Annotated in this window: 52 protein-coding genes and 1 pseudogene (2 of these 53 running past the window's edge); 25 read left to right on the top strand and 28 right to left on the bottom strand. The window is 68.1% G+C overall.

Going from position 1 to position 57,671, the window contains the following annotated elements:
* The 6 genes from ACWFRF_RS10715 to ACWFRF_RS10690 all read right to left on the bottom strand — a co-directional run.
* A protein-coding gene (locus tag ACWFRF_RS10715; RefSeq protein ID WP_378989329.1) for an SRPBCC family protein crosses the window boundary here: on the bottom strand, positions 1-409 show its 5' portion. The gene continues 65 nt to the left of window position 1, outside the view; 409 of the gene's 474 nt are visible here — the first part of the coding sequence; its start codon is at positions 407-409; its stop codon lies off the left edge, out of view.
* Between the two features lie 71 nt (positions 410-480).
* Positions 481-1,698 (bottom strand): L-2-hydroxyglutarate oxidase, encoded by a 1,218-nt coding sequence (gene lhgO, locus ACWFRF_RS10710; protein ID WP_452449717.1) that lies wholly within the window; start codon positions 1,696-1,698, stop codon positions 481-483.
* Positions 1,695-2,396: a hypothetical protein gene (locus tag ACWFRF_RS10705; RefSeq protein WP_378989327.1), complete on the bottom strand. Its 702-nt coding sequence runs from the start codon at positions 2,394-2,396 to the stop codon at positions 1,695-1,697. Before ACWFRF_RS10705 ends, lhgO begins: the two co-directional genes overlap by 4 nt.
* A 335-nt stretch (positions 2,397-2,731) precedes the next feature.
* Positions 2,732-3,523 carry a TIGR03084 family metal-binding protein gene (locus tag ACWFRF_RS10700; protein WP_452449715.1) on the bottom strand — a complete coding sequence of 264 codons (792 nt, stop codon included), beginning with the start codon at positions 3,521-3,523 and terminating at the stop codon, positions 2,732-2,734.
* A 99-nt stretch (positions 3,524-3,622) separates the two neighbouring features.
* Positions 3,623-4,978: a hypothetical protein gene (locus tag ACWFRF_RS10695; RefSeq protein WP_378653593.1), complete on the bottom strand. Its 1,356-nt coding sequence runs from the start codon at positions 4,976-4,978 to the stop codon at positions 3,623-3,625.
* A 108-nt stretch (positions 4,979-5,086) separates the two neighbouring features.
* Positions 5,087-5,617, bottom strand: coding sequence for a zinc ribbon domain-containing protein (locus tag ACWFRF_RS10690; protein ID WP_452449713.1), 531 nt, complete (start codon positions 5,615-5,617; stop codon positions 5,087-5,089).
* Here ACWFRF_RS10690 and ACWFRF_RS10685 point away from each other — a divergent pair.
* Positions 5,610-6,485 (top strand): 3-hydroxyacyl-CoA dehydrogenase family protein, encoded by an 876-nt coding sequence (locus ACWFRF_RS10685; protein ID WP_378989322.1) that lies wholly within the window; start codon positions 5,610-5,612, stop codon positions 6,483-6,485. The genes ACWFRF_RS10690 and ACWFRF_RS10685 overlap by 8 nt on opposite strands.
* Positions 6,486-6,529: 44 nt before the next feature.
* Positions 6,530-7,387, top strand: coding sequence for a hypothetical protein (locus tag ACWFRF_RS10680; protein WP_378989321.1), 858 nt, complete (start codon positions 6,530-6,532; stop codon positions 7,385-7,387).
* Positions 7,388-7,493: 106 nt separating this feature from the next.
* On the opposite strand, the gene ACWFRF_RS10675 is transcribed toward ACWFRF_RS10680, so the two are convergent.
* Entirely contained in the window at positions 7,494-7,829 is a 336-nt protein-coding gene (locus ACWFRF_RS10675; protein WP_378989320.1) for a hypothetical protein, read from the bottom strand.
* A gap of 122 nt (positions 7,830-7,951) precedes the next feature.
* Between ACWFRF_RS10675 and ACWFRF_RS10670 the strand changes: the two genes are divergently transcribed.
* From ACWFRF_RS10670 to ACWFRF_RS10655, 4 genes are all read left to right on the top strand, one after another.
* Positions 7,952-10,747: an AAA family ATPase gene (locus ACWFRF_RS10670; protein ID WP_452449710.1), complete on the top strand. Its 2,796-nt coding sequence runs from the start codon at positions 7,952-7,954 to the stop codon at positions 10,745-10,747.
* A 117-nt stretch (positions 10,748-10,864) separates the two neighbouring features.
* The gene (locus ACWFRF_RS10665; RefSeq protein ID WP_452449709.1) at positions 10,865-12,661 is read left to right on the top strand and encodes an HSP90 family protein; all 1,797 of its coding nucleotides are present in this window, start codon (positions 10,865-10,867) and stop codon (positions 12,659-12,661) included.
* Positions 12,661-15,492, top strand: coding sequence for a hypothetical protein (locus tag ACWFRF_RS10660; RefSeq protein ID WP_452449707.1), 2,832 nt, complete (start codon positions 12,661-12,663; stop codon positions 15,490-15,492). The genes ACWFRF_RS10665 and ACWFRF_RS10660 overlap by 1 nt, the downstream gene beginning before the upstream one ends.
* Positions 15,493-15,522: 30 nt before the next feature.
* Entirely contained in the window at positions 15,523-17,244 is a 1,722-nt protein-coding gene (locus tag ACWFRF_RS10655) for a protein kinase domain-containing protein (protein ID WP_452449705.1), read from the top strand.
* A 317-nt stretch (positions 17,245-17,561) separates the two neighbouring features.
* Here the strand turns inward: ACWFRF_RS10655 and ACWFRF_RS10650 are convergent, their stop codons facing one another.
* Positions 17,562-18,179 (bottom strand): TetR/AcrR family transcriptional regulator, encoded by a 618-nt coding sequence (locus ACWFRF_RS10650; protein ID WP_379313236.1) that lies wholly within the window; start codon positions 18,177-18,179, stop codon positions 17,562-17,564.
* An 83-nt stretch (positions 18,180-18,262) separates the two neighbouring features.
* Here ACWFRF_RS10650 and ACWFRF_RS10645 point away from each other — a divergent pair, with 83 nt between their 5' ends.
* The 3 genes from ACWFRF_RS10645 to ACWFRF_RS10635 are packed head-to-tail and all read left to right on the top strand — an operon-like array spanning position 18,263 to position 20,313.
* Entirely contained in the window at positions 18,263-19,042 is a 780-nt protein-coding gene (locus tag ACWFRF_RS10645) for an Rv1157c family protein (RefSeq protein ID WP_378989314.1), read from the top strand.
* Positions 19,043-19,072: 30 nt separating this feature from the next.
* A complete protein-coding gene (locus tag ACWFRF_RS10640) occupies positions 19,073-19,243 on the top strand; it encodes a DUF2613 domain-containing protein (RefSeq protein WP_082844323.1) in 171 nt (56 codons plus the stop codon).
* On the top strand, positions 19,240-20,313 hold the full coding sequence (locus ACWFRF_RS10635) for a DUF3068 domain-containing protein (RefSeq protein ID WP_378989313.1): 1,074 nt from the start codon (positions 19,240-19,242) through the stop codon (positions 20,311-20,313). The genes ACWFRF_RS10640 and ACWFRF_RS10635 overlap by 4 nt, the downstream gene beginning before the upstream one ends.
* A gap of 100 nt (positions 20,314-20,413) precedes the next feature.
* On the opposite strand, the gene ACWFRF_RS10630 is transcribed toward ACWFRF_RS10635, so the two are convergent.
* Complete coding sequence (locus ACWFRF_RS10630) at positions 20,414-21,556, bottom strand: RNA polymerase sigma factor (protein ID WP_452449701.1); 1,143 nt, start codon at positions 21,554-21,556, stop codon at positions 20,414-20,416.
* A complete protein-coding gene (locus ACWFRF_RS10625) occupies positions 21,553-21,960 on the bottom strand; it encodes a YciI family protein (RefSeq protein ID WP_378989311.1) in 408 nt (135 codons plus the stop codon). Before ACWFRF_RS10625 ends, ACWFRF_RS10630 begins: the two co-directional genes overlap by 4 nt.
* A 188-nt stretch (positions 21,961-22,148) precedes the next feature.
* On the opposite strand from ACWFRF_RS10625, the gene lon reads away from it, so the two are divergent.
* On the top strand, positions 22,149-24,635 hold the full coding sequence (gene lon, locus ACWFRF_RS10620; protein WP_378989310.1) for an endopeptidase La: 2,487 nt from the start codon (positions 22,149-22,151) through the stop codon (positions 24,633-24,635).
* Between the two features lie 219 nt (positions 24,636-24,854).
* On the opposite strand, the pseudogene ACWFRF_RS10615 reads toward lon, so the two are convergent.
* Both ACWFRF_RS10615 and ACWFRF_RS10610 read right to left on the bottom strand, forming a co-directional pair.
* Positions 24,855-25,262, bottom strand: a pseudogene (locus tag ACWFRF_RS10615) (PaaI family thioesterase); the annotation flags it as partial.
* 41 nt (positions 25,263-25,303) lie between these two features.
* On the bottom strand, positions 25,304-25,867 hold the full coding sequence (locus tag ACWFRF_RS10610; protein WP_452449700.1) for a TetR/AcrR family transcriptional regulator: 564 nt from the start codon (positions 25,865-25,867) through the stop codon (positions 25,304-25,306).
* Positions 25,868-25,939: 72 nt separating this feature from the next.
* On the opposite strand from ACWFRF_RS10610, the gene ACWFRF_RS10605 reads away from it, so the two are divergent.
* Genes ACWFRF_RS10605 through ACWFRF_RS10595 form a run of 3 tightly spaced genes read left to right on the top strand, consistent with a single transcriptional unit; the run spans position 25,940 to position 29,547 of the window.
* The gene (locus tag ACWFRF_RS10605) at positions 25,940-27,007 is read left to right on the top strand and encodes a DNA polymerase IV (RefSeq protein ID WP_452449699.1); all 1,068 of its coding nucleotides are present in this window, start codon (positions 25,940-25,942) and stop codon (positions 27,005-27,007) included.
* Between the two features lie 44 nt (positions 27,008-27,051).
* Entirely contained in the window at positions 27,052-28,047 is a 996-nt protein-coding gene (locus ACWFRF_RS10600; protein WP_452449697.1) for an acrylyl-CoA reductase family protein, read from the top strand.
* 57 nt (positions 28,048-28,104) lie between these two features.
* Entirely contained in the window at positions 28,105-29,547 is a 1,443-nt protein-coding gene (locus tag ACWFRF_RS10595; RefSeq protein WP_452449695.1) for an amidase, read from the top strand.
* On the opposite strand, the gene ACWFRF_RS10590 is transcribed toward ACWFRF_RS10595, so the two are convergent.
* Genes ACWFRF_RS10590 through ACWFRF_RS10560 form a run of 7 tightly spaced genes read right to left on the bottom strand, consistent with a single transcriptional unit; the run spans position 29,501 to position 37,642 of the window.
* Complete coding sequence (locus ACWFRF_RS10590; protein WP_452449693.1) at positions 29,501-31,072, bottom strand: chlorohydrolase family protein; 1,572 nt, start codon at positions 31,070-31,072, stop codon at positions 29,501-29,503. The genes ACWFRF_RS10595 and ACWFRF_RS10590 overlap by 47 nt on opposite strands.
* A 1-nt stretch (position 31,073) precedes the next feature.
* A complete protein-coding gene (locus ACWFRF_RS10585) occupies positions 31,074-32,327 on the bottom strand; it encodes an amidohydrolase family protein (protein WP_449966641.1) in 1,254 nt (417 codons plus the stop codon).
* 4 nt (positions 32,328-32,331) lie between these two features.
* Positions 32,332-33,861, bottom strand: a complete 1,530-nt coding sequence (locus ACWFRF_RS10580) for an ABC transporter substrate-binding protein (protein ID WP_452449690.1) — start codon at positions 33,859-33,861, stop codon at positions 32,332-32,334.
* Positions 33,862-33,868: 7 nt separating this feature from the next.
* On the bottom strand, positions 33,869-34,861 hold the full coding sequence (locus ACWFRF_RS10575; RefSeq protein WP_452449688.1) for an ABC transporter ATP-binding protein: 993 nt from the start codon (positions 34,859-34,861) through the stop codon (positions 33,869-33,871).
* Positions 34,858-35,856, bottom strand: a complete 999-nt coding sequence (locus tag ACWFRF_RS10570) for an ABC transporter ATP-binding protein (protein WP_452449687.1) — start codon at positions 35,854-35,856, stop codon at positions 34,858-34,860. Before ACWFRF_RS10570 ends, ACWFRF_RS10575 begins: the two co-directional genes overlap by 4 nt.
* Positions 35,853-36,725: an ABC transporter permease gene (locus ACWFRF_RS10565; RefSeq protein ID WP_452449685.1), complete on the bottom strand. Its 873-nt coding sequence runs from the start codon at positions 36,723-36,725 to the stop codon at positions 35,853-35,855. The genes ACWFRF_RS10570 and ACWFRF_RS10565 overlap by 4 nt, the downstream gene beginning before the upstream one ends.
* The gene (locus tag ACWFRF_RS10560; RefSeq protein WP_378989299.1) at positions 36,722-37,642 is read right to left on the bottom strand and encodes an ABC transporter permease; all 921 of its coding nucleotides are present in this window, start codon (positions 37,640-37,642) and stop codon (positions 36,722-36,724) included. The genes ACWFRF_RS10565 and ACWFRF_RS10560 overlap by 4 nt, the downstream gene beginning before the upstream one ends.
* A gap of 287 nt (positions 37,643-37,929) precedes the next feature.
* On the opposite strand from ACWFRF_RS10560, the gene ACWFRF_RS10555 reads away from it, so the two are divergent.
* On the top strand, positions 37,930-38,643 hold the full coding sequence (locus tag ACWFRF_RS10555) for a GntR family transcriptional regulator (RefSeq protein WP_452449683.1): 714 nt from the start codon (positions 37,930-37,932) through the stop codon (positions 38,641-38,643).
* Between the two features lie 44 nt (positions 38,644-38,687).
* On the opposite strand, the gene ACWFRF_RS10550 is transcribed toward ACWFRF_RS10555, so the two are convergent.
* A complete protein-coding gene (locus tag ACWFRF_RS10550) occupies positions 38,688-40,571 on the bottom strand; it encodes an ABC transporter ATP-binding protein (protein WP_452449681.1) in 1,884 nt (627 codons plus the stop codon).
* A gap of 159 nt (positions 40,572-40,730) precedes the next feature.
* On the opposite strand from ACWFRF_RS10550, the gene ACWFRF_RS10545 reads away from it, so the two are divergent.
* Both ACWFRF_RS10545 and ACWFRF_RS10540 read left to right on the top strand, forming a co-directional pair.
* Complete coding sequence (locus ACWFRF_RS10545) at positions 40,731-43,544, top strand: FAD-binding and (Fe-S)-binding domain-containing protein (RefSeq protein ID WP_452449680.1); 2,814 nt, start codon at positions 40,731-40,733, stop codon at positions 43,542-43,544.
* Positions 43,545-43,571: 27 nt separating this feature from the next.
* A complete protein-coding gene (locus ACWFRF_RS10540) occupies positions 43,572-44,519 on the top strand; it encodes a DNA-3-methyladenine glycosylase family protein (RefSeq protein WP_378989295.1) in 948 nt (315 codons plus the stop codon).
* On the opposite strand, the gene ACWFRF_RS10535 is transcribed toward ACWFRF_RS10540, so the two are convergent.
* Entirely contained in the window at positions 44,516-44,722 is a 207-nt protein-coding gene (locus ACWFRF_RS10535) for a hypothetical protein (protein WP_101465132.1), read from the bottom strand. The two genes, ACWFRF_RS10540 and ACWFRF_RS10535, sit on opposite strands and share 4 nt — an antisense overlap.
* Positions 44,723-44,904: 182 nt before the next feature.
* Between ACWFRF_RS10535 and ACWFRF_RS10530 the strand changes: the two genes are divergently transcribed.
* From ACWFRF_RS10530 to ACWFRF_RS10515, 4 genes are all read left to right on the top strand, one after another.
* Entirely contained in the window at positions 44,905-45,819 is a 915-nt protein-coding gene (locus ACWFRF_RS10530) for a helix-turn-helix domain-containing protein (protein WP_378989294.1), read from the top strand.
* Positions 45,816-46,016 carry a DUF397 domain-containing protein gene (locus tag ACWFRF_RS10525; protein WP_378634799.1) on the top strand — a complete coding sequence of 67 codons (201 nt, stop codon included), beginning with the start codon at positions 45,816-45,818 and terminating at the stop codon, positions 46,014-46,016. The genes ACWFRF_RS10530 and ACWFRF_RS10525 overlap by 4 nt, the downstream gene beginning before the upstream one ends.
* Positions 46,013-46,222, top strand: a complete 210-nt coding sequence (locus tag ACWFRF_RS10520; protein WP_378634801.1) for a DUF397 domain-containing protein — start codon at positions 46,013-46,015, stop codon at positions 46,220-46,222. The genes ACWFRF_RS10525 and ACWFRF_RS10520 overlap by 4 nt, the downstream gene beginning before the upstream one ends.
* Before the next feature lie 138 nt (positions 46,223-46,360).
* Positions 46,361-46,498, top strand: coding sequence for a hypothetical protein (locus ACWFRF_RS10515; RefSeq protein ID WP_379296349.1), 138 nt, complete (start codon positions 46,361-46,363; stop codon positions 46,496-46,498).
* A gap of 46 nt (positions 46,499-46,544) precedes the next feature.
* Here the strand turns inward: ACWFRF_RS10515 and ACWFRF_RS10510 are convergent, their stop codons facing one another.
* From ACWFRF_RS10510 to ACWFRF_RS10500, 3 genes are read right to left on the bottom strand one after another with little or no spacing between them, the layout of a single operon-like run.
* The gene (locus ACWFRF_RS10510; protein WP_378989293.1) at positions 46,545-47,291 is read right to left on the bottom strand and encodes a succinate dehydrogenase/fumarate reductase iron-sulfur subunit; all 747 of its coding nucleotides are present in this window, start codon (positions 47,289-47,291) and stop codon (positions 46,545-46,547) included.
* A 2-nt stretch (positions 47,292-47,293) separates the two neighbouring features.
* Positions 47,294-49,216: a fumarate reductase/succinate dehydrogenase flavoprotein subunit gene (locus ACWFRF_RS10505; protein WP_378989292.1), complete on the bottom strand. Its 1,923-nt coding sequence runs from the start codon at positions 49,214-49,216 to the stop codon at positions 47,294-47,296.
* A gap of 30 nt (positions 49,217-49,246) precedes the next feature.
* Entirely contained in the window at positions 49,247-50,086 is an 840-nt protein-coding gene (locus ACWFRF_RS10500; RefSeq protein WP_378634809.1) for a hypothetical protein, read from the bottom strand.
* Between the two features lie 247 nt (positions 50,087-50,333).
* On the opposite strand from ACWFRF_RS10500, the gene ACWFRF_RS10495 reads away from it, so the two are divergent.
* A complete protein-coding gene (locus ACWFRF_RS10495) occupies positions 50,334-51,512 on the top strand; it encodes a thiolase family protein (RefSeq protein ID WP_378989291.1) in 1,179 nt (392 codons plus the stop codon).
* Between the two features lie 84 nt (positions 51,513-51,596).
* Here the strand turns inward: ACWFRF_RS10495 and ACWFRF_RS10490 are convergent, their stop codons facing one another.
* From ACWFRF_RS10490 to ACWFRF_RS10480, 3 genes are all read right to left on the bottom strand, one after another.
* Positions 51,597-51,887 carry a hypothetical protein gene (locus ACWFRF_RS10490; protein ID WP_056824003.1) on the bottom strand — a complete coding sequence of 97 codons (291 nt, stop codon included), beginning with the start codon at positions 51,885-51,887 and terminating at the stop codon, positions 51,597-51,599.
* Between the two features lie 191 nt (positions 51,888-52,078).
* A complete protein-coding gene (locus tag ACWFRF_RS10485) occupies positions 52,079-53,029 on the bottom strand; it encodes an alpha/beta fold hydrolase (protein ID WP_452449675.1) in 951 nt (316 codons plus the stop codon).
* A gap of 263 nt (positions 53,030-53,292) precedes the next feature.
* A complete protein-coding gene (locus ACWFRF_RS10480) occupies positions 53,293-54,474 on the bottom strand; it encodes an AAA family ATPase (RefSeq protein ID WP_378989289.1) in 1,182 nt (393 codons plus the stop codon).
* Positions 54,475-54,582: 108 nt separating this feature from the next.
* On the opposite strand from ACWFRF_RS10480, the gene ACWFRF_RS10475 reads away from it, so the two are divergent.
* The 4 genes from ACWFRF_RS10475 (at position 54,583) to ACWFRF_RS10460 (ending at position 57,169) form a co-directional block, all read left to right on the top strand.
* Complete coding sequence (locus tag ACWFRF_RS10475; RefSeq protein WP_378989288.1) at positions 54,583-54,855, top strand: hypothetical protein; 273 nt, start codon at positions 54,583-54,585, stop codon at positions 54,853-54,855.
* Positions 54,856-55,185: 330 nt separating this feature from the next.
* Positions 55,186-55,746 (top strand): C40 family peptidase, encoded by a 561-nt coding sequence (locus tag ACWFRF_RS10470; protein ID WP_378989543.1) that lies wholly within the window; start codon positions 55,186-55,188, stop codon positions 55,744-55,746.
* 3 nt (positions 55,747-55,749) lie between these two features.
* Positions 55,750-56,136, top strand: a complete 387-nt coding sequence (locus ACWFRF_RS10465) for an RNA-binding S4 domain-containing protein (RefSeq protein WP_378989287.1) — start codon at positions 55,750-55,752, stop codon at positions 56,134-56,136.
* Positions 56,137-56,227: 91 nt separating this feature from the next.
* Positions 56,228-57,169, top strand: coding sequence for an MBL fold metallo-hydrolase (locus ACWFRF_RS10460; RefSeq protein ID WP_378989286.1), 942 nt, complete (start codon positions 56,228-56,230; stop codon positions 57,167-57,169).
* Between the two features lie 34 nt (positions 57,170-57,203).
* Here ACWFRF_RS10460 and ACWFRF_RS10455 read toward each other — a convergent pair whose 3' ends face one another.
* Positions 57,204-57,671, bottom strand: the 3' portion of a protein-coding gene (locus ACWFRF_RS10455) for an NAD-dependent epimerase/dehydratase family protein (protein ID WP_452449672.1). It continues 459 nt past the right edge of the window; the window shows 468 of its 927 coding nt (coding positions 460-927); the start codon falls outside the window, past its right edge; the stop codon is at positions 57,204-57,206.

Here is a 57,671-nt window from a genome sequence, read left to right as displayed (position 1 = left end):
CCGTTCGGCGCAGTGCCGATTTCGCGGCCGCGTCGACGAGGCCGTGGCACAGGCGGCCGAACATGCCGCGTGGTGGTGGATAGTCGGCTTCGGAGGTCAGCACCGACCGTTCGTAGCCGAGTGGATCGAATCGCAGGGTAACGGTTCCGTATACCCGCCCACGCAGGGTATACCCGATAACGGCATTGCGCCGATATTCGGTGATCTCCACCGATGAACGCAGCGGGATCACTCCGAACAACCGGACTTTCACCGCGAACGCGGCGCCCAAGCCCTGATCCGGTTCGCCCAGCGGCGCGACGTCGGTGACGCCGACCAGCCACTGCGGCGCGTGGCGGAAATCCTCGGTGTAGGCGAAGGCGGCATCAACCGGTGCGCCGACGTCACTCGCAAACCTGATGTGGCCCATCGGCCCTCCCTGCTCCGGATGGGTTTCCTCGCCCACGCGTACAGGAGCCAAAAGTACTACAAATATCCTCTTTATTTAGCGGAATGGAGTTGTTCGACCAGGTATTCCGCAATCGGCATCGCCGACGTGGCGGCCGGGGACGGTGCGTTGAGCACGTGGATGGAGCGCGGCGTGCGTTCGATGAGGAAGTCGTGCACCAGCGTGCCGTCACGCAGCACCGCCTGGGCCCGGATGCCCGCACGGTGCGGGAGCAGGTCGTTGGTGCTGAGTTCGGGGCAATATTTGCGGCATTCGGCGAGGTAGCCGCGCTTGAACACCGAATTGCGGAGCTCGCGGATCCCGGTGGCGAGATGGTCGCGGGCCACCCGGCGCACGCCGGTGAAACTCAGCACGTCGATGGCGTCACGTCGGTTCACGCTGCCCTTGCGATACCCCTCCCGCGACAGCCCGAGCACCGCGTTGGGGCCGACGGTGAGTTCGCCGTCGATGGTGGGACTCAGGTGCACGCCGAGGAACGGCAGCGCGGGGTCGGGCACCGGATAGATCAGCGTGCGTACCAGATCCGATCGCTCGGCGGGGAGCCGGTAGTACTCGCCACGGAACGGAACGATCCGAAAGTCCGTTTCTATCCCGGCCTTTCGTGCCATCCGGTCGGCCTGCAGGCCCGCGCACACGATCAGTGTGCCCGCGGTGACCGAACCACCCGGACCCGAAACCGTGACGGCGGAGACACTCTCGGTGATCGCCTCGACTGCGGTGCCGAGCAGAATCCTGCCGCCCATCGACTCGACCTCGGCGGCGAGCGCGGCGGTGACCAACGTGTAGTCGATGATGCCGGTGGCGGGCACGAACAGCGCGCCGACCCCAGCGATCCGTGGTTCGCGCCGCCGCAGTTCGGCCGCGTCGATCGCCTCGACCTCCACGCCGTTGGCGATCGAACGCTCGTACAGCGCCAGCATCCGCGCGTGTTCGGCGGAATCGGTGGCTACCAGCAACTTTCCGCATTCACGGAACGGAATGTCGTGGGCCGCGGCGAATTCCTTCGTCCATCGCGCGCCGGCCCGGCACAGCCGTGCCTTCAAACTGTCCGGGGGGTAATAGATCCCGGAGTGGATGACGCCGCTGTTGTGCCCGGTCTGATGCGCGCCGAGCGTGTCTTCCTTCTCGATGAGCACCAGGCTCGCCTCGGGATGCTGGGTCAGCAACCGATGCGCGGTGGCCACGCCGACGATGCCGCCGCCGACCACACAGAAGTCGTACGCACCGTTCGAGGTGCCGCGAGGAGTCACACGCCGACGGTAGTCGGCAGTTCCCCGGTCGCGGATCGCGGTGCCTCGGCGTCGCCCTCGTCTTCGGACGATTCCGCGGTGGTGCCGGGGGTCTCGGCCGGTTCGGTGCCTGCACCCTCGACCCGCAACGTGTGGCTGCCGAGGCCGGGATCCGACAGCACGAAAACCAACTCGCCACGGCGCGCGTCGAATTCGGTGTGCAGCGCGGTGACCGCGGCCGGATCCACCGCCAGGCCGAGGTATTTCGCCGCCACCGTGACGAGGTTGGTGTCGACGGTGAACGCCACGGTATCGCTGCGCGGCGGCGTCACCTGCGCGCCGACATAGGTGCCGCCGATCCCGACCCGCCCGGTCAGCGGTGAATTACCTGGTCGCGCACCGACTCCGGACTGCTGCGCGGTGATCGGCGTGCGCGTGGCGGCGGGGTCGGAGCGCTCGGTGGACAGCGTCGGCGCGCCGAAGGACATGGCCAGCTCCACACCGCCGACGCGGGGTGCGGAGTCCTCGATCGAGAAGGGGCGGTGGTGGCCGGGATTCGGCGTCGCGGCCGGTCCCGCGAATTCGGTGGGCGGCGGTGCCAGTTCCGGCATGTGATTGACGATGTAGGCGCCCGCGGCCACGGTGAGGCAGAGGCTGGCGGCGCCGGAGAAGATGATCGCGGACAGGCGCACGATCTGAGCAGGCCGATGTGCGGTCACGATGCGGTTCCCTCCTGTGGCTGTGGGTATACCCGAGTAGAGCGGGCCCGCATCGTTGAAAGCCACGTGCTGATACCTACGGTACCGAGTACCGCGCGCGGTGAGCGCCTCCCACGGCTGAGATCAGAGCCACATCCGAAACGGCGCCGTATCAGTCCTAGTCGGGGCGGGTTTTCGGCTGGGCAAGTGTTTCTCACACCCGGTATCGGGTATCTGAAGGGAGCAGGCGAGCGTCATTCACGACTGCCACGGTGGTCACCCCCGGCCAACGAAGTCCGGGGCAGTCGGCACGAATGGCGCTCTGGGAAGGCGCTCGCCTGTTCTCATGCTGACTTTCAGGCGAACTGGCCTGCGTGGCGGCCTGGTCCGGGCGGGCCGGCGAAGGCCTGGGCGATGCCGAGCCAGTGGTCGGCGTCCGGGCCCTCGGTGGTCAGGGCGGTGTCTTCGCGGTGGCGGCGCTGGGTCGCCACGAGGCAGAAGTCGATGGCGGGGCCGGTGACGCGCTGGGGTGCGTCTTCGGGGCCCCAGGTCCACAGAGTGCCGTCGGGGGCGGTCAGTTCCACGCGGAATTCATCGGTGGGGCCGGATTCGCCGTTGACCAGGTAGGCGTAGTTCCTGGCGCGGACGCTGATGTGGGCCACTGTGCGCAGGCGGGCGGTGGGGACGCGGGTGACGTCGAGCGCGTCGGCGACGTCCTGCCCGTGGGCCCAGGTTTCCATGATGCGGGCCGAGATCATCGACGCGGCGCTCATCGGCGGGCCGAACCACGGCAGCTTGGTGCCCGCGGGGACGGCGGCCAGCGCGGCGATCAACTGCTCGCGTCCGGTCTGCCAGCGAACCAGCAGGTCGGCGGGTGGGGTCTGGGCGATTTCCTCGGCGCCGTCGTCGACGATGGTCAGGCCGCGCGGGGCCGCTTCGGCGAGGAAGGCCGCGAAGCCCTCGGCGTCGGTGGCGGCGATCAGCGATACCTCGTCGGTCCAGGTCAGGTGGGCGATCTGGGTGGCGATGTCCCAGCGTGGCGCGGGTGTCGGCGTCTGCCACTGCTCGGGGGTCAGCGGTGCGACCAGGTTTTCCAGATCCGCGCATTCGGCGGCGTAATCGTCGAGCAGCGCTGCGAGGTCAGCCATGGAGTTCCCTTGCCGATCATGGCGCGACCCGGTGCCGGTGCGCCGTCGTCACCAAGAGTCGCAGCGACCGTCAAAAAATGCAAGCACGCGTGCTTGTTATTACCAGCCGAAGGTCAGCAGGTGGAGCGCGCCGACACCGATGCCCAGCGCCCCACCGTGCAGATACAGCAACCACGCGTCCTGTTCGACCGACGCGTAGAACATCTCCATGAACTCGCCGGGCGTCAATGTCCGCAGCTTGCGCGCCGCGAAGTCATCGATCTTCTTCGCCTGTTCCAGCACGAACTGCTCGTCCTCGATCATCGTGCGCGCCGAAACCAGCCCGGCGCCCGCGCCCGAGACCGCCAGATTCTCGAACTGTTTCTTGCCGAGTGCGGCTCGCACCATGAACGCGGTCGCGCCGAGCTGCTTGTGGATCTCCTCCGACACCACCCGCTCGATGAGCTGACGCGTCTTGTCCCCGTTCGGCCCTTCCAAGAGCTCGACGGAGAGGTTCTCCACGGTCAGCACCTGGTACGCCAGGATGTGGGCGAGGTCGGTGGCGGCCTGGGGCTGACGCTTGGCCAGCAGCGCCTGACGCCACAGATACTTGTAGCGCGGCTGCGGATCGCCGGGTTCGAACACCATCTTGATCGCGATCACGTTCACCGTCACGCCGATCATGGCCGACGCGAACAGCACGATCACCCAGGCCGGGATCGCGCCGAAGTACGGGATCTTCGAGTGCACGTGCAGGTAGAGCGCCAGAATCAAGCCGAAGGGCGCGCCGAGCAGACCGATCCGCGCCATGAACTTGAGTTCGGGCGCGGCGATGGTGGTGGTCAGGTCCTTCAGGATGGCCGGGTTCTTCTCCAGGTACCGGATCACGAAGTTCTTCACGTCGAGCAGCTGGTCGATATTGTCGCCGAGGCTCTCGAACGCCCGCCGGCACAGCGCGGGCAGCTGCCGGTCGACCCGCTGGTAGATGGCCTGTTTCACGGGTCTGGGCAGCGAGCGCCACAGATCGGGGTTCTCCCGGTACATGATCTCGTCGACGATCGGCTGCACCTGATCGCGCGCCCGTTCGGCGAGATAGTCGCCGATCCCGTCGAGATCGAGTTCATGGATGAAGTCGCGTGGGCTGCCGATCCGCAACAGCGCCGAATCGACGCAGATGCTCGCCATCTTCTCCGCGCGTGCCGGGATGAAGCCCTGGAAACCGAGCATGCGCCCGTCACCGGAGAACGTGGGCAGCACCTGCACGCGCCGGGGTAGGTACGGGTACAGCACGTGCAGCATCGGCACCCGGAAGCCCTTGAAGTACAGCGGCCAGAACAGCATCAGCACGCCGGTCCAGTTGGTGAGCCAACCGGCCAGCGCGCTGAAGATCGGGAAACTGATCAGCTCGACGACGAACTTCGACTGCCCCGTCAGCTCTTCCCAATCGATGAAGAGTCCGGAGGCCAGTGTGGTCATCGAGGAGCCCCCTAGTGCTGACGCGCGAAATACGTGAAGAACGTGAGGATAACAGCATGTCTGGGCACCCGATGGGGCCAGACACCGCCCTTCTCGGGCGTCCTCGGTTCAGGCCACGAATGCGGCGTGAACGTCGGTTTCCGCTTCTCCCGGGTCGGTTACACCGACACCCGAAGGGTATCGGTCAGCGCCTTCCCGTCGGCGGACTTCGGTAACCCGGCCTCTTGCTCGGGGGTCCGGGGATCGTGGAGCGTCTTGGTGAATCGTGGGCCAGCAAGCAAGGTTGATCGCCGCGTTGTGGTCACGGTCGGCACGAAACCCACACCCGCAGATAAACACTCGATCGGCCAACTTCAGGGCGGGATTGATTGTCGCGCAGGCCGAGCACCGCTTACTCGACGGGTACCAACGATCCGCGGTGGCGACCGTGCCGCTACGCCATGCCTGTTTGTAGGTCAAAAGTCGGGCGAAGTCGGCCCACCCGACATCGCTGATGCGGCCCGGGTCGCGAGGGGAGTCAACGCGAGGCGTGCGTGGGACAACCGCGCTGTCGCACGTCGGAGCTAGGCTGGCATGGCTGTTGTCTGCGTCACTGAGTTCTTCCCCCGTCGCCTGTGCAGAGGGAGTCGCTGTGAGCAATGTTCCGAAGAATCATTTCGAGCGTCCGGTCGCGGTGATCGGTGGTGGCACCTTGGGTAGAAGGATCGCCCTGATGTTCGCCACCAGGGGCGGTGAGGTCCGCATCATCGATCCCGATGGCGAGGTCGGCAACGCGGCCGTGGCCTTCGTGGAGAAACAGCTGCCCGAGGTGGCCGATACGGTGCCCGACGGCAAGCCGGGCACCGCGGAGTATGTGCCCGATCAGGCGATCGGTGTGAAGGGCGCGTGGCTGGTGGTCGAGGCGGTGCCGGAGATCCTCGACCTGAAGAAGAAGGTCTTCGCCCAGCTCGATGCCGATGCCGATGCCGACGCGATCGTCGCCTCGAACTCGTCGTCGTACGCGAGCCGGTTGTTCACCGAGGGTTTGACGACCAACGACCGGATGCTCAACACCCACTTCTATATGCCGCCGCAGTCGACGGTGCTCGACGTGATGTCGGACGGTCAGACCTCGCAGGACGTCCTCGACTTCGTCCTGAAGACCTTCCCGGAGTACGGCCTGCACCCGTACCTGGTGCGCAAGGAGTCGACCGGCTTCATCTTCAACCGCATCTGGGCCGCCATCAAGCGCGAGTCGCTCGAGGTGGTTCACGAGGGTGTGTCGATTCCCCATGATGTCGACGAGATGTTCATGCGGAATTTCGGTACCAAGGCGGGTCCGTTCCGGATGATGGACCAGGTGGGTCTGGATGTGGTGCTCGATATCGAGGAGCACTACGAGCAGGAGAACCCGAACCTGCCGAAGGGCCCGGTCGAGCTGCTCAAGAAATATGTCGACGCGGGCAAACTCGGGGTGAAGACGGGTGCGGGTTTCTACGACGACTACCCGAAGCCGAAGCAGGGCTGAGCCCCATGACCGAGATAGTCGCCCTAGATCTCGAAGCAGCTGCGATGCATGCTATTTCGCTCGACGGCAAACACGTGCGCACCGTGGTCGACGGCCTCGATCGTTTTCCCGACGGTGTCGTCGTCGACAAATTGCGTGGCCATATCTATTGGACCAACATGGGCACCCCCGACGCGCGTCCGGAGCCGGGCGTCGAACCGGAGTTCTTCTCCCGCAACGGTTCCATCGAACGGGTCGACCTCGACGGCGGCAACCGCACCACGATCGTCCCGATCGGCGCCTTCACCACCGGCAAACAGCTCGCCGCCGATGTCGAAGGGGGCAGGCTGTATTGGTGTGATCGCGAGGGCATGCAGGTTCTCACCTGTGATCTGAACGGTGACGACCTGCACGCCCTCGTGGTGACCGGCGAGGGCGATGCCGACGCCTCCCTCCCGCGCAACTGGTGCGTCGGCATCTGCCTCGACCTCGACCGCCGCCTGCTCTACTGGACGCAGAAGGGCGCGGCCAAGGGCGGCGAGGGCCGGATCTTCCGCACTCGGATGGATCTGCCCCCCGGCGCGGATCCTGCCGCCCGCACCGATATCGAGCTGCTCTGGGAGAACCTGCCCGAGCCGATCGATGTCGAACTCCACGGTCTCGGCGATCTCGTCTGGACCGACCGCGGTGCCGCCCCCCGCGGCAACGCGCTGTACGAGGCCAAGGTCCAGCCGGAGGTCGGAACCCCGGCGATCATCTCCACCGGCTACCGCGAGGCGATCGGCGTCACCGGTTTCGATTCCCGCTTCTATGTGAGCGATCTCGGCGGCACGATCCGCCTGGTCGACATCGGCACCGGTACCGATACCGACCTGGTCCGTATCGGCAGCCCGCTCACGGGTATCGCCCTGGCCGACCTGTAGCGCCGCGGTTCCCGCTCGCGGGCGGGAACCGCCGACCGCAGCACGGCTTGCACGGCGAGGCCGACACACCGGCCCACCGGCATCCGGCTGCCCAGCATGATCAGGTTCATGACTCGTCCGCCCTGGCGTAGATGGCAGCTCGGTCGCGGTGGGTGAGCACCGGGCAGATCTCCACCCGGTCGGGGCCGGGCAGCAGGGCGGGGTCCTCCCCCGGCAGCAGTTCGGTGGCCAGGATCGCCTCGCGCACCGCGTGCAGGGCGTCCTCGGTCTCCGCGATGCCGATCACCATGCCGGAGCCGTCGGCGCGCCGCAGTTCGTAGAAGTCGAGCAGCCCAGGCACTCCCGCGACGGCGGGCTCGATGCGGTTGGCGTTGGCGAAGTCGACGGCGGCGAGTTCGGTCGCCGTGCGTGGCTGGTCGAACCAGATGACGTGTGCGTACATGATTTCTTCTCCTGAACTGGGGGAATCGGATAGCTCAAGCGTCGCGCCGAACGGCATCGCGCGGATCAGTGCCGGTACGTATTCGCAGTACTGAACTCGCGCCCGCGCGAGATACTGGGGCGGTGCAGACTCCGGCCGTCGGACGGCATGAGGAGATCGCCCGCCTGCGCGCCGCGGTGGTGGCCGCGGCCTCGGGTGCGGGCCGATTCGTGCTGGTCAGCGGCACAGCGGGGATCGGCAAATCGTGGTTGGCCGAGCAGGTCGGCTCGCTGGCCGCCGAGGCGGGATTGCGGGTTGCCCGTGGCAGCGCCCTCGACGACGCGGGGATGCCGCCGCTGTGGCCGTGGCGCCGGGCCGCGCGCGAGCTCCCCGAACTGGCCGCCGCCCTCGACACCGTCACCGAACCCGGTGGCGGGCCCGCCGCCCAGCGCTTCCGGATGTTCACCGAGGTCGCCGATGTCCTCGTCGCGGCCGCCGCGCCGTCGGGTTTGCTGCTGGTGCTCGAGGATCTGCACTGGTCCGATCCCACGTCGCTGGCGCTGCTCACCCACGTGGCGACCGAAACGCCGCGCACCAAGGTGCTCATCGTCGGCACCGCTCGCGAACCGATGGGCGAAACCCTGCTCGCCGACCAGCCCGCCTGGCTGCGCCTACCCCACTTCCAATCCCTGTCCGTACCAGGTCTTTCCGAACACGAGGTCCGCTACTGGCTCGAACAGCGCGGCCTCACTTCGGATCTCGCGCACCGCGTGCACGAACGCACCGGCGGCACTCCCCTGCTGGTCCGCCTGGTCATCGATGCCGACATGGGCGCCGGCGACGACCCGCTCCTGTCGGTCCCCGGAATCCGCCGCCTGATCCTCGCCCAGCTCGACCGTATCGACCCCACCCATATCGAGGTTCTCGGTGCCGCGAGCGTGCTCGGTGAACGCATCGATACCGAATTGCTGGCGCAGGTCTACGGATCGGTGCTGCCGTCGGAGCCCGTTCCGGTCTCCGATCCGGTGGCGAAGGCGCTCGATGCGGCAACCGCGGCCGGTATCGTCCGTCGTTTCGCCGACGACACTACGGGTTTCACGCACGCTGTGGTGCGCGATGCCGTGTACGCCGACCTCGCCCCTTCGCGGCGAGCGGCCTGTCACCGCGCGGCCGCCGAGGTGCTGAGTGGGCGAGGTGGTCCGGATTCGGCGGTGGCAGGGGCGATCGCGACCCACTGGCGGCAGGCGAGCGGCTGTGCGGACTCCCCGTCCGGTCGCCATTGGTCCCGTCGGGCCGCGCGATCGGCCCGCGCGAGTGCCGCCTACGCCGAGGCGATCCGATTCGGGCAGTGGGCCATCGATGCCGCGGGCGGCACCGCCTCCGATGCCGAGCGCGCCGAGCTGCTGATCGAGCTGGCGCGCGACGAGTTCGCCGCCGGTTGGGTGGCCACCAGCCTCGACCACTGTGTCGAGGCGGGCGCGTCGGCCGAACGAGCAGACCGCCCCGACCTGCTCGCGGAAGCAGGCTTGGTGGTGCAGGGCGTCACCACCCCGACCGTGATGACGCAACTGGATGCCCTCTGCGGCAAGGCATTACGCCTGCTCGAAACCGACAAGCATCCCGACCTCGTCGCCCGCATCCTCGCCCAGCGTGCCCTGTCGGCCGCCGACCGCGGCGCGGGCGCGCGGGCCAGGGAACTCTCCGACCGGGCCATGCGCGCCGCCGAACGGTCCACCGATCCCGACGTCGTCCTCGACGCGATCCACGCCCGCCATCTCTCGCTTGCGGCCGTGGACTTCCTGGCGGAGCGAACGGTGCTCGCGGCGAGGGCAATCGAGATCGCGGCCGACGCCGAGCAGCCGCTGGCACAACTCTGGGGATACGTGTGGACAGCTGACGCATCCCTGCAACGCGGCGACCTGCCTGCCTTCGACAACGCCCTCGACCACATCGAACTCCTCGCCGACCGCCGCCGCCTCCCGCTCGCCCGCTGGCACCTGTTGCGCCTGCGGGCCACCCGCGCGGCCCTGGTCGGCGACTTCCCCGCCGCCCTGGCATCCGACACCGCCGCCCACGAACTGGCGGTCGGCATCGGCGACTACTCCCTCGCCGGCCTGCACCATGCCTTCCGTGGCATGTATGCCGTGATCGTCGGTCACATCGACCGCGACGAGCTCACCGCGGCGCTGGCTTCGCTGGCCTTCGCCCCGAAGATCACGATCGCCCAGCTGTTCGCCCCGATGCTGCACGCGATGGCAGGCGATCTCGAGGAGGCGAAAGCCCTGTTCGCGCCGTTCCGCCTGCTGCCCGACACCCTCGAGATCGGCCCGCGCTGGTCCGGCACGGTGTATTCGGTGGGCATCGTGGCCGAATTCCTGGACGACGCCGAGACGGCCGACCGTGTCTTTCGGGCCTTGCAGGGCCGCGAACACCACTACGCCGCAGACGGCACGGGCGCGCTCATCTGTGTGGGTTCGATCGCCCGCATCCGCGCCGACAACGCCCGCCTCGCAGGCCATCTCGACGCCGCCGTCGGCCTCTACCAGCAGGGCCTGACGATGGACGCCGCGATCGGGGCGCGCCCCTTCGTCGCCCTCGGCCACCTCGGCCTGGCCCGCACCCTCTTCGCCCGCGGCGACCTCCCCGCCGCCCGCGAAGCCGCCGACCGGGCCGCCGCCGCCTTCCGCCGCCTCGACATGCCACACCGTCTGCGCGCGGCCGACACCCTGCTCGCCGACATCACCACGGCCACCCGCACCGCCGACCCACTGACCCGCCGCGAACGCGAAGTGCACGGCCTCGTCGCCACCGGCCTCACCAATCGGGAAATCGCGACCCACCTGGTCCTTTCCGAGCGCACGGTGGAAACCCACGTCCGCAACATCCTCGCCAAACTCGCCGTCACCAACCGCACCGAGCTCACCCGCGGTCCCCACTGACCGAACCCCGGCCGCTGCGTTCTCGGCGGAGTCGAGCGCGAAGAACTGCGCCGCCAGCCAACGGAGATCCAGTTACAGTGACCCAGCGGATGGTCAGCGTTTTGGGAGGGAACCCCGGTGGAGCAGGTATTCCAGGTCGACTTGCGGGGCATCGTCGACCTGCTCAGCCATCACCTGTACGGCAGCCCACGGGTCTACGTCCGCGAGTTGCTGCAGAACGCGGTCGACGCCATCACCGCCCGCCACGCCCTCGACCCACAGGCTCGCGCGCAGGTCAGGATCGAGACGCCCGCCTGCACCGGGGACGGCACCATCCGTGTCCATGACAGCGGTGTCGGCCTGACCGAGGCCGAGGTGCACACCTTCCTCGCCACGATCGGCCGCAGCGGCAAGCGCGACGACCTCGGCTTCGCCCGGCACGAGTTCCTCGGCCAGTTCGGTATCGGCCTGCTGTCGTGCTTCCTGGTCGCGGACGAGGCCGAGGTTCTCACCCGGTCCGCGCGCGGCGGCCCGACCGTGCGCTGGACCGGTTTCGCCGACGGCCGCTACCGCGTCGAGCCCGCCGCGCGGGAACGCGACGAACCCGGCACCACCGTGATCCTCGCGCCGCGCCGCGGCGCCGAGCAGTGGCTCACTCCGACGACCGTCGTCGAGCTGGCGCGGCTGTTCGGTAGCCTGCTGCCGTTCGAGGTCACCGTCGACGGTGAGCCGATCACCGAGCCCGAAGTTCCTTGGCGCGCAACCCACCCCACTCCTTCGGATCGCACGAACGCGCTCGCCGCGTACGCCGAGGACACCTTCGGCTTCACCCCGTTCGCCACCTTCGATCTCGCGTGCGCCGAATCCGGCGTCAGCGGTGTGGCTTTCGTGCTCCCGCAGCCGGTCAACCCGGCGGCGAAGGCCGGACACCGCGTGTATCTGAAGCGAATGCTGTTGGCGGAGAGCGTCACCGGCCTGCTGCCCGACTGGGCCTTCTTCGTCCGCTGCGTGGTCGACACCACCGAGCTGCGCCCCACCGCGAGCCGCGAAGCCCTCTACGAGGACGACCTGCTGGAGAGCACGAGGGAAGCGCTCGGCGGCCGGATCAGGGACTGGCTGGTGGAACTGTCCACCTCCGATCCGTCCGCGCTGCACCGCTTCCTGCGTATTCACGATCTCGGTGTGAAGGCCCTCGCCCTGCACGACGACGACATGTTGCGCCTGGTCGACCGCTGGTTGCCGGTGGAGACCAACGCGGGCCAGATCCCGCTCGCCGAATTCCGCCGCCGCTTCGGCGAGGTCCGCTACACCCCGTCGGTGGAGGAGTTCCGGCAGCTGGCCGCGGTGGCGAGTGCCGCGGGCATCGGCTTGGTGAACGGCGGCTACTCCTATATCACCGACATTCTCGAGCGCTTGCCCGCGATCGATCCCGAGATCCGGGTGCGCCGTTTGGATCCCGCCGAACTGGCCACCCATTTCGACCTCGTCGATCCGGCGACGGAGCTGGCGCTTCGGCCCTTCCTGACCACCGCCCAGCGGGTGCTCGATCGCCTCGAATGCGAAGTGGTATTGCGCACTTTCGATCCGCCGTCGCTGGCGGCGCTGTATCTGCTCGACCGCGATGCCCAGCATCGCGCCGAACTGCGCGCCACCCGCGAGGTCGCCGACGAACTGTGGGCCGATGTTCTGGGTGCTTTCGATACCGACCAGGCGGGCGACCGTCCGCAGCTCGTGCTCAACTACCGGAATCCGCTGGTACGCCGCATCACCGGGCTCGCCGATGCCCGTTTGGTCACCACGGCGGTCGAGGCGCTCTACAGTCAGGCGCTGCTGCTGGGCCAGCATCCGATGCGGCCGGTCGACACCGCGCTGCTGAACAAATCATTCGTCGGGTTGCTCGACTGGGCGGTTCACGATCCCCGGGGAGAGCTCTGATGTCCGACGCCAACACCCCCGACGACCTGCAACGGCTGCTGTTCCAGGCCTACGACATGCCCTACGGTGACGCCAAAGACGCACTGCTGGAACAGGTGCTGCGGCACGCGGAGGCGGGCGCGCACACCGAGCTCGCGTTCCACGTTCGCATGGCGATGGTCGACGCGTACGGCCACGGGATGAGCCCGGCCAAACTGTTCGTCCCGTTCGCCCGCTGCCTGGCCGAATACGATCGCGACCCCGGCGCCCACGAGTCGTGGGTGGCGCCGTCGCTGCGGTGGAAGTTCAAGACCGCGGTGGGCGCGATGACGAAATTCCCCGAGGTACCGATGGATCGGGCGCTGGCCGCCCTCGATCAGATGGAACGCCGCTATCGGGTCGAGGGTCAGAGCCTGAACGCGGTGTACGGCCGCAGGCATCGGGTGGCGGTCCACATCGGCGACCTCGACGCGGCCGCCGAGTGGTACGAAAGGTGGTGCACCACACCGCGTGACGAGAACTCCGATTGTGAAGGCTGTGACCCCACCAACCGGGTCGCCTGGCTGGCGAGCCAGGGCCGCGACATCGAAGCCGTCGAGCTGGCCGCTCCGGTCCTCGCCGGCGAACTCGGCTGTTCGGAGCAACCGCAGCTCATTCTGACCGAACTGCTGCTGCCCTACCTGCGCACCGGCCAGCTCGACGAGGCGCGCAGCGCGCACCGCCGCTCCTACCGCCTGCTGCGCACCAAGCCGCAGGACCTCGCCGCGATCGGCGACCACCTCGAGTTCTGCGCGCTGTCGGGCAATCAGGTGCGCGGCTTGGAACTGCTCGACCGCCATTTCTCCTGGCTCGATCGCGCGCCGAGCCCGAAGGACGCGCTGGCCTTCCTGACCTGCGCGGCGCTGCTCCTGCGCACCCTCGTCGATGCGGGCAACGGTGATACGTTGCTCTGCCGCCCGGCCGCCGCCGATCGTCCCGCCGCCGAATCCACCGTGCGCGCAATGCACGTGGAGCTCACCGACGAGGCACTGGCCATCGCCGCTCGCTTCGATCACCGCAACGGGACCGATCACCAGACGGCATCGGTCCACCAGAAGCTGGCGAGCCGCCCGATCGTCGACTACCTGCCGCTGTCCGCGGCCGCCGCGCACCGGGTGCCGGTCGAGCGGGTTCCGGCGGCTGCGGCGGTCGAGATCCCCGAGCTCACCACCCTCGAACTGATCGAACGCGCGGAACAGGCGACCACGCAGCACGCCCCCGCCGAAATACGGGCCCTGGCGCAGCGGTTGGCGGCCGAGCCGGAGCCGGGCGATCCGAGTCTGGCCGGGCGACGCGCCTCCGTGCTGGCCGGCGCAGCCTTGCAGACGACCGATCACGATCACGCCGAATCACTGTTACGCCGGGCGGCAGCGTATTTCGCCGCGACCGGCGAGCAAGATCGCCGTCAATCCGACCTGGGTCGGCTCGGCCTGCTCCTCAGTAGGCACGGCGACGTGGCGGAAGCTGTCGGGCTGCTGCGGAATTCCCTGTCGCACCTGGCGAGTTCGCCGGAACCGCAGACGAGAGCGGCTGCGACGCTGAGGCTTTCCGGCGGCATGTTCGCACTGTTCGATCGCGGCGAGCTGTCCGAGGAGGACGCCGCCGAGCTACCCGCGTTGCTCGACCGGGCCGCGGCCGATGCCGCCGAGGCCGGCGAGGACATCCTGCTCGGTAATGTCGCCCGGCACCGAATGTATCTGCACCAGAACAACACTGAACTCGCCGACGCGGTAGTGGCTGGACAGGAAGCCGTCGCGGCGTATCGCCGGGCCGGTCAGGCGTGGCGGGTCGCCGATGTGGCCCAGTACCTTTCCGGAATCCACCTCGACGCGGGCGATTCGGTCGCGGCGCTGGAAATGATCGATGAGGCGGTTCGGCTGGTCGACGCCGACCTCCCCGACAGCGTGCGCCTCATCGTGCACGCCCGGCGCGGTGCCCTGCTCATCCACCTGAACAGGCACGAGGAGGCAGTCAGCGAGCTGTTGACCGCCATCGCGATCGGTATCGCGGCGGGTAGTCCGCAGGTGCCGTACGCGCAATGGGATCTGGCTGTCGCCTACCGCGCCGTCGGCCAGTTGCTCGACGCCGCCGACCAGGCCGAAGAGGCGATCGCCGGGCTGGAGCGCGCCGGGGCCCTCGAGCAGGCCAGGACCTGCCGCTTCCTGCTGGTCGATCTGCATCGCCGGCTGGACGAGGACGAACCGGCACTCACCGTCCTCGACGAGATCATCGAATTCGACCGCGCCACCGGCAATCTCGGCGGCGAATCCCATGCCCTCGTCGAGACCGCCGATCTGCTCGACGTGCTCGATCGCGATGCCGAGGCCGCCGAGCGCTACGTACTGGCCGCCGAGGTCGCCGAGAGATTCGGTGATCCGGTGCGCGTCGCCTACTGCCGCTACAGCGCCGCGCTGTCGCTGCACTGGACCGGCGACTACGCCGCCGCGATCACGGCCATCGCGGCCTCCGACGAAGCGATCGCGAAGCTCGCCACCGCCCACCCGGACACCGAACTGCTCACCTGGCACACGGCCCGGCACAACCACAACGCCGCCCGGATCCTGCGTCGCGCGCAACGCCCCGACGACGCCCTCCCGCGCGCAGACGCCGCCGCCGCGGGTTTCCGCGCCATCGACGCAGGCGACCAGGCCACCCGTTCCGACTACGAGCGCGCCGTACTCCTGATCGAGCTGAACCGCCCCACCGAAGCCGAGAAGATCCTCACCGAGGCCGTCGCGGAATTGGCCGACGACCACGCGGCCAAGCCGATGCTGTCGGAACTGCTGGCCGACACCCGAGCCCAGCTCGCCTGACGCGCACCTGATGCGAAGGAACCACCCGCGATGCAACCGCTCGACCCGAACGATCCTCGGCGGATCGGCGACTACCGACTGCTGGGCGTGCTGGGTGCCGGGGGCATGGGCAAGGTGTATCTGGGCCGGAACCCGGGCGGGCGCACGGTCGCCGTGAAGGTGATCCGCCCGGATCTGATCGATGCGGAGTTCCGTGCGAGGTTCCGTCGTGAGGTCGCGGCGGCTCAGCGCGTCGGCGGGGCCTACACCGCGCCGGTGCTCGACGCCGATGTCGATGCGCGGGCGCCGTGGCTGGCCACCGGCTATGTCGCCGGGATCTCGTTGACCGACGCGGTCAACCGGTTCGGGCCGTTCGCCGAGCCCGCGCTGCCGGCGTTGGCACACGGGCTCGCCGAAGCGCTCGTGGCGGTGCACGCGGCAGGCATCGTGCACCGCGACCTGAAGCCGTCGAACGTGATGCTCGCGATCGACGGCCCCAAGGTGATCGATTTCGGCATTGCCAGGGTGATCGCGGATTCCGCCCTCACTACCACCGGAAAGTTTCTCGGCTCACCGGGTTTCATGTGTCCCGAGCAGGTGAGCGGCGAAACCCTCAGTCCCGCCTGCGATGTCTTCGCCCTCGGCGGCGTCCTCACCTTCGCCGCCGCGGGTCACGGCCCCTTCGGTACGGCCGAGGTGATGCAGATGCTCTGGCGCATCGTGTACGAGGAACCCCGTCTCGAGGCTCTTCCTTCCGCCCTGCGACCGCTCGTCTCGTCCTGCTTGGCCAAAGACCCCGCTGCCAGACCGACCCCGGAACAAGTCCTTTCGGAACTGGCCCACCTCGGCACTGCCGAACGAACCGATTGGCTGCCGCCACAAGTAGTCGCGCACATCAGTACCAGCGCCGTCCGGCTACTCGACCTGGATTTCGATCCTGCCGACCCATCCGGCGCATCGCCGCTCGATGCCGCCGCGACTTCCGCACCAGGCTGGTCGACCGGCACTTCGGTACCGAACCTGTCGGCCGCGAACCCCGCGCAGGTGTCTCCGACCGGCTCCTCGAGACCGCACGGACCGACCGTCACCAGCGGATCGCCGCCGACTCCCTATGGAGAGCCCGGCGAATTCACCCCGCCGCCCTTTGTGGTCGCGCACAATTCCGTCGACACGTTCACCGGTCGCCCGCCGCCCGCGCCGGCACGTGCCACCGCGTCGCGACGAACCCGGACTCTGTTGATCGCCGCGTCCGCGACGGTGGCGGTGGCGGTCGCGGGTGGCGCCTATCTGATCGGGACCCAACTGAATGCCGGGTCCACCGGCGGCACCGGATCGAGCACCTCCGCCGCCTCGACCTCCGTCGCCTCGACCTCCGTCGCTTCGAGCTCGACCGAGACCGCACCCAGCTCGACCGCCACCGGATCGGGCACGGACTCCGTCCCGGCCGAGTTCGTCGGCACCTGGAAGGGCCGTGCCGCCGACGGCCCGGTTCAGTTCGACATCGAACTCACCATCGCCGCCGGTGCGGTCGGTCAGGAACTCGCGACCTCGGCCAACACCGGCGCCCTCTCCCGCGACCGCTGCGGCCGTGCGGAAACCCTCACCGAGGCCACCGCGCAGCGCCTCACCTTCCGGGCCAGGCTCACCGCCGGTAGCGGATGCTTCGACGAGGGCGCTACCTCGACGGTCACTCTGCAACCCGACGGCTCGCTGGCCTATCGAACCCCTGGTGTCCTCGGCGGCACCATCGCCGGCACCCTGCGGAAGGGCTGACAATGCGCTCCGACCGAACTGGAACAGGTTGCTACCGGATAGCCCGCGATGCCCTCGGCGCAGGTGCACCCGGTCGTTCGTCCAGTAGCAAACCTCTACGTGAAACGCGGTGTCGCGCCGCTGACGGGCAGCGCCGTCAATCCATACCCGCAGGTAGCGTCGGTCTCGCAAACTCTGCCGTTGCGATCTGGGTCACTAATATGTCAAACTCTCGCCCACACTGTGAAGCCAGTCGGTCTCACAATGTCTGGAAAGGGAGTCGATTGAGCGGGCGGCAGGTGAGCAAGGTTGCCACCGTCCCGAAGGCTGCCTTGATGTCAGTCGAACGTGACCAGTGCCAGAGCGGCGCCGGTGAGCAGATCGACCAGCTCGTCGACGGGCGGACGCGACTCGCGCAGCAACCATTCGTGCGCCACGCCGGTGACCGCGCCGGTGATCAGCGCGGTGGTCAGCTCGGCGTCACCGCGCAGGCGCACCCCCACCCGCTCCAGTGCGCCCGCGATCAGTGCCGACCAGGCGTGCCTGCGGGTCCGGCGATGGGTCTCCATCCGATCGCTCACCCCGACCACCTCGATCACCGCCACCTGCGCGCGATACGGGTCGGAGCCGAGCGACTCCAGGTACGCGCCGAAACCGGCCCGCAACGCGAGCTTCGGATCGGTGGAACCGAGCGCGACCAGCGCGGCGCCCACCGCGGCCGCCGCGTCGTCCTGGATCCGGTCGTAGGCCGCTACCAGCACGTCTTCGCGGGTCTCGAACTCTTCGTAGAACTGCCGCTTGGACAGCCCGGCCGCCGCGCACACCTCGGCGAGCGAGCACGTGGCGTACCCGCGTTCCGCGAAAATTCGCGTCGCTGCTTCCAGGAATCGCAGTCGTCGTTCGGCTTTTCGCGCGACGACCGTACGACCCCCATACCGCCTGTCCGCTGTAGTCACCTCTCCAAAGTATCTGAAACCCGGGATAACACTGACCTTTCCGGGTCGCTTCATCTATCCACCGAACAAAGGACGGCCGACCAGTGCTGAGCACCCGAGCATCGCGGACCGCATTGTCCGCCCTCGTACTAGCGGCGGGTGCGGCACTCGTGGCACCCACGCCCACGATGGCTGCCCCGCAGTCCGCCGCGACGCAGCCGAGCGTCCCCGCCATCGCCGAGAACGTCCCCTCCGGGACACTCGCGGCGCTGGCTCCGACGATCGTAGGCGCGATTTCGGCCCCCGGCCCCATCGCCGACGGCGGACAGGCCGCGATCCTGGCCCAGGCTCGCGTGCTGCTGGCCACGCCCGGCATCCCGGCGCAGGTCAAGGCCACCCTCGAAAAGGTCATCACCTTCCTCGACGGCAGTGGCGGCGGCGGTCCCGAATTGCCGCCTTCGGACGGTCCGCGCATCGCGCAGTTCCTCTACCCGACCATCGGCAAGGGCTGCATCGGCCCGACGTCGGATTCCGTCGGCACCGCGCTGGCGGTCCCCGGCCCGGCGACACTGCCGCCGCCCGGACCGGCCGCGGGCCAGACCGGCTTCGTCTTCACCGCGCTCGGCACGAAGACCGCCACGGTCGTGCAGAATCCGCCGATGACGGTGCAGTGGGTCAACCTCGACAACCGTCGCACCGGTACCCAGCCGCTCACCACCGAGGCGGGCATCAACGCCGACGGCCCGGCCACTCTCACCGCTATCGCCGACACCGGTCCCGGCCGGGTCGCGGCAGTGATCACCGGTTCGCTCACCACGGCCACCGCCGATGGTGACCGCACCTGCTCGTTCGCCCCGACCCTCGGTTTCTTCTCCGTCGGCTGAGTCTCGCACCACGCAATTGGAGTTCGATCTATGAAGTTTGTCGTCCCCGGCCTGGTCAGCGGCCTGGCCGGCGCGGTCATCGGGGTGATTGCCGTACTCGGCATCACCGCGGGCGCGCAACAGAATTCGATCCCCGCGCCCGAGGAGTCCGGTGACCCGGGCTCGTCGCTGCTCGGCAACGTGCAGTACGGCTCGCGATGAGCAACGTACGCAGGCTCATCGCCTGCATCCTCGTCGGTCTCGGCGCGCTGCTGCTCGCGGCCGCGGTCATGATTCCCACCTACACGGTCGGCAAGGTCGCCAAGACCCCGCTCGACCTGCGCATCACCACGGTCGCCAAGAGCGTGCCCGGCGAGGAAAGCCTCGTGCTGGACGCGAAGTCGCTCACCGCGACCGAGGGCGCTGCCAAGGTGAACACCAATGTGCCGCTCGTTTCGCAGCGCTTCCTGACGGTCGAGGAGCCCTCGGACGCCGACGAGATGACCGTCCAGGCCGGCCAGACCCTGCGTCGCGACGACCAGGACCCCAAGGACGGCCTGCTCACCGCCTCGGTCGACCGCGTCACCATCGACCGCGTCACCGGCGCGCCGATCGACGCCTCGCCCAACGGTTCGATCGCCGTGGCTCAGGACCCCAAGTCGGGCGCCGCGATCCCCACCGAGTCGCAGCGGCGCGGCCTGCAGTACCGCTTCCCGATCGGCACCGAGAAGAAGTCGTACCCGTACTTCGACCTCAACGCCCGCGCCACCTACGACATCGATTTCATCGACGAGTCGGAGATCAACGGCGTGCCGGTCTACCACTTCCGGCAGACCATCCCGGTGACGAACATGTGGGACGTCGTCAAGCACCCGTCCCATCAGCTCGCCCTGCCCGCCGCCAAGTGGGGCCTCGAGGGCACCGAGCCGGTCACCATGACGCGCTTCTACACCAACACCCGCGACGTGTGGGTGGAGCCGAGGACCGGCGCGGTTCTCAAGGGTGGCGAGAACCTCCACATGTACTACGGCCGTAGCGCCGGGCAGGTGGACGTCAACATCCTGAAGTCGCACCTCGTCTTCGACGAAGAGACCATCGAAGCCCAGATGGCCGTCACCCAGGAGAGCCTCGACAAGCTCGACCTGTACGGCAAGACCCTGCCGATCATCCTGGGCATCCTCGCCGCCATCTTCCTCATCGGCGGCGCGGTCCTCGGATTCCTGAGCTCGGGCTCCACCGCGGGCCGTCCGTTCGATCCCCCGACCGAGCGGATTCGTTCCTCGAACCTGTAAGCCACCTGTCCACAACTCGGCCTCCCCCGGTCCTCAACCCGGGGGAGGCCGAGCTGTTTTGTGGGCAGGTTTGCCCAGTGCGACCGCGCGGCAATCGGATTCAGGGTCGCGGTAACTGCCGAACTCGAGCCGCCTCGCGGGTGAGATGGTCGCGCTCGAGAACTGTGGTGGCCGCGCGGGCCGCTGCGGCGTACAGGGTCGCGGCCTCTTCGAGTTCGCCCGCTCGTTCGAGTAGGTAGGCCCGGGATGCGCTGTGGCGCGGTAGTTCCGGGTCGAGATCCGCGAGGGCGGCCAGCCCTGCTCGGGGGCCGTCGGCCTCACCGACCGCGACCGCGCGATTCAGGCGCACCACCGGGCTGTCGGTGAGAAGCAGTAGTTCGTCGTACCACTCCACGATCTGTATCCAGTCCGTTTCGGCGGTGCTCGGGGCGTCCGCGTGCAGGGCCGCGATCGCGGCTTGGGCCTGGTATTCGCCCAGGCGGTCACGGGCCAGTGCGGCTTGCAGGATCGTCACGCCCTCGGCGATAAGGTGTGTGTCCCACCGGGATCGGTCCTGTGCGGCCAGCGGAATCAAGCGCCCGCCCTCGATACGCGACGCACGGCGTGCGTGGTGCAGCAGCATCAGCGCGAGCAGCCCCGAGACCTCGGGTTCGCCGGTCGAGGCGGCGAGCTGACGGGTGAGGCGGATGGCTTCGGCGGCCAGATCGATGTCGCCGCTGTAGCCCTCGTTGAAGACGAGGTAGAGCACCCGCAGCACCGTTGCCGGATCGCTGGGACGGTCCAGCGGTAAGCCCGTGATCCGCTTCTTGGCCCGGCTGATCCGTTGCGCCATAGTCGATTCCGGAACCAGGTAGGCCGTCGCGATCTGCCGGGTCGTCAGGCCGCCGACCGCGCGCAAGGTCAGCGCGACGGCCGAGCCCGGCGACAGCGAGGGATGCGCGCACAGGAAATACAGCCACAGCGTGTCGTCCGTGGCGGGCACCGGACCGGCTTCGGGCTCGGCATCGACCGCGAATTCCCGCCCACGCCTGGACGTTTCGGCCCGTGTCGCATCGATGAACTTCCGCCAGGCGACGGCGACGAGCCAGCTCTTCGCGTCGCGCGGTGGATCGTCGGGCCAGGTTTCCAGCGCCCGGATCAGCGCCTCCTGCACCGCGTCCTCGGCCGCCGCGAACCCGGCCCCGCGGCGGACGAGGATCGCGATCACCGCGGGGACGAGTTCGCGCAGTAGCGCGTCGTTCATTCGGTCACCGTGGGCAACTCTGTGTAGAACGGCCGCAGTTCGAGCCATTCCTGCACCGGCTTCCCACCTGCGCCCGGTGCCGCCGACAGCTCCCCGGCGAGTTCGAGCGCCCGGTCATAGGTCTCGACATCGATGACCATCCACCCGGCGATCAGGTCCTTGGTCTCCGCGAACGGCCCGTCGGTGACCGGCGGGCGACCCTCGCCGTCCGAGCGGACCCACGTGCCCTGGGTGGACAGTGCCTGACCGTCGACGAACTCGCCGGTCGATCGCAATCGATCGGCGAAATCCACCATGTACTGCACATGCGCGGACACCTCGTCCGCCGTCCACTGATCCATCGGCGCGTCGTTGACCGATGCGGGCGCGCCACGGTAGTGCTTGAGCAGCAGGTACTTGGCCATGATGTTCTCCTCGGTTGGTGTTCTGTGTGGGTTGTACCCCTGGGACGGAGCCACCCACGCGTTCTCGACATCGGCGGCACAAGAATCCCGGCCGATTATTTTCGCCGTGAGTGAACGGCGCCACCTGCAGGAACAAACCGCCGGGGGTCCATGTTGAGTCAGCAAAGCTCAACTTTGGAAGGGTCGACATGACTTCAGCTCAGAACCTGCCGGTGCTGTTCCTGACCGATCCGATCGTGCTGCCGGGCATGGTCGTGCCCATCGAACTGGACGAATCCGCGCAGGCCGCCATCGACGCCGCCCAGGCGGCCAAAACTGGTTCGGTGCTGGTCGCGCCGCGCCTCGACGAGGGCTACGCGTCCTACGGCGTCGTCGCCACCATCGAACAGGTCGGCCGGATGCGCGGCGGCGCGCCCGCGGCCGTGTTGAAGGCCGAGCGCCGCGCCCGGATCGGGCACGGTGTCACCGGGCCGGGAGCCGCGCTGTGGGTGGAGGCCGAACTCGTCGAGGCGGTCGAGCCCGACGAGCGGACCACCGAGCTCGCCGCCGAGTACAAGAAGCTGGTCGTCGCCGTGCTGCAGCGGCGTGAGGCCTGGCAGATCATCGACATCGTCAACCAGCTCGACGACGTAGAGGCCATCGCCGACACCGCGGGCTACGCGCCGTACCTGTCCGACGACCAGAAGCGCGAACTGCTCGAGACCCCCGATGTAGCGGTGCGGCTGACCAAGCAGATCGACTGGATCAAGGACCACATCGCCGAGGTGGAGGTCACCGACAAGATCTCCGAAGACGTCCGCGACGGCATGGAGAAGAGTCAGCGCGAGTTCCTGCTGCGTCAGCAGCTCAACGCCATCCGCAAGGAACTCGGCGAGGACGAACCCGACGGCGCCGACGATTACCGCACTCGCGTGGAGAACGCGGACCTGCCCGAGAACGTGCGCGCGGAGGCGCTGCGCGAGGTCGGCCGGTTGGAGCGCGCCAGCGACCAGAGCCCGGAATCCGGCTGGATCCGTACCTGGCTCGACACCGTGCTCGATCTGCCGTGGACGGTGAAAACCGAGGACAGCACCGATGTCTCGGCCGCGCGAGCGGTGCTCGACGCCGATCACCACGGCCTCGACGAGGTGAAGGACCGGATGGTCGAGTACCTGGCGGTGCGTTCGCGGCGGGCCGCGCGCGGTCTCGAGGTCGTGGGCGGACGCGGGTCCGGCGCGGTGCTCGTGCTGGTGGGTCCCCCCGGTGTCGGTAAGACCTCGCTGGGTGAATCGGTCGCCAAGGCGCTGGGCCGCAAGTTCGTTCGCGTCGCCCTCGGCGGCGTGCGCGACGAGGCCGAGATCCGTGGCCACCGCCGCACCTACGTCGGCGCGCTGCCGGGCCGGATCGTGCGTGCGGTGAAGGAGGCGGGTTCGATGAATCCCGTTGTCCTGCTGGACGAGATCGACAAGGTCGGCTCCGACTTCCGTGGTGATCCGGCGGCGGCCCTGCTCGAGGTCCTCGACCCCGCGCAGAACCACACCTTCCGCGACCACTACCTGGACCTGGACCTCGACCTGTCGAATGTCCTGTTCATCGCGACCGCCAACGTCATGGACACCATCCCCGGTCCCCTGCTGGACCGTATGGAGCTCATCACCGTCGACGGTTACACCGAGGCCGACAAGGTGGCGATCGCGCGCGACTTCCTGGTTCCCCGCCAGCTGGAGCGCAACGCGCTGACCGCGGAAGAAGTGTCGATCACCGACGCGGCCCTGCGCGAGATCGCGGCGAACTACACCCGGGAGGCGGGCGTGCGTCAAATGGAGCGCCTGGTGGCAAAAGCCTTGCGCAAGGCGGCAACTCGCCTGGTCACAGGCGACCCCGCGAGCGTCGGCGACGCTGCCGTGGACGCCCCGCTCGTCGACAAGGGCGCGCTGGGCGAGGGCGCGGTGCTCGGGTACGACCCCGAACTCGGCTACGACAACGTCATCGACATCGCGGCCGGTCCGCAGCCGGTCGGTCAGGTGACGAGCCTGGTGGTCGACCTCGACAACCTCACCGACTACCTCGGGCGTCCCCGCTTCACCCCGGACTCGATGGAGCGCACCTCCGTCCCGGGCGTGGCGACCGGCCTCGCGGTGACCGGTGCGGGCGGCGATGTCCTCTACATCGAGGCCAACGGCGCCGAGGGCGAGCGTTCGCTCACCCTCACCGGCCAGCTCGGTGACGTGATGAAGGAATCGGCTCAGATCGCCCTCACCTACGTCCGCTCGCACCTGGAGGAAATCGGTATCGAGCCGAAGGTCCTCGACCGCAACATCCACATCCACTTCCCCGCGGGTGCGGTCCCCAAGGACGGCCCTTCGGCGGGCGTCACCATGGTCACCGCCCTGGTGTCGCTGGCCCTCGGTCGCCCGGTCCGCGGCGATGTGGGGATGACCGGCGAGGTCACCCTGAACGGCAGTGTCCTGCCGATCGGCGGCGTGAAGCAGAAGCTGCTCGCCGCCCAGCGAGCCGGCCTGAAGACCGTCTTCATCCCGGCCCGCAACGAACCGGACCTGGACGAAGTCCCGGCGGAAGTACTGGCCGCCCTGAACGTCCGCCCCGTCGCCGACGTGGCAGACATCCTGGCCTACGCGATCGAGCCGATCGCCGAACCCGCCGCCGACGGCAAGACCTTCGCCGTCAGCGCCTGATCCCCGCTGTCAACGGGCCGTGCACAGCTGTGTACGGCCCGTTGACGTGTCCGGCTAGCGGCTGACGGTCGGCGGCAGCATCGGGCCCGCGACGGTGACTACGGCGAGTTGGTCGGTGTCGTAGTTGTCCTGGTCGTCGAGGTCGTCGAGATCGTCGTCGTCGAAACCGTCCGCATCTTCCTCGGTGGTGGGGGCGAGGTCCTTCTCGACGCGGCGGGTGGTGCCCTGGGCGACCGCGCAGAGGACAGGTTCCTCGCCCTCGGTCTCGGCGTAGACGTCGCAGTGGGTGACGGCCTGGCGGCGGGTGGCGCCAAGGACGGTGGCGTGCACGCGCAGGCGCTCGCCCTGGGCAGGGCGCAGGTAGGTGATGGTGAAGCCGCCGGTGAGGACGTTGGGGCCCAGGACGGTACCCGCGGCGAAGGTGAGGGCGTTGTCGGCGGCGTAGGCGAGCACCCCGCCGTGCACGAAGCCGAACTGCTGGCCGTGTTCTGGCTGGATGTCGATGATGAGAGTGGCTGCGCCCTCACCGAATTCGGTGAGCTCGGTGCCGACCAGACGGGCGAACGGCTGCGCGGCTAGTACCTGGCGCGCCAGGTCGAGGTCGAGGGTGGAAGCTTCGGTCGGCATCGGGTGTTCCGTTCTTCGAGTTGCGTGGCCCTGCATGGTGACTATTCGGTGCCGTCGGCCCGCAGTGTCGCCCACGCGGCGGCGGCGAGCTCGGGGGCGACATCGGTTGGCGCGGTACGGATATTGCCACCAAGCCATTGGCGGGAGTATTCCTGTGCCGCACCGAGCCACAGCGCGTAGACAAGATCGAGTTCCAGGTCACGCACCGCGCCGTATCCCGCGTGCGTGCGCCACCACCGCCGGACGGCCGTGAGGAACTCCACATTGCGCTCGCTCTCCCGGGCCCCGGGCGGCCGCGAACCCGTGAGAACCGTTGCGCGATATTGATATTCGTGCACCCAGTGCAGGTGCGCGCGCACCCCGGCCTCGACGCCGGTCCGCGCGTCGGGACTGTCGGCGACGGCATTCCAGAAGTGTTGCTGGTAGTCGGTGAGCGCGGCCACCCAGACCTGCCGATAGAGGTCGGACTTGTCCGGAAAGTGGTGGTACAGCGCGCCGACGCTGGCATCGGCGGCGGCGCGGATATCGCTCAGCGTGGCATCGAGCACGCCGTGTTCGGCGAACTGCCGCTCCGCGGCGAGCAACAACCGATCTCGCATCTCCATATACAGAATTTAGTTCTGTCCGGCTGACGTGGCAAGAGCCGATCTGTCGGTGCGATGCGGTAAGACGGAACTGTGCCCCGGTGGCTCCTGCATGTGGATCTCGACCAGTTCCAGGCGGCGGTGGAATTCCGGCGTCGCCCTGAGCTGCGCGGCCGGCCGGTGATCGTCGGCGGCGAGGGCGATCCCGCGCAGCCCCGCAAGGTCGTGACCTGCGCGTCTTATCCCGCGCGGGCCTACGGCGTACGTGCGGGGATGGCGTTGAGAATGGCGCAGCGCAAGTGCCCCGAGGGCGTTTTCCTGCCGGTCGACATGGCCGCCTACGAGGTGGCCTCCGAAGAGATCATGGCGACGCTGGGCCGGGTGGCCGGCGCGGTCGAGGTGTGGGGGATGGACGAGGCGTTCGTCGCCACCGACGGCGATCCGTGGCAGCTGGCCGCCGAAATCCGCACCGCCATCATCGAACTCGGCCTCACGTCCGCGGTCGGCATCGGCGACAACAAGCTCACCGCGAAGCTCGCCACCGGTTTCGCCAAGTCCACCGGCAAGACCTCCGCCGAACCCGAGCACGACCCCGGCGCCGCCACCGGCATCTTCGAGCTCACCGCCGCCAACTGGACCGAACTCATGGGCCACCGCCCCACCGACGCGCTCTGGGGCGTCGGTGCCCGCATCGCCCACCGCCTGGCCGACCTCGACATCACCACGGTCGCCGATCTCATGTCCGCCGACCGCGCGCGTCTGGCCGCCGAGTTCGGCCCGAGCACCGGCCCCTACCTGTGGGTCCTCGGCCACGGCAAAGGCGACACCGAACTCTCGACCACCCCACGAATCCCCGTGGGCCGCAGCAAGTCCGAGACCTTCCCGCACGACCTCACCGATCCCGGCGAAATCCGCCGCGAGGTCGCCCGCATCGCCACCGAGGTCGCCGAGGAGATGCGCGAACACCACCGCGTCAGCACCCGGGTCTCGGTCACCGTCCGCACGAAAACCTTCTATACCCGCAGCAAACAGCAAAAACTCCCCACCCCCACCGACGACATCACCACCATCACCGACACCGCCCTGGCGATCATCGACCGCTTCGACCTGGACCGCCCGATCCGACTCCTCGGCGTCCGCCTGGAACTCCTCCCGCCCTGACGTGGGTCCTCCCCCGCGGTCTCGCGAACTCGTATGCTCGGGCAATGGAGTTTTCTGCGATGGTGGCCCGTGAATCCGATGGTGGGATCGTTCTCGCTCGTGAAACGGTGGGAGACGACTTCCTCGGTAGCGGCGAGGTGACGATCAAGGTTCATTACTCGAGCGCGAACTACAAAGATCTGCTGGCGATCACGCCGCGCGGTGGGGTGGTGCGCAACTATCCGATCGTGCCGGGCATCGACCTCACCGGTGAGGTGATCGCCTCGGAGATCGATGACTTCTCCCCCGGCGACCAGGTCATCGCCCATGGCTACGACCTGGGCGTTTCGCGCAACGGTGGCTTTGCCGAATACACCAAGGTGCCTGCCGAATGGGTGGTGAAGCTCGACGGCCTCGACACCCGCGACGCCGCCACCATCGGCACCGCGGGCTTCACCGCCGCCCTGAGCGTGCAGGCCCTGCTCGACCACGGCCTGACCCCCGACGACGGCGCCGTCCTGGTCACCGGCGCGACCGGCGGTGTCGGCACCGTGGCCATCGACATCCTCTCCGGCCTCGGCTTCGAGGTGATCGCTTCCACCGGCAAGACCGACGCGAACGACCTGCTGGCCGAGCTCGGCGCCAACGAGGTCATCGGCCGGCTGCCCCTCGACCCCGATGCCAAGCCGCGCCCGCTCAACAAGGCCAACTGGGCGTCGGCGGTGGACAGCGTCGGCGGCGCGTCGCTGGCCCACGTCCTCAGCGCCATCGGTTACGGCGGGGCGGTAGCGGCCAGCGGCCTCACCGGCGGCGCCGAGCTTCCCACCACCGTGCTCCCGTTCATCCTGCGCGGCGTCAGCCTGCTCGGCATCGACTCGGTCCAGCTCCCGATCGAGAAGCGCCGCGCACTGTGGACAGCACTGGGCAAACAGCTTCGCCCCCAGCATCTGTCGACGATCGAGTCCTTCACGCCGATCACCGAGGTCGGCACCGTCCTGCAGTCGATCAAGGACGGCACCCACTCCGGGCGCACCGTGATCGGCGTGGCCAACGAGTTCTGAGCCCGCCAGAAATTCGCCACACGACGACGTTACGGAGATTGTAATACTGTAACGGGCATGATGCTCCGCCCAGACGGCACCACGATCACCGACGAGTCCGCGATCGCGCTGGCCGCGTCCATTCGCGCCCGCGAGGTCAGCGTCCGCGCGGTGATCGATGCCCACATCGCCGTGCTGGAACGTTTCGCGCCCGCCACGAACGCCGTGGTGGTGGACTGCTACGACACCGCGCGGGCACAGGCCGACGCCGCCGACGCCCACCTCGCGACCGGGCCGGAGTACCTGCCGCCGCTGTTCGGCGTCCCGATCACCGTCAAGGAGTCCTTGGCGGTCGCGGGCCTGCCCAACACGGCGGGCGTCGTGGCTCGGCGGCACCTGCGGCCCACCGCGAATGCCACGGTGGTGCAACGAGTTCTGGACGCGGGTGCGATCGTGCTCGGGCTGACCAACACCGCCGAGGGGTGCATGTGGCTCGAGTCGACGAACCGGGTCTACGGGCGAACCAGCAACGTGCACGACCGGACACGGACGGCGGGCGGGTCATCGGGCGGTGAGGGCGCCGCCGTCGGCAGCGGCGGCTCCCCGCTCGGCCTGGCCACCGATACCCTCGGCTCGATCCGGGTGCCCGCCTTCTGCAACGGCGTCTTCGGGCACCGCCCGTCGACCGGCCTGCTCCCGACCACCGGTGCGTGGCCACCACCGTTCGGCGTGGCCGCCCTGTGCTCCAACGGGGTCATCGCCCGCCGTGCGGCCGATCTCATGCCGCTGCTGCGGATCATGGCCGGTCCCGACGGGACCGATCCCCTGGTCCGCGCGGCCACCCTCGGCGATCCGGCGACCACCTCGATGCGGGGTGTGCCCGTCGTGCTGCTCGACGGAACCTTCGCCCCCGGCTTCGGCCGTGAGGTACTGGCCGCGCGCGACCGCGCCGCCGCCGCGCTCACCGAGGCGGGCGCCGAGGTCATCCGGGTACCGATGCGTTCGCTGCGGACGATCGGGCTCTTCGCCACGATCGTGCTGGCCGAGGAGACCGGGATCAGCTTCGCCGAGATCATGCGCGGCGAGGGCGCCGACATCCTCGCGCCGCGACAACTCACCGCCCTGCGCGGCGACCACACCCTCGCCACCCGCCTCCTCGCGCTCGGCGAGCTGATCGCGGCCCGGCTACCCACCCGGGTGGCCCGGCGCATCACCGCCGCCGCACACCGCACTGCCGCCGAGATCACCGAGATCATCGGTGACGGATTGCTCCTGCATCCGACCCTGAGCACGGTCGCGCCCCGTCACGGCCGCACCACCGGCCGCCTGTGGCGCACGAACACGGTCGCACCGTTCAGCCTCGCCGGGCTCCCCGTCACCCAGGTGCCGCTCGGCCGCGGCACCCACGGTCTGCCACTCGGGGTACAGGTGGTCGCGGGACCCAACCGCGATCACCTCTCGATCGCCGCGGCCCTCACTCTCGAGAAGGCGTTCGGCGGCTGGGTCCGCCCGCGGGGCTGACCACTCCCCCTCCGGGTGTGGTCACGTGCTCGGGAGCAACGCCATCGTCGCGCGGTATCGACGGCTCGGCCGGAAAGGACGCCGGGAACAGTTCGCCGGCGGGACGGCGTAGGTAGTCGCGCTCGGTGTAGGCCGCCCGCATCCGGTCGAACAGTGACTGCGCCCGCCGGGTCATCGCAGGCAGGTCGATGCCGGGAATTACCCCGTCGCGCAGAGTGATCCGCCCGGCGACCATGGAGAAATCCGCCGCGCGCCCGGTGCTGTTCATGCACAGGGTGCGAATCGGATCGTCGAGGACGCCGTCGCGCGGGTCGTCGAGGCGGAAGGCGACCAGGTCGGCGGTCGCCCCCACCGCGATCGTGCCCAGGTCCGGTCGGTGCAGCGCTTCGGCACCGCCGAGCGTCGCCGCCGAGACGTAGTCGCCGTAGGTGGCCGCGTCGAGCCGCGATGCCAGCACCTTGGCCAGGGTGACGCCGATGTCGATGCCGCGCACCAGGTCCGGCGGAAAAGAGTCGGTGCCGAGGGCGATGCGCACGCCCGCTGCCCGGTACCGATCGAAGCTGTCGAGCGCCGATCCGTGTCTGGCCGAGGTGAGCGGGCAGTGCACGATCGATGCTCCCGACGCCGCGAGCGTGCCGAGATCGTCATCGGTATCGGCATCTACGTGCGGGTTCGAGTCGATGTAGATCCCGTGGGGGATGAGCAGATTCGGCCCGAGGAGACCGGTCCGCTCGAGCACGGCCAGCGGTGACATACCGAACCGCTCGATCACGAACGCGCGTTCGTGCAGCCCTTGGAGCGCGTGCAGGCGGACCAGCGCGCCGGTCGCCGCGGCCAGCGCGGCGGTCCGGTGCAGCAGATCCTCGGACAGCGTCTCGATCCGGCACGGGAGCAGCGTCCCGTGGACCAGATCGGTGTCCTGCGCCGAGGCCCACTCCAGGAACCGCGCCGCACCCTCGAACCCGTCGAGCCCGAGTTCTTCGTTCCAGTAGATGGACCGCGAGCCGTCGTCGTCGACCACGTTGACCCCGGATCGGTACGCGGGCCCGAGGTACACCCGCAGGCCCAGACGTTGTGCGGATTCGGCCATCGCCACGGCGTCGGAGTAGGTCTCCGCCCAATCGCTGTGTACCTCCGACGCGATCGGCATCGCCGTCGTCACCCCGTGCAGCAGCAGCTGGACGAACCCGTACTCACGGATGAACGCCCGCTCCTCGGCGTCGAACACCGCGCGCCGCCGCTGTGTGGCGTACTCGCGCGACCATTGCAAACCGAGGCCGAGCTCGCGCGACTGCCACGAATCCAGGATCGTGTGGTCGATGTCGGTGAGCGCGTCGAGGTCGATGAGCCCGGGCATCAAGATCGCGTCCCCGAGCTCGATCACCTCGTCGACGGTCTCCAGACCGCGCGGACCGGCGGCGACGATGCGCGAATCCTCCACCACCACTTCGCCATCGGTGAGCAACACGTGGCCGCCGACGATCCCCGACGCGAGCACATGGCGTGCTCGAATACCGCGCCGCATCTCAGCTCCTCCCCCTGCCCCAACGACCGGGAATCTCGAATCCCTCCAGTGCCGTATCGACGGAAACCACACTGCCCCGGTGGATTACAGTGCGCTCGGCCGGGCGGTCCATCACAGCCGAAGTCGGGCTGGCCGCGTCGACGAGGAAGAACTCGGCCGGATCACCGACCTCGAAACCTGGATGTGGCTCGCTCCGGCCGAGCGGGCGCAGACTCCGGTCGAGCACGCTCGCTCCACCCCAACTGGCCACGGCGAGAGCGTGTTCCACGTGCTCGTCGGATCCGAACCCGTTGACGAACGCGAGTTGCCAGGCGCGGTCGAGCATGTCGCCGTTGCCGTAGGGCGACCAGTAGTCCCGCTGACCGTCCATCCCGACCCCGACGCGCACACCGGCCGCGGCCAGGTCGAGCAACGGCAACGCCCAACCCTGCGCGCCCGCCGCGTGGGTGAGGGCGATGTCGAGCTCCGCCAGCTGCTCGATCGCCGCAGGCACAGCGGGCAGCCCACCGGCCAGGCATCGGGCATGGGAGATGGTCGCCAGACCGGTCATCCCGAGCGCCCGCACCCGTTCGATGATCAGCGACAGGGTGAACAGCCCCAGCTCACCCGCTTCGTGCAGGTGGATGTCGACGCCGACCTGATGCTTGTCGGCCAGCCCGAACACCGCGTCGAGATGTCGCACCGGATCGCGGTCGAGTTCGCACGGATCCATCCCGCCGACCAGGTCGGCCCCGGCCGACAGTGCCGCGTCCATGAGGTCGACGACGCCGGGCTCGAGCAGGATTCCGACCTGCGGGAACGCTACGATCTCCACGTCGCACACGTCGTCGTAGCGTTCCCGCGCCGCGAGTTCGCCTTCGAGCTTGGTGAGCCCGGAATCGGCGTCCACCTGGGCGTGACTGCGAATCCTGGTGGCCCCGTTGGCCACTGCCACCGCGAGGGTGAACGAGGCACGTTCGGCCACGGAACGTTCCGCCGACCGCCAGTGCTCGCGATCGTTCATGATCCGGCCCCACCGTCCCGGCATCCCGGTCTGGGCACGGAACGGCAGCCCGAGCCTGCTCGAGTCGAGATGCAGGTGCACATCCGACAGTGCGGGCAGGATCAACCGGCCCGCGCCGTCGACGAGCTCGCCGGCGGGCACCGGCGGACCGGTGGCCGCGGATACCGCGGCCACCGTGCCGTTCTCGATCAGCAGGTCCACCGGCGGGCCGCCCCAGGGGCGAACGTCGGTGATCAACAGCGAATCACCCACGCGCTCAGTCCTTGCCGAAGGTCGCGGCGTCGACGGTGATCATCCCGTCCGCCCGCGGCTTCCAGTTCAGCGCCGGGTCCACCGCGTAGCTGGCATCGGGGGTGTAGAGGCCGAGCAGCAGCGCCTTGGAATCGTTGAGGGTGAACAGATCTCGGTAGACATCGATCCTGGCCTGTCCGGCGACGGTCCGGGTCTTGGCGACCAGGGCCTGGGTTTCCGGCAGCATCGCGTAGTCGTTCCACTGCCCGCCGAACATCGAGGCGATCGGGGCGTCGCCGTCCATGGTGGACGGCGCGTAGGTGTTGAGGTAGATGCCGGTGGCGGCCTTCTTCGTGTAGATCATCTGGGAATGGCTGCTCTGATCGGTGCCGTGCAGGGTGATGGTGATGCCGACTTCGGCAAGGTTCGCCTGGATCGACTGGGCGATCTCCGAGCTCAGCGGGATGCGTCCGTTCGTCGCGTACTGGAAGGGGATCGGCGTGCCGTTGTAGCCCGCCGCGGCCAGCAGCTGCTTGGCCCTGGCCGTATCACGCACCGGCGCGGCATATTTCGGGTCGTAGCCGCCGACGTTCTTGGCGACCAGTTGGCTGTCGACCGTCGCGCGGCCCGCGAGCAGACTCTTGACGATGGCGTCCCGGTCGATCGACAGTGCGATCGCCTCGCGTACCCGCTGGTCGGCCAGCGGACCCGCCGTGGCGTTCATGCCGAGGAAGGTGACGCCGTTGGAGACCCGCGACTCGATGTGCACACTCTTCGAACCATCCACGGCGGCAACCTGATTGGGCGCGATCAAGGCCACATCGAGACTGCCGGACTGAACACCGTTGAGTCGGGCGTCGGCGTCGGCCACCGTCTTGAAGGTCACGGTCTCCATCGCGGCCTTGTCGCCCCAGTAGTTCGGATTGCGCTTGACGACGTATTCGACGCCGCGCGTGTAGTGGTCGAACACGAACGGCCCCGAGCCGACCGGTGCGGCCGCGAATCCCGCGGAACCGAGCTTGGTGTAAACACTTTCGGGCACGATCGAGACGCCGGTGGTGATGGTCGGCCACGCGGAGAAGGGGGCGTTGAGGCTGAACACCACGGTATTGCCGGGACCGGCGGCGGCTGAGGTGAACATCTCCATATAGGTGGCCGGATCGCCGTTGGGTGTCGCCTTGATCTGGTTGTAGGTGAACGCGACATCGGAGGCTTTCACCGGTTCGCCGTTGTGGAACTTCGCGTCCTCACGAATCGTGAACGTCCACTGGGTGAAATCGGTGTTGTGCTCCCACGAGGTCGCGAGCTTCGGGCCGATCACGCCTTCCGCGTCGAATCGGGCGAGCTGGTCGAAGGTCGCGAAGTAGTAGTTGTAGCCTGCCAGCGAACCGTCGCTGATCGGGTCCGGCACGTCCGTCGGTTCGGTGACCGCGCCGACCACGAGGGTCTTCGTCGACGCGGTGTCGGTGCCCGCGGGTGCGCAGGCACTCAGGGTGACGGTGGAGAACGCGAGGATCGCGAGTCCGGTAGCCACACTGCGGGTGATCGGTCTCATGGGTTTCCTAATCTTTCGTGGAGCGGGGAAGTGGATGCAGGCACGCCGCGACATGCCCGGCGGGCCCGAGCGGCTCGAGTTCCGGTATGCGCGTGGCGCATTCGCCGGTCGCCGATGGGCAGCGGGTGCGGAAGGTGCAGCCGCTCGGTGGATTCGCGGCATCGGGGAGTTCGCCGCGGATCAGCGTCGAGGTGTCGCGGCGGCGTTGATGGGGGTCGGGAACGGGAGCCGAGGCGATCAGCGCGCGCGTGTACGGATGCCGGGGACTGGTGAACACGTCCTCGGTGGCGCCGATCTCGACGAGCTTGCCCAGATGCATCACCGCGACCCGGTCCGACAGGTGCCGCACGACCGAGAGATCGTGGGCGATGAACAGATACGACAGGCCGAGCTGTTCTTGCAGGTCTTGGAGCAGGTTGATCACCTGGGCCTGTACCGAGGCGTCGAGCGCGGACACCGGTTCGTCGAGTACCAGCACCTCCGGCCTCGGCGCGAGCGCCCTGGCGATCCCGAGCCGTTGCCGCTGTCCGCCGGAGAACTCGGCCGGGCGCCGGTCGAGCGCGTCCGGTCCGAGCCCGACCTGGTCGAGCAGTTCGAGCACGCGGGCGCGGGAGTAGCCGCCCGCGATCCGGAGCGGTTCGGCGATGATGTCGTGCGCGCTCATTCGCGGGTCGAGGGAGGAGTACGGGTCCTGGAACACCAGCTGCACCCGGTTGCGCAGCGCCCTGCGCTCGGCCGGTCGCAGGGCGGCCAGGTCGTGGCCGAGGATGCGCACCGAACCCGCGGTCGGGGTGTTGATGCCGAAGATCGTGCGGACCAGCGTGGACTTCCCGCCACCGGATTCGCCGACCAGGCCGAAGGTTTCACCGCGTACGACCCCGAAGCTCACGCCGTCGAGGGCTCGCAGTCTGCGCTTGCCGGTGAGGCCGCGCCTGCTGGTGAAGCTCACCTCGAGGCCGTCGACCCGGATCACTTCCTCTGCGGTATCGATCACGGTCATGCCGAAATGTCCTCTCGGAGAGGGGCGGCGAGCGCGGGCGGGCAGGCGAGCGCGCGACCGTCGCCGGTGGCGACGAGAGGTGGTGGGGCTGTGTCGCATTCGCGGCTCTTGCCCGCGAACTCGCAACGCGGGGCGAACCCGCACCCGGCCGGACGTTTCGTCGGTGACGGTGGCGAGCCGGGGATGGCGTAGGCGCGGCCCGCGCCCGCCTGCCCGAGCAGACTGCCCTGCAGGCCACGGGTGTACGGGTGGGCGGCGTCGTCGAAGATCTGCCACACCGTGCCGGTCTCGACCACCCGGCCCGCGTACATGATCGCCACCCGATCGGCGTACTGGGCGACCAACCCGAGATCATGGGTGATCAACACCATCGCCGCGCCGCTGCGGGCGCGAGCCTGTGCCAGCACCTCCATGAGCTGGGCCTGGATGGTCACGTCGAGCGCGGTGGTCGGCTCGTCGGCGATGAGCACCGCCGGATCGTTGGCCATCGCCATGGCGATCACCGCGCGCTGGCGCATACCACCCGACCACTGGTGGGGATAGGCGCGCGCCCGCTCGGCCGGTTGTGGGATACCCACGGAGGCAAGGAGTTCGACTACGCGCTGCTTGCGTTTCCTTGCGTCGAGCCGCTGATGCACCGCCAGCGCGCGACCGATCTGCGTGCCGACCCGGCGCACCGGATTGAGGGTGGTCATCGGGTCCTGGAAGACCATGCCGAGTTCGGCGCCCCGCAGGCGGCGCAGGGTTTCGTCGTCGGCGCCGACGAGTTCGTCGCCGCGGAAACGCACGCTGCCCGAGAAGATCGTCAATGCCGGGGGGAGCAGGCCGAGGGCGGCGAGCATCGTCACCGACTTGCCCGATCCGGATTCGCCGACGAGACAGAGCACCTCGCTCTCCTCCAGGCGCAGGCTCACCCCGTCGACGAGCACCACACGGTCGCCCGCGGCTGTCTCGTAGCCGACGGTGAGATCGGTGATCTCCAGCAATGGGCTCATGCCACAACCTCTTTCGCGAGAGCGCGGCGGCGAGCGCGTGGTGCCCGCCGAACTCGGCGCAACCCCTGGCCTTCATCGGTGAATCGCCGGCTGGCCAACAGGGTTCCGCCGATCACCAGCAGCAGTGCCACCGCCGGAACGATCGTCAGATAGGGCGCCTGGCGCAGGTACTTCTGTCCGTCGGTGATCATCAATCCCCAACTGGGAGTGGGTGGTTGCACGCCGAGGCCGAGATAGTCGAACGACGAGATCATGATCAGCACATTGCCGAGATCGGCGGTCGCCAGAATCAGCACAGGGACCGTGACGTGCCCGACGACGTGCTTGCGCATCACCCAGCCAGAGCGCGCGCCGAGCAGTTTCGGCGCGATCACGAAATCGCGACCGGACAGCCCGAGCGCGACCGAGCGCGCCACCCTGGCATAGCCGACCCAGAAGGTGACGCCGAGGATCGTCGCCATCAGCGCGGTACTCGGCCCGCGTATCGCCGACACCGCCATGATCACCAGCGTCATCGGGACCGCGAGCTGCACATCGGCGACACCCATCAGCACGCTGTCGGTGACACCGCGGAAGTAGCCCGACACCGTGCCGACCGTCATGCCGATCACCGCGTTGACCAGCACGATCACCAGGACCAACCCGAGTGTGATCCGTCCGGCCAGCGCCAGCCTGCTCGCCAGATCGCGACCGAGCGAATCGGTTCCGAGCGGATAGTTCCCGGTGGTGAACGGCGCGGAGAACGCGGCCGCGAGTTCCTGCCCGTAGGGGTCGTAACCGGGGAAGAGGGGATACAGCAGGGAGAACAGCACGACTGCGAGGATCATGGCGACGCCCGCGATCGTGGCGTAGTCGCGGGGACGGATCATCGGACTCTCGCTCTCGGATCGATGACGCCGTAGAGGACGTCGATCCCGAAGTTGACGATCACGAAGATGGTCGCGATCACCACCAGCCCGGACTGGACCACCGGAAAGTCCCGGTTGAACACCGCGTCGAGCATCAACGTGCCCAAACCGGGCCAGGCGAAGACGTTTTCGACGATCACCAGCCCACCGAGCAGCGTGCCGAGCGTGATTCCGGAGATGGTGAGCACCGGCAGCAGCGCGTTCGGCAGCACATCGCGCAGGAGCACCGAGGATCTGCGCTCGCCGCGCGCGTACGCGGTGCGCACATAGTCCTGGGAGCTCTCGGCGACCAGCGAATTGTCCAGCAGCCGTGAGTAGACGACGAACTGCGCGGTGGCGATGGTGAGGGCGGGCATGATGATCGCGAGCGGGTCGGCACCGGCGAGCGAGGGCAACCAGCCGAGCGTCACCGAGAACACCAGCACCAGCAGCAGCCCGAACAGGAAGTCCGGCACCGCCAGTCGCGCCGCGCCGACACCGAGCGCTACCCCGCGTAGCGACCAGCGGCCGCTCAGGTGGATGGCGAGCACCACGGCGAAGGCGAGTGCGAGACCGATCGCGAAGCCCGCGACACCGAGTTGGAGCGAAGCGGGCAGGCGTTGCAGGACCAGTGTCATCGACGAGGTGCCGGTCTGCTGGTACGAGTCACCGAAATCGCCGGACAGCACGCCGGTCACGTAGTCGAAGTACTGGGTCAGCGGCGGTTTGTCGAAGCCGAGTTCGGCTTCCAGTGCCGCGATGTCGGCCTCGCTCGCCGTTTCCGGCAGGAGAGAGGCCACGGGACTTCCGGTGGATCTGCCGAGCAGGAACGCCAGCGAGATGACGGCGAACACGGTGATCACCGCCTGGATGAGGCGGCGGATCAGATAGACGGCCAACACTGATCCTCTCTGTGTGCCGAGAATGTCATTCGGTATACAGAATTGGATTCCCGTGTATCCCCATTGTGTTCCGAAAGTTTCGGGTCCGTGAATGATTTCGATGCTGCCAACCGGCAGGAATGCCTTCGTCAAGGCCCATGCTCGACCCGCGGGGCAGGCTGGTTCGCAGGTGGTCTGAGGTGGACGAAGATATATTTGGTCTACCGAATTGAATTCGGTAGGTCCGCCGCTAGACTGCGCGATCGCCGGCCGTCACCATCGGCGCGGCTTCGTAGACTGTTCGGGTGGCCCGAAACCTACGTCCGCCGGTAGAAGTCGTCGACGACACTTCGCAGACGCGACGGATATACGACGATCTGCGCCGCGCGATCATCACGGGGGAGTACCGCGAAGGCGAGAAACTGCCGGAGGCGCGCCTGGCCGCCATGCTCGGCACCTCGCGCCTGCCGGTGCGAGAAGCCCTGGCATTACTCGAATTCGACGGCATCGTCAGCGCGCTGCCGCGTCGCAGCGCGGTCGTGCGGTCCTGGGATACCACCGCGGTGGACGAACTCTTCGATGTCCGCATCGGTTTGGAACCGCTGGCGGCCCGACTCGCCGCTGCCCGGATCAGGCAGGGGCACGACAGCTCGCCCCTGCGGGCCGCGTTGCGAGAAGCGCAGGAGGCCACCGATTCTGGTGATCCGCTCCGCATCGCCGAGACGAACGCGAAGCTGCACGGCGCCATCGTGGAACTGTCCGGCAACTCGCTGCTCACTCAGCTGATGCGCACCATCCTCGCCCGGATGGCCTGGCTGTTCTTCCTCACCACCGAACGCAACACCGAGGAACAGCGCGACGAACACCAGCACCTCATCGACGCGATCTCCTCGGGCGACGAACGCCTGGCCGAATACGCCATGCTCAGCCACACCGAAGCAGGTCGCACCCCCACCCTCACGATCGTCACCGCGCTACGGCATGCCGACCATGACCATGCTCCTGGCGACGACCGCTAGCCCAGCCCCCACGATCGGGGAGCTGGGCTGAACAGACCTTTCGCTCAGACGGTGGCAGGGGCCACCGGGTCGTCGGCGAACTGGGTTCGGTAGAGCTCGGCGTACCGGCCGTCGGCGTTGAGGAGGGTGGCGTGGGTGCCACGCTCGACGACGCGGCCGTCCTCGAGGACCAGGATCTGGTCGGCGGCGCGGATGGTGGACAGGCGGTGGGCGATGACCAGTGCGGTGCGGCCGGTCAGCGCTTCGGTGAGGGCTTCCTGAACCGCGGCCTCCGAGGTGGAGTCGAGGGACGCGGTCGCCTCGTCGAGGATGACGACTCTCGGCTGCTTGAGAAGCAGGCGGGCGATGGTGAGGCGTTGGCGTTCACCGCCGGAGAGGCGGTAACCGCGTTCGCCGACCACCGTGTCCAGACCGTCGGACAGCGAATCGACCAGGTCGCCGAGCCGGGCGCGACCGAGGGCGTCCCACAGTTCGTTTTCGGTGGCTTCCGGCCGGGCCAGCAGGAGATTCGCGCGGATGGTGTCGTGGAAGAGGTGCCCGTCCTGGGTGACCAGGCCGACAGTGCGCTGGATGGATTCGGTGGTCAGGTCGCGCACGTCGGACCCGTTGAGGCGGACCGCGCCGGAGTCGACGTCGTAGAGGCGCGAAACCAGCTGGGCGATAGTGGATTTGCCCGCGCCGGAGGAGCCGACCAGCGCGATGAGCTGTCCGGGTTCGGCGCGCAGCGACACCTCGTGCAGCACCTCGACGCCGCCACGGCGGTCCAGTGTCGCGACATCTTCCAGCGAAGCGAGCGAGACCTTGTCGGCCGACGGGTAACCGAAGTTCACCGCGTCCAGTTCCACCGCGACCGGGCCGTCGGGCACCGAGGTGGCGTGCGGGGCGTCCTCGATCAGCGGCTTCAGGTCGAGCACCTCGAAGACACGCTCGAAACTCACCAGCGCGGACATGATCTCCAGGCGGGCGCTGGCCAGCGCGGTGAGCGGGGTGTAGAGGCGGGTGAGCAGCAGCGAAAGCGCGACGACCGAGCCCGCGTCGAGGCTGCCCGTCAGCGCGTACCAGCCGCCGAGGCCGTAGACCAGGGCGAGCGCGAGCGCGGAGACCAGGGTGAGCGAGGTGACGAAGGTGGTCTGCAGCATCGCGGTGCGTACGCCGATGTCGCGCACGCGGGTGGCGCGCTCCGCGAACTCCGACGATTCCTGCTTCGGCCTGCCGAACAGCTTCACCAACGTGGCGCCCGGTGCGGAGAAACGCTCGGTCATCTGGGTGCTCATGGCGGCATTGAGCTGGGCCGCCTCACGCTGCATGGCGGCGAGTTTGTTGCCGGCGCGCCGGGCGGGGATCACGAAGACGGGGAGAAGGACAAGGGCGAGCAGGGTGATCTGCCAGGAGATGCTGAGCATCACGGCGAGCGTGAGCACCAGGGTGACGAGGTTGGTGATCACGCCGGACAGAGTGTCGCTGAACGCGCGCTGCGCGCCGATCACATCGCTGTTCAGCCGGCTCACCAGCGCGCCGGTGCGGGTCCGGGTGAAGAACGCGACGGGCATCTTCTGCACGTGATCGAACACGGCGGTGCGCAGATCGAGGATCAGACCCTCGCCGATCCTTGCCGACAGCCAGCGGATGGCGATGCCGAGGGCCGCGTCGAGGACGGCCAGGCCCGCGATGGCGAACGCGAGCAGCACCACGGTGCGCGGCGCCGCACCGTCGACGATCCCGTTGACAACCCGCCCCGCCAGCACCGGGGTGGCCACACCGAGCACCGCCGCCACCACGCTGAGCAGCAGGAACCCGCCGATCCGGCGCCGGTGATGCTCGGCGAAGCGCAGGATCCGCCGTGCTGTCACCATGCTGAACGGGCGCTGTTCCTCCGGTGCGTTCACGCGCCGGTACATCTGGCTGTAGGCCACTGATTCGATACTCACTGCCACTCTCCTCGAGGCTCCCCGCCCATTGAACTCCTGCCCACCGACACTAAAACCTCAACAAAGGTTGACCGCAAATACTTTCCGGGTGCACCGGGTTCAGCGCACAGCGAAAACCAGCCGCCGATCACCACCAGGTGACCGGAATAGGCTGGTCGGGTGGACGACGACCGGAGCTCGGAAAAGCTGGCCGACGCACTGCGAACGCGGACCGGCTGCCCGGTCGACGCGTCGGTGCGCAGACGCGTCGAGTACTCCGCCGACGCCTCCAACTACCGCGTCCGGCCCGCCATGGTCGTGTTTCCCCGTGGCGAGGACGACGTCGCCGCCACCGTGAACTTCGCCCGCGAGAACGGGCTGTCGATCACCGCTCGCGGCGCGGGCACCTCGGTCGCGGGCAACGCCATCGGACCCGGCATCGTGCTGGATTTCAGCAGGCAGATGAACGCCGTGCGCGCGGTCGACCTCGAGGCGCGAACAGCGATCGTGCAGCCGGGGCTGGTGCTGTCGGATCTGCAACGGCGGCTGCGGCCGCACGGGTTGCGGTTCGGGCCCGACCCGTCGACGCAGGACCGGTGCACCCTGGGCGGGATGATCGGCAACAACGCGTGCGGACCGCATGCGCTGGCCTGGGGTCGTACCTCTGATACGGTGCGTGAGCTGCGCGTTCTCGACGGCACGGGGGAACGGCGGACACTCGGTACCGACCTGGCCGCGGTGCCCGGCCTGGCGAAGTTCACCACCACGAATCTGGCGATACTGCGCACCGAGCTGGGACGGTTCGATCGGCAGGCATCCGGCTACGGGCTGGAACACCTGCTGCCGGAACGCGGTTCGTCGGTGGCGAAGGCGTTCGCCGGTTCCGAAGGCACCTGTGGACTACTCCTGGAAGCGGAGGTCGCGCTCACGCCGGTGCCCGCCGCGACGGTGCTCACGGTGCTCGGGTACCCCGACATCGCCTCGGCCGCGGACGATATCGCCGCGGTGACCAGCTGCGCGCCGATCGCGGTCGAAGGCATCGATGCCGGACTGGTCGATGTGGTCCGCGCGCATCGGGGGACCGTGCCGGAGTTGCCACGAGGTCGTGGCTGGCTGTTCGTCGAAACGGCGGGGGCGAGCCCGGCCGAGGCACTGGCCGCGGCCCGGCGCCTGTGCGCGGCGAGCCACGCCGATGATCACCGGATCGTCACCGATCCGGTGGCCACAGCGGCACTCTGGCGTATTCGGGCCGATGGCGCCGGTCTGGCGGGACGAACCCCCGACGGGAAGCCCGCCTGGCCCGGGTGGGAGGACGCCGCTGTCCCGCCGGAGAATCTGGGGGCGTATCTGCGCGAATTCGCGACGCTCACCGCCGAATACGATGTGGGTGGTCTGCTGTACGGACACATCGGCGACGGTTGCATCCACGTGCGCCTCGACTTCCCGATCACCGACGCGCCCCGGCGTTTTCGCACCTTCCTCTTCGACGCCGCCGAACTCGTTGTGCGCCACGGTGGATCGCTCTCGGGCGAACACGGTGACGGCCGCGCCAGATCCGAACTGCTCGAAGTGATGTACTCACCGGCCGCTCGCGCGGCCTTCGCGGGCTTCAAGTCCCTGTTCGATCCCGGCGACCTGCTCAACCCCGGCGTCCTCGTCGCCCCGAGCCCCGTCGACGCCGACCTGCGGGTGGCCGGGCTCACGCCGGTCCCCTCGCGGGGGTTCGCCCTGTCCGCGGACTCCGGCGATTTGTCCACAGCTGTGCACAGATGTGTAGGAATCGGCAAGTGCCGCGCGGACACCGGCGGTTCCGGCGGCTTCATGTGTCCCTCGTACCTGGCCACCGCCGACGAGAAGGACACCACCAGGGCCAGGGCCAGAGTTCTCCAGGAAGTCGTTCGAGGCGAACTCGACTGGCGTGCACCGGCAGTCGAGCAATCCCTCGATCTCTGCCTCTCGTGCAAGGCCTGCGCCGCCGACTGCCCCGCGGGCGTCGACATGGCCACTTACAAATCCGAGGCGCTGTACCGGCGCTACCGCGGACGCTTACGGCCGGTGGATCACTACGTGCTCGGCCGGCTCCCGCGCTGGCTCGCCATCGCGCAGCACTTCCCACGCCTGGCCAATGCCGTCGCGGCCCGTCCGCGCCTGCGCCGGGCCGGCCTGCGCCTGGCCGGAATCGATCCGCGGCGAGCAGCGCCGCGACTCGCCCCGAAGTCGTTTCGCCGATCGCTGGGCAGCGACGACCGCACAGGTCCCAGCGAGACCTCGGCTACCGAGGTCATGCTGTGGATCGACACCTTCACCGACACCTTCGACCCGGAAAACGCGGCAGCCGCGACGCAACTGATCGAGCAACTCGGCTATCGCGTGCGCATCCCCAGCGGCCGGGTGTGCTGTGGCCTGACCTGGATCAGCACCGGCCAACTGGACGGCGCCCGCGCCCGGCTGCGCGCCACCGTGGACGCACTGGACACTCACGTAGCTGCCGGTGGCCTGATCGTCGGTCTCGAACCGTCCTGCACCGCCACCCTGCGCGCCGACCTCCCCGAACTGCTCCCCGGCGATCCACGAGCGAAACAGGTCGCCGCCGCGGTCCGCACCCTCGCCGAGTTCCTGCTGGAACACCCCGGCTGGCAACCACCCCGTCGACCGCACGACACCGTGATCGTCCAACCGCACTGCCACCAGCACGCGGTAGGCGGCTTCGACGCCGAACGCCGAATCCTCGCCGCGATGGGCGTCACCGTCGGGGAACTGGCGGGCTGCTGCGGCCTGGCCGGCAACTTCGGCATGCAACGCGGCCACTACGACATCTCGGTTGCGGTCGCCGAGAACGCCCTGCTCCCGGCGCTGAGGAACGCCCCGCCGCATGCCGTCTTCCTGGCCGACGGCTTCTCCTGCCGCACCCAGGCCGACCAACTCGCCCATACCCCCGGCGTGCATCTGGCCAGGTACCTGCTCGATTGCTCGAGCGCACCGGCTGCCGGTTGACGCCGATCACAGGCGCACAATGGTCGAATGCGTGACCAGACCCTGGACCCGGACCTGGCCTCGGCCTGCCTGTCCAGGACCGTCCGGTCGAGCAGGCCCTTCGACGTCGGCATCACCGTCTCGCCCCTGCGCCGCGGCGGCGGCGATCCCTGCCACCACATCGGCCCGGACGGCAGCCACTGGCACGCTTCGCGAATGCCGACCGGCGTGGTCACCTACCGGCTGACCCAGGACGGCCGTGACGGCGCCGCCGCCCGCGCCTGGGGGCCGGGAGCCGAGGAATTCCTGGCCGGCCTCGACCGCATGCTCTGTCTCGAGGAAGACCTCGACGACTTCGCCCCCGCACACCCCAAGCTGGTCGAAGCCCACCGCACGGTGCCCGGTCTGCGCATGCTGAAGACCGGCCTGGTGATGGAGTCGCTCATCCCGGCCATCCTCGAACAGAAGGTGCACACGAAGTCGTCGTTCGCCGCCTGGCGCACCCTGGTCCGCGAGTTCGGGACCAAGGCCCCCGGCCCGGCGCCGACCGGCCTGATGGTGGCGCCGGACGCCGAGACCTGGCGATTGATCCCGTCGTGGAAGTACCACCGGGCCAATGTCGGGCCGCAGCGCGCACAGACCATCGTGCGCGCGGCCAGAGTCGCCGACTCGATCGAACGCACCGCCACGCTCGACCCGGCCGAGGCCGCGCGACGTCTGCGCAGCCTGCCCGGTATCGGGGTATGGACGGTGGCCGAGACCGCGCAACGCGCGTTCGGCGACGCTGATGCCCTCTCGGTCGGCGACTACCACCTCGCCGCCGTCGTCGGCTGGAGTCTGCTCGGCCACCCGATCGACGACGACGCGATGATCGAATACCTGCGACCGCTACAACCCCACCGCTACCGCGCGGTGCGACTGCTGGGGCTCAGCGGGCAGGCGCGCAAACCGAAGTTCGGCCCGCGCGACCCGATCACCGACCATCGCCATCACTAGCGTGTCGCGCGCGCGTCCAGCACGCAGCGGCCCGCTTCGACGAGGGTGTTGCGCGCCCGTCGGCGCACCCGGCACTCTTCGACCGTGCAGTCGAGGTGTAGTTGCATTGCGGCGTGGGCTTGTTCGGGCTCCATCGGGCCCGGATCGATGGAGCAACTCAGCAGTGCTGTGGCGACGCGCATGTTCACTTCGCTCAATTGCATGAAAACAGCACAGCACGCAAACGCCCGGCTAACGGTGAGTACACGCGCGAAAGATGGGATTTACCGCGAATTCCCAGCACGACATCCAACGGGGAGTGCAGGATTCCCCAGACTGGACGAATCCACCGCCGCAGCGGGGCATGGCGGGGATGACGGGTATGCGACACAGAAGGAGTGGGGCTGTGGCAGCGAACGCATCGAACGGAACAGCGGGGCAGGCGGGCGTCTCCTCGACTTTGCCGCGCCGCCAACTCGGTCGCTACCTGCGTGATTGGCGCACCCAGGCCGGGCTCACCATCGCCGAGGCGGCACGGCTGATGGAGTGGGGAGCCAGCACCCTCCAGCGACTGGAAAAGGGTCAGGCCGATCGCATACGCACCATCGACATCCACGAGCTGTGCCGGATCTACGGCATTCCCGACGATCTCGCCGAAGGCTTCGCCGGTCTGGCGCAGCAGGCCGCCGTCAAGAGCTGGTGGCACGCCTACGGCGACTTGATTCCCGAAAACTTCGATATCTATGTGGGTTTGGAGGCATCGGCGCAACGGTTACGCGCCTACCAGTCCGAGCTGGTTCCCGGTCTGCTGCAAACCGCGGAATACGCTCGCGCGCTGAATCATCTGGGCTTCCCCCAGGATTCGGTCGACGAGCTCGATCGGCGGGTCGCACTGCGGCTGCAACGGCAGGTGTTGATCACCCGCAAGCATTCGCCCGCCGAGATCGACGTGGTTCTGCACGAATCGGTATTGCGTAGCATCGTCGGTGATGCAAAGGTGATGGCTGCGCAGTTGCGACACCTCGCCGACGCGAGTACCCGAAGTAATGTGGCATTGCGCATCCTGCCGTTTGCCGCCGGTGTTCCACTCGGAGTCTCTACCGGACCTTTCACGGTTCTCGAGTTCGGTACCGACAGCAAAGGGCAACCGGTCGAACCACCAGTGGTGTACGCCGAAGGCTTTACCGGTGACCTCTACCTGGAACGACGCGCGGATGTTCGAAGGTACGACCGGGCTCACGAATGCCTCCAGCGTCATGCGCTGGATATCCAACCGAGTAGACACCTGCTGCGGCAGGTCGCGAAGGAGTATGTGGCATGAGTTTCGATCTCGTCGACGCACACTGGTTCAAGAGCACCCGCAGTGGTGCGGGCAAGGATTGCGTCGAAGTTGCTTTCCTGTTCGGCGGGCACGTCGGGGTGCGCGACAGCAAGAATCCCGCCGGTCCCGCCCTGGTCTTCGACGGCGCGAGCTGGGACGCCTTCACCCGCGGCATCGACACCGGCGCGTTCGCGTGAACACCAAGCGCGACATCGACACCTCCGGTGCCACCTGGCTGCGCGCGGGCACCGACGACGGCAGCGTGGAGGTCGCCATGCTGGCAGACGGGTACGTCGCGCTACGCGACAGCAAGAATCCCGGCGGCCCCGTGCTGATCTTCACCCCGAGTGAATGGACCGCCTTCACCGCGGGCGTACACGACGGCGAGTTCGATCGTCCTTGATCACGGTAGATCACGGAACGATAGATTTTCGGCATAGGTCGAGGTTTGGTGCGGCGTCGGGTCGGGTAACCCAGGTATATGGACCGAGGGTTGAAGAAAATGCCACCCCGGTACCGGAGGCTAGCGCCTGAGGACGGTGTGGAACGCCTGATCGTGGTACTGCTGTTCGCGGTATCGGCGATCGGAATCTACGTACTCACCGCCTCTTTGCTGTCGGCGCTGTTCATCGGATTACTGGTCGGATTAGTCGCTGTAGGGACTGTCGCTGTCTTGTAGGCAGCCGTCGCTGCGGGGTTTCGCACCCCGCAGCGACAACAGTTTCCTACCGGCGGAACAATTTATTGCCGAGCCAGACAATCGGGTCATATCGCCTGTCCACGACTCGTTCTTTCAGTGGAATCAACGCGTTGTCGGTGATCTTGATGTGCTCGGGGCACACATCGGTGCAGCACTTGGTGATATTGCAATAGCCCAAACCTGCTTCCTCCTGGGCCATTTCGCGTCGGTCACGGGTGTCGAGCGGGTGCATCTCCAACTCCGTGATACGCATCAGATAACGCGGACCCGCGAAGGAGGTCTTGTTCTCCTCGTGATCACGCACCACATGGCAGGTGTCCTGACACAGGAAGCACTCGATGCACTTGCGGAACTCCTGTGAGCGCTCGACGTCGACCTGCTTCATTCGGTACTCGCCCGGAGCGAGACCGGCCGGTGGCGCGAACGACGGTATCTCCCTTGCCTTCTCGTAGTTGAACGAGACGTCGGTGACCAGATCCTTGATGATCGGGAACGTCCGCATCGGGGTGACGGTGATGACCTCGTCCGGGGTGAACGTCGACATCCGCGTCATGCACAGCAGGCGCGGGCGCCCGTTCACCTCCGCCGAACACGAACCACACTTGCCCGCTTTGCAATTCCAGCGCACAGCGAGATCGGGGGTCTGGGTGGCCTGGAGCCGGTGGATGATGTCGAGCACCACTTCGCCCTCGTTCACCGCCACCGTGTAGTCCTCGAGGCTCCCGCCGTCGATGTCGCCGCGCCAGACCCGGAACCGGGCGTCGTATCCCATGGTTACGCCTTTCCCTCGGCTGCCGGGTGCGCAGCCAATTCTTGCTCGGTGTAGTACTTTTCGAGCTCGCTCAGTTCGAACAGGGCGAGTAGGTCGTCGCGCATCGGCGTCTGATCGGCCGGGGTGACGGTGACGTCGGGGATCTGCGCGTCCGACGCCGGATCGACGGCGCAGACCAGCAGTGTGTTGCGCCAGTCCGGGTTCATGCCGGGATGATCGTCGCGGGTGTGGCCACCGCGACTCTCGGTACGCAACAGCGCAGCCTGCGCGACACATTCGCTCACGATCAGCATGTTGGCCAGGTCCAGCGCCAGGTGCCAACCGGGGTTGAACGGTCGCTTGCCCTCCACCGCCACATCGGCGTAGCGGACACGCAGCTCGCCGAGTTTGTCGATCGCCGCGCGCACCTCGTGTTCCTTGCGGATGATGCCGACCAGGTCGTTCATCGTCTGCTGGAGTTCGGAGTGCAGGGTGTACGGGTTCTCGCCGGAGCCCTCCGCACGCGAATCGAACGGCGCCAGCGCGGTTTTCACAGCCGCTTCGATATCGGTTTCGGCGGGCGTCGGCTTGTCGGTGAGCTGCTGCACGTAGGCCGACGCGCCGAGCCCCGCCCGGCGGCCGAACACCAACAGGTCCGACAGCGAGTTGCCGCCGAGCCGGTTCGAGCCGTGCATGCCGCCGGAACACTCACCGGCAGCGAACAATCCGGGCACGACAGCCGCCCCGGAATCGGGGTTCACCTCGATCCCACCCATCACGTAGTGGCAGGTGGGGCCGACTTCCATCGGCTCGGCCGTGATGTCGACATCGGCCAGTTCCTTGAACTGATGGTGCATCGACGGCAGCCTGCGCACGATCTCGTCGGCGGGCATGCGGGAGGCGATGTCGAGATAGACGCCGCCGTGCTCGGTGCCGCGGCCCGCCTTCACCTCCTCGTTGATCGCCCGCGCGACCTCGTCGCGGGGGAGTAGATCAGGAGTGCGGCGCGCGGAATCGTTGTCGCGCAACCACTGATCGGCTTCTTCCTCGGTTTCGGCGTACTGGCCCTTGAAGACCGGCGGGATGTAGTCGAACATGAACCGCTTGCCGTCGGAGTTCTTCAGCACGCCGCCGTCGCCGCGCACGCCCTCGGTGACGAGGATGCCCTTCACGCTCGGTGGCCAGACCATGCCGGTGGGGTGGAACTGCAGGAACTCCATATTGATCAGCGTCGCGCCGGAGCGCAGCGCCAGCGCGTGGCCGTCGCCGGTGTACTCCCAGGAGTTCGATGTCACCTTGTAGGACTTGCCGATTCCGCCGGTGGCCAACACGATGGCCGGCGCCTTGAACAGCACGAAGCCGCCGGATTCGCGCCAGTAGCCGAACGCACCCGCGACAGCGCCCGCGTCGGTGAGCAATTCGGTGATCGTGCACTCGGCGAAGACCTTGATCCTCGCCTCGTAGTCGCCCGTGGCCGCGTAGTCCTCCTGCTGCAACGAGACGATCTTCTGCTGCATCGTGCGGATCAGTTCGAGGCCGGTCCGGTCGCCGACATGGGCCAGGCGCGGATAGGTGTGGCCGCCGAAGTTGCGCTGGCTGATCCGGCCGTCGGGCGTCCGATCGAACAGCGCGCCATAGGTTTCCAGCTCCCACACCCGGTCGGCGGCCTCCTGGGCATGCAGTTCGGCCATGCGCCAGTTGTTGAGGAACTTGCCGCCGCGCATGGTGTCCTTGAAGTGCGTCTGCCAGTTGTCCTTCTCGTTGGCATTGCCCATCGAGGCCGCGCAGCCGCCCTCGGCCATCACGGTATGTGCTTTGCCGAACAACGACTTACACACCACCGCCACCGAAAGCCCTTGTTCGCGTGCCTCGATCACGGCTCGCAGACCCGCGCCGCCCGCCCCGATCACCACGACGTCGTAGTCGTGCCGTTCCACGTCTGGCATTGAAATACAAGCTCCTCGCGTTGTCGCAGCTCAGTTGACGAACCGCAGGTCCGAAATGGTGTGGCTCGCAACCAACATCACGTAGAAGTCGGTGAGCACGAGGGTGCCGAGGGTGGTCCAGGCCAGCGCCATGTGGCGGGTGTTGAGCTTGGAGATCTGGGTCCAGTACCAGTACCGCACCGGATGGGCGGAGAAGTTCTTGAGCCGCCCGCCCGCGATGTGCCTGCACGAATGACACGACAGGGTGTAGGCCCACAGCAGGATCACGTTCACCAGCAGCACGATGTTGCCGAGGCCGAAACCGAAACCGCCACTGCTGCCGTGGAACGCGGTGATCGCGTCGTAGGTGTTGACCAGCGAGACCACCAGCGCCACGTAGAAGAAGTAGCGGTGCGCGTTCTGGATGATCAACGGCAGCCGCGACTCTCCGGTGTAGCGCGCGTGCGGCTCGGCCACCGCGCAGGCCGGCGGCGAGAACCACACCGAGCGGTAGTAGGCCTTGCGGTAGTAGTAGCAGGTGAGCCGGAAGCCGAGCAGGAACGGCAGCACCACGAAACCGAGCGGAATCCACATCGGCAGCTCGGGGAACGGGGTGCCGAAGTGCGCCGATCCCGGTGCGCACGAGTCGCTCAGACACGGCGAGTAGAACGGCGTCAGATAGTGGAACTCGGGGACCCAGTAGGCCGTCCGCACAAAGGATCTGATCGTCGCGTAGATGACGAACGCGGCGAGCCCGAGCGCGGTGAACAGCGGTGGTAGCCACCAGCGGTCGGTGCGGAGGGTGCGCGCGGAGATGCGGGCACGCGTTCTGCTGAAGACGCCGGTGCCCGCGGAGTGTGACGCGGGGGAGGCGGTCGGTGCGGCACTCACGGTGGATGCCTCGCTGATCCTCGGGTCTGCGGCAGTGATCATTACCCACCGCGATGGATTGTGATGTGGAGCACCATACGCCTGTGTTCGCGCCGCTCGCGGTGGGTCTCACCCACTCGGTTGTCACACATGTCGGTGATCTCGATCACAGCCGTGACGTCCGTGACGACCCGTCATGCCCGTGCAACAAACCTGTGGTGCCCTGTGACAGGTATTCCCCGCACCGGGGAGAGGAGCGTGACGCGCAATGAGAAGAGCCGCGATCGTGGCACCCGTCCGCACGCCCAGTGGCGTCGAGGGTGGCGCGCTGTCGGGTATGCCCGCCGAGTGGCTGGCGACCACGGTGTTGTCCGCCGTGATCGAACGCTCGGGCATCGACCCGCTACGCATCGACGATGTGGCCATGGCCTGTATCGACGGCGGCCTCTCCGACAAACCCGCGGTGGGCTCGCTCGCCGCTCGCGGTGCCGGATTACCTTTCGCAGTACCCGGTTTCGTGACCGACAAACACGGCGGCAGCGGTCTGCAGGCGGTGATCACCGCGGCGATGATGGTGCAGACCGGCGCCGCCGACGTGGTGGTCGCGGGTGGGGTGGAGTGCGCGGCGACACCGGCCGGGCTGCCCGGCGGGACCGCGGGATTGCACAATGCCGAGCGGTTGGCGCACTACTACGGGATCGACCGCAGTGCCGCCGACGAGTTCGCGGTGGCCAGTCATCGCAAGGCGGCCCGCGCCTGGCGCCAGGGTGCGTTCGCGGCCGAGGTCGTCGGGGTGGCCGCCGGTTACGGCGATCACCAGATCACCCGGGACGAGGGTGTGCGCGACGACCTGTCGACCCACACGCTGGCCGGTTTGCGCCCGCTGCTGCGCGAGGGCGTGGTGACGGTGGGGAACATGAGTTCGCATCGGCTCGGGGCGTCGGCGTGCCTGGTCGTGGCCGAGGATCGGCTCGGCGAGCTCGGGCTGACGCCGATGGCGTTTCTCGCGGGCTGGGCCGCGGCCGGTTGTGACAACGCGGGGCCAGGACTCGGGGCGGCACCGGCGGTGTCGAAGCTGCTCGGGCGTACCGGATGCTCGCTGGACGAGATCGATCTGCTCGAAATCAACGAGGGCTACGCGGTGGAGGTGCTCGCGTTGGCCACCGAGTGGGAACTCGACCCACTCGACCGGCTCAACGTGAACGGCTCCGATATCGCACTCGGGCACCCGGTCGGCGCCACCGGCCTGCGAATCATGACCACGATGCTGCACGAACTGGGCCGCACCGGCGGCCGCTACGGCCTGGAGGCCATCGCCCTCGGCCACGACCACGGCATCGCCGCCCTGTTCGAATCCGCCGAAATCGACGAACCGACCGAAGTCCCCCGAGGCGCCCGCTTCCACGGCTCCCGAACCCGCAAACTGGGCCGACACCGAGCCGGGTAATCCTGAGACACCCGGGCCGGGGCCGACAGAAAGAGGTCGGCGCGACGACCCTGTCAGCAGGGCCGTCGCGCCGGTGATCAGGTCTTACTTTGTTCTAGGGCGCGAATGAAACCCGAGCCCTTCGTCCTGAGCGCCCATCCATGCCGCTTCGTCGGACTTGCTGTCGGGCACGTAGATCGGCTCCGACCTGCGGGGGACGGCGAGTTCCGGCGGTGGTGCCTGCTCGAAGTCCTCGGCGTCGATGACGAGCCGCTCGAGGTCGTTCTCCAGACGACGGATGGTGGCCGCGTCGCCGTAGTTGGAGCGCAGTGCGCCTATCGATTGCCGGAGTTGGCCGACCGCGTAGCGCAGTTCCGCGATATCGCTGCGTGTCATCGTTACCTCCTGTGTATATGGCGGGCATACCGACTCGCCGGATCACGGGCACGCCCGAAAAGCCTCGGGCCGCACTGCACCGAGCTGTGTGACTCACCACACAACGTGATCTCCACCACAATAACGGATCTTTTCGGTTTACGCCCGATGTTGTCGGGGATCACAGGATTGCCATCCGGTAACTGTTGCGTTCACCCGGCGACGGCGTAGCGCGTACGGGCGTCGATGCTCGCCCGCTCGACCAACGCGATGATCGACCGGGCCACCTCCTCCGCGCGTTCGAGGATGACGCTGTGACCCGCGCCCTCGACCCGCACCAGTTCGGCGCCCGCCAGCTGCGAGGCCAGCACCACCGAGTGCGCGAACGGCACCATGAGGTCGGCCGAGCCCGACAGGACGAGGGCAGGCAGATCGCCGAAGTGGGGCAGGGTGTGGGCCTCGTCGAAGTCGAGCAGCGAGCTCAGGAAGCCGGACATGGTCAGCAGCGCGGTCTCGTTGAGCACCGCTGTGGCGATGGCCGCGACGCGCGGATTCACCCGCCGGGTACCCGTGCTCGCCTCGCGGATCAGGGGCGCGAAGATCCAGCGGGACAAGCGCTTCGACGCCTGCATCACTTGCGGTGCGTGCACGACGGCGCGCTGCAGTGAGGCAACGGCGTGCCGGTTGAGCAGCCTGCCGAGGCCGGCCTCGGTGATGCCGCCCGCGGCGCCGGCGATCAGGCCGATCCCGGCGACCCGGTGACCGATGGCCGCCGGATAGAGGCGGGCGTAGGCGAGCACCACCATCGCGCCCATCGAATGACCGACGAGCACCAAGGGGCCGGTCGGGGCGACCGCGCGCAGCACCGCGTCGAGATCGGTGGCGAGCTGGTCGATCGTGTAGGTGGTGTGGTGAGCGTGCCCGGACTCGCCGTGGCCGCGGTGGTCGTAGAAGACCATGCGGGCGTCGGCGTCCCACTCCCGCAGCAGATGTTCGCGCAGGAACGACCAGGATTCGGTGTGCAGGCAGTGGCCGTGCACGAAAACCACCGTCAGGGCCGCGTCCGTGGCGCCGAAGCTGCGGACCGCGATCGGCACGCCGTCATCGGCGACGACGGTGCAGCGACGGCCGTCGGTGTCGGTGATAGGGAAGGTCTTCGACATTGGAGCCTCCTCCGCCTCCGGCGGGACGCACCTTCTGCGGCGGGTCCTGCTGGTGTTTCGGAGAAGGTTTCCAGCGTGTTAGCCGGTCAACCCTCGCGTTATCCACCCGATGCGCAACCGATTCCGGGCAGGCTCATACCGTTACCCAGGAAATTCTTCGGATATCTAGCCCTTGAACTAGAAAAATGTAGATAGTTGTCGAGTAGTCGTTCGGCAGAACTTTCTCAGACTCTCTAGGTGATGCCCTAGAAGCCCGAAGATTTTCATACGCTCCGGAGGTAGCGGCCGAAGTGAGGGACGGTGAAGCCGATGGTGCCGCGTTCGGCCGAGTAGATGAGGCCCTTCTTGATCAGGCCGTCGCGCGCGGGGGACACCGAGGCGGGTTTGCGGCCGAGCTCGGCGGCCACCGCCGAGGTGGCGACCGGGGCGTCGTCGCCGGCGAGGTCGGCCATGGCGCGCATGTACTCGCGTTCGGCGGGGGTCGCGCGTTCGTAGCGGGAGCCGAAGAAACCGACCGCGAGTTCCTCCTCGGCGGCGGGGGAGGCCACCGCGACGTCCTCGGCGGTGATCGGGCTCTCGGGTGCCTGATCCCAGGCCGCCTTGCCGTAGGCCTGCACGAAATACGGGTAGCCGTCGGCTCTTTGATAGAGCGAATCGAGTGCGGTTTCGGTGAACTTCACCTCTTCGCGTTCGGCGGGCGCGATGAGCGCGAGGTCGGCCGATTCGCGGTCGAGGCGATCTATGCGGTGGTAGCTGAACAGTCGCTCCGAGTAGCTTTTCGAGGCCGAGAGCACCGCGGGGAGGTGGGGTAGGCCCGCGCCGACGACGATCAGCGGGGCGCCGTCCTGGCTCAGTTCGTGGCAGGCACCGCAGATCGCGGACACGTCGGCGGGTCCGAGGTCTTGCATTTCGTCGATGAAGATGGCAATGCCGACACCGATGTCGGAGGCAAGGGCCGCAGCCTCTTTGAACAGTTCGATCAGATCGATCTCGATATCGCCCGAGTCGGCGCGGCCGGTCACCGCGGGTACATCGATACCGGGTTGCCACCGTTCGCGCATGCCCTTGTCCGCGGTGGCGCGCAACGCGAAGGCCTTGAGAATGCCGAGGAAATCGTCGACCTGTTCGGCGTTGCGGGCCGACATCGCGATCGCGCGCACCGCCATGTGCAGCGCCGAGGACAGCGGTCTGCGCAGATCCTGGTCGGGTCTCGCTTCGATCTTGCCGGTGCCCCAGCCACGCGAGATGGCGGCCGAGCGAAGCTGGTTGAGCAGCACGGTCTTCCCGACACCGCGCAGGCCGGTGAGCATCACGCTGCGTTCCGGCCGACCGCGGGCGATGCGCTCGAGCACGATGTCGAACGCCGCGAGTTGTTTGTCACGCCCGGCCAATTCGGGCGGACGCTGGCCGGCGCCGGGTGCATACGGATTGCGCACGGGGTCCATGCCGGACAACCGTAGCGCGTGTGCACGGGAGAATCTCGGTAACTCTGGGCTGTGTCCTAGATACTGCTAGCGAACACGAGACTGTCCTTGGGTCCGAGATGGAGGGTGATGTCCGAGCAACCTGTGTCCGCCGCCGAAATCGTCGCCGCATGGCCGCTGCCGCCGGAAGCGCACCTGGCCGACGCGGTCCGGCGCAACCTGCTGGCGACGCTCGAGGCGACGCTGGAGGGGGGCTACGGCGAAATACCGCCGGAGTCGCTCGCTCACCTGGCGCTCGGACCGATGATGATCGTGCTCGGCAGGCTCGAGGTCGACCTGGCCGACGCCCGAACGCGCATCGACGAACTCGAGCGCGCCCTGCGCGAGCGGCGCACTGGGTAACGCGCCGCACGGCGCGGACGATGAAATCGTTACTCACGCCGACACGCCGGTGCCGTGGCCTCTGTTCTGGGCTTTTCCGGTCGTAGGAAAACAACTTGCGTGCTTCGCTGGACAGCGCTCATCACAGGCCGTAATCTTCTCGTGACTTAGTGGAGTCTGTCGGTTCGTCAGAGAAGCGGCGCCATTGGGTCACCGCCGAAAAGTCGTTGTCGCCAAGCGATTCGCGACCGAGCGGCGGGAGAGTAGCAAGATCGGAGACTCGTCTCGGTGGGTAAACACAGCTTGCAGCGGGATTCTCGACTGCCGAATTCCGTCAAGGGTGCCCTCGTCATGGGCGCGGTGGCCGCTACAACCGGTGCGATGCCCGCGATTTCGCAGGCCGCCACGATCAACATTCCCGGTCTCGGTAACTTCGATCTGCCGCCAGAGCTCGAGCAGCCGGCACAGCAGGTCGAGAAGCAGCTCCAGGCGATGGTCGCCCCGCAGGGCCAGGCCGCACCGCAGCTCCCGAGTGTCCAGTTCGAAAACCCGTTCCAGCAGCAGCAGACGGCGGGCAATATCGCCCTCGACGCCGCCCGCGGCAAGCTGGGCGCCCAGTACAACTGGGGTGCCGCAGGCCCGCAGAGCTTCGACTGCTCCGGCCTCGTGCAGTGGGCATACCGCCAGGCCGGTGTCGAACTGCCGCGCACCAGCTTCGAGCAGTCGCACGTCGGCGCTCCCGTCTCGTTCGACAACCTGCAGGCCGGTGACATCGTCATCACCAACGGTGGTGGCCACGTCGGTATCTACGCGGGCAACGGTCAGCTCCTCAACGCCGTGCAGTCGGGCACCCCGGTGTCCTACACCCACCTCAGCGCAGACGACGTCGTCACGGCTCGCCGTATCGTCTAAGGGGTGACCCCCCAGCACTCCGATAGCCAGGCCCGCGTCGATGCGTGGACCTGGTCGGTGCGCCTGTTCAAAACACGCTCGGCCGCGGCAGAAGCCTGTCGCGCCGGGCATGTGCGCGTTAATGGGGTTACCGCGAAACCGGCGCTGACCGTCCGCCCCGGTGACGAGATCAGGATCCGCCACGCAGGTCTCGAGCGCATCGTCGTGGTCGAGCGGATCATTCACAAGCGCGTCGGCCCGCCCGTCGCCGCCCAGTGCCTGATCGATCGCAGCCCCCCGCCGCCGCCGAAGGAAGTCCTCGCCACCCTGCCGCAGCGTGAGCGTGGTGCCGGTCGGCCTACGAAACGTGAACGGCGCGAAACAGATCGGCTCATGGGTCGCACCGACTAGCCGCTGGATGTAATCGGGCGTTAGCGATGAACAGCGGCGGCTCGACCGGGTCTGGTGGTCGCGGTGTGGGCGATCGCCTACGGTGGCACGTATGGGTGAGCGCACGACGATGTTATCGACTGTTCTCGCCTGCTGTATCGCTGTCGCCACCACGGGGCCGCGGCTGCTCTGGCCGCGCGGCGCCGATACCGCATTTCTCGACGGACTGGAGTGCGCTCCTGTTCCTCCCGCGCACAACACCGTCGCCCTGACCGCGCTCACCCAGGCGGAGCTGTCCGCGCCGACGACGATCGTCGCCGAGGGCGTGCGGACCCTGCGGTCGACGCCGCTGACCATGTCGACCTTCCTGATCCGCCACCCGGACGCCACCTTCCTGGTCGACCCGGCGATCTGCGCGGGCGTGCACCAGCGGGTGCTGCCCGAGCTGCCCTTCCCGGTGCCGCTGCTGGTCGGGCCCGACAGCCCGGTGCGCGGACTGAGCGAGGTACTGGCCGCCCACGACCTCACCGGCAACGACATCGACTTCGTGCTGCCGACACATCTGCACTGGGACCACGTCGCCGGGCTGTACGAACTACCCGGCCTGGTTCCGATCCGGGTGCCCACCGTCGAATACAGCTGGGCCATGACCGGTTCGCACGCCCCCCTCGGCGTGGCCCGCGGGCCGCTGCGCGGTCGCGCGTTCGATCTCTACGAACTCGACGGCCCGCCGGTGCTGACCTTCGCCCGCAGTCACGACCTGTTCGGCGACGGATCCGTGCTGATCGTCGACCTGGCGGGGCACACCCCCGGCAGCGTCGGGATCCTGCTCGCGGTCGACGACGGCTCCCGCGTTCTGCTCGCGGGCGACGCGGTCTGGAGCACCCTGCAGATCGACCTCCTGCGCGAGAAAGCGCCGCTGCTCGGGGAACTCCTCGACGCCGACCGCAACCGGGCGTTCGAGACCATCCACCGCCTGCACGCGCTTCCCGCCGAGATCGAAGTGATCCCCGGCCACGACCGTGCCGCCGTGACCGCCCGCACCGCACCCTGATCGCCGGATATCGGCGTGGTGCCCGACCGGAGGATCAGTCCGCGAGACCGGCGGCGACATCGGCGTACCTCGGACGCCAACCCAATTCATCGTGGGCGAGCTGACTCGAGATCCGCATCGAGGTGTCGGACATGAGGGCGCCGATATAGGGGACCGCCCATCGGATCATCCAGGCGGGCAGCCGGATCGGGCGTGGGGTCCGCTGAGCTCGGGAGACCTCCGTGAAGAACTCCCGCCAGGTGATCGGATGGTCATCGGCGATGTTGTAGGCGCGACCGGGTGTGCCGCGCTCGAGTGCGGCCACGGTCGCGGCGGCCGCGTCGTCGACATGGACCCAGGTATTCACCCCGCCGGAACCGAGCGGGCCGACCGGGCGGTGCTTGCGCATCATGTCCGCGAACAGGTCACTGAACGCGCCGGGACCGTAGAAGAGCCCGTACCGCAACGCGATGGCGTCGACACCGGGCGCATCGAAGACCTGGCTCTCGCCGGCCACGCACGC

The organism is Nocardia sp. NPDC055165, assembly GCF_053606985.1.
Note: the sequence above shows the minus strand (reverse complement) of the source record. Positions and strands in the feature narration are given on the sequence as shown.

Coding starts and splice junctions, on each gene's coding strand:
- ACWFRF_RS10630 (WP_452449701.1), bottom strand. CDS start 21,556: ATGAACGACGCGCTACTGCGCGAACTCGTCCCCGCGGTGATCGCGATC.
- ACWFRF_RS10535 (WP_101465132.1), bottom strand. CDS start 44,722: ATGCAATTGAGCGAAGTGAACATGCGCGTCGCCACAGCACTGCTGAGT.
- ACWFRF_RS10490 (WP_056824003.1), bottom strand. CDS start 51,887: ATGACACGCAGCGATATCGCGGAACTGCGCTACGCGGTCGGCCAACTC.
- ACWFRF_RS10680 (WP_378989321.1), top strand. CDS start 6,530: ATGCATGCTATTTCGCTCGACGGCAAACACGTGCGCACCGTGGTCGAC.
- ACWFRF_RS10480 (WP_378989289.1), bottom strand. CDS start 54,474: ATGGACCCCGTGCGCAATCCGTATGCACCCGGCGCCGGCCAGCGTCCG.
- ACWFRF_RS10510 (WP_378989293.1), bottom strand. CDS start 47,291: ATGGGATACGACGCCCGGTTCCGGGTCTGGCGCGGCGACATCGACGGC.
- ACWFRF_RS10660 (WP_452449707.1), top strand. CDS start 12,661: ATGTCCGACGCCAACACCCCCGACGACCTGCAACGGCTGCTGTTCCAG.
- ACWFRF_RS10580 (WP_452449690.1), bottom strand. CDS start 33,861: ATGAGACCGATCACCCGCAGTGTGGCTACCGGACTCGCGATCCTCGCG.
- ACWFRF_RS10565 (WP_452449685.1), bottom strand. CDS start 36,725: ATGATCCGTCCCCGCGACTACGCCACGATCGCGGGCGTCGCCATGATC.
- ACWFRF_RS10525 (WP_378634799.1), top strand. CDS start 45,816: ATGAGTTTCGATCTCGTCGACGCACACTGGTTCAAGAGCACCCGCAGT.
- ACWFRF_RS10460 (WP_378989286.1), top strand. CDS start 56,228: ATGGGTGAGCGCACGACGATGTTATCGACTGTTCTCGCCTGCTGTATC.
- ACWFRF_RS10600 (WP_452449697.1), top strand. CDS start 27,052: ATGGAGTTTTCTGCGATGGTGGCCCGTGAATCCGATGGTGGGATCGTT.
- ACWFRF_RS10640 (WP_082844323.1), top strand. CDS start 19,073: ATGAAGTTTGTCGTCCCCGGCCTGGTCAGCGGCCTGGCCGGCGCGGTC.
- ACWFRF_RS10635 (WP_378989313.1), top strand. CDS start 19,240: ATGAGCAACGTACGCAGGCTCATCGCCTGCATCCTCGTCGGTCTCGGC.
- ACWFRF_RS10595 (WP_452449695.1), top strand. CDS start 28,105: ATGATGCTCCGCCCAGACGGCACCACGATCACCGACGAGTCCGCGATC.
- ACWFRF_RS10655 (WP_452449705.1), top strand. CDS start 15,523: ATGCAACCGCTCGACCCGAACGATCCTCGGCGGATCGGCGACTACCGA.
- ACWFRF_RS10590 (WP_452449693.1), bottom strand. CDS start 31,072: ATGCGGCGCGGTATTCGAGCACGCCATGTGCTCGCGTCGGGGATCGTC.
- ACWFRF_RS10470 (WP_378989543.1), top strand. CDS start 55,186: ATGGGCGCGGTGGCCGCTACAACCGGTGCGATGCCCGCGATTTCGCAG.
- ACWFRF_RS10505 (WP_378989292.1), bottom strand. CDS start 49,216: ATGCCAGACGTGGAACGGCACGACTACGACGTCGTGGTGATCGGGGCG.
- ACWFRF_RS10625 (WP_378989311.1), bottom strand. CDS start 21,960: ATGGCCAAGTACCTGCTGCTCAAGCACTACCGTGGCGCGCCCGCATCG.
- ACWFRF_RS10475 (WP_378989288.1), top strand. CDS start 54,583: ATGTCCGAGCAACCTGTGTCCGCCGCCGAAATCGTCGCCGCATGGCCG.
- ACWFRF_RS10675 (WP_378989320.1), bottom strand. CDS start 7,829: ATGTACGCACACGTCATCTGGTTCGACCAGCCACGCACGGCGACCGAA.
- ACWFRF_RS10610 (WP_452449700.1), bottom strand. CDS start 25,867: ATGGAGATGCGAGATCGGTTGTTGCTCGCCGCGGAGCGGCAGTTCGCC.
- ACWFRF_RS10700 (WP_452449715.1), bottom strand. CDS start 3,523: ATGGCTGACCTCGCAGCGCTGCTCGACGATTACGCCGCCGAATGCGCG.
- lon (WP_378989310.1), top strand. CDS start 22,149: ATGACTTCAGCTCAGAACCTGCCGGTGCTGTTCCTGACCGATCCGATC.
- ACWFRF_RS10495 (WP_378989291.1), top strand. CDS start 50,334: ATGAGAAGAGCCGCGATCGTGGCACCCGTCCGCACGCCCAGTGGCGTC.
- ACWFRF_RS10485 (WP_452449675.1), bottom strand. CDS start 53,029: ATGTCGAAGACCTTCCCTATCACCGACACCGACGGCCGTCGCTGCACC.
- ACWFRF_RS10570 (WP_452449687.1), bottom strand. CDS start 35,856: ATGAGCCCATTGCTGGAGATCACCGATCTCACCGTCGGCTACGAGACA.
- ACWFRF_RS10540 (WP_378989295.1), top strand. CDS start 43,572: ATGCGTGACCAGACCCTGGACCCGGACCTGGCCTCGGCCTGCCTGTCC.
- ACWFRF_RS10695 (WP_378653593.1), bottom strand. CDS start 4,978: ATGACCACACTGGCCTCCGGACTCTTCATCGATTGGGAAGAGCTGACG.
- ACWFRF_RS10575 (WP_452449688.1), bottom strand. CDS start 34,861: ATGACCGTGATCGATACCGCAGAGGAAGTGATCCGGGTCGACGGCCTC.